The 40,634-nt window shown below is 69.1% G+C and carries 38 protein-coding genes and 1 pseudogene (1 of these 39 running past the window's edge); 20 read left to right on the plus strand and 19 right to left on the minus strand.

The window, feature by feature from the left end; all coding sequences use genetic code 11:
- Positions 1-798, minus strand: the 5' portion of a protein-coding gene (locus ACO2TI_RS22630) for an NAD-dependent succinate-semialdehyde dehydrogenase (RefSeq protein WP_423287725.1). Its footprint begins 681 nt before the window's first position; 798 of the gene's 1,479 nt are visible here — the first part of the coding sequence; it begins with the start codon at positions 796-798; its stop codon lies off the left edge, out of view.
- A gap of 159 nt (positions 799-957) precedes the next feature.
- Here ACO2TI_RS22630 and alaS point away from each other — a divergent pair, with 159 nt between their 5' ends.
- Both alaS and ACO2TI_RS22640 read left to right on the plus strand, forming a co-directional pair.
- Positions 958-3,585: an alanine--tRNA ligase gene (alaS, locus tag ACO2TI_RS22635; protein ID WP_423287727.1), complete on the plus strand. Its 2,628-nt coding sequence runs from the start codon at positions 958-960 to the stop codon at positions 3,583-3,585.
- Between the two features lie 8 nt (positions 3,586-3,593).
- Positions 3,594-4,112 carry a GNAT family N-acetyltransferase gene (locus tag ACO2TI_RS22640; protein ID WP_423287729.1) on the plus strand — a complete coding sequence of 173 codons (519 nt, stop codon included), beginning with the start codon at positions 3,594-3,596 and terminating at the stop codon, positions 4,110-4,112.
- A 38-nt stretch (positions 4,113-4,150) separates the two neighbouring features.
- Here ACO2TI_RS22640 and ACO2TI_RS22645 read toward each other — a convergent pair whose 3' ends face one another.
- The 7 genes from ACO2TI_RS22645 to ACO2TI_RS22675 all read right to left on the minus strand — a co-directional run bounded on the left by ACO2TI_RS22645 (position 4,151) and on the right by ACO2TI_RS22675 (position 12,327).
- Complete coding sequence (locus ACO2TI_RS22645; RefSeq protein ID WP_423287731.1) at positions 4,151-5,164, minus strand: cytochrome d ubiquinol oxidase subunit II; 1,014 nt, start codon at positions 5,162-5,164, stop codon at positions 4,151-4,153.
- Positions 5,161-6,540 carry a cytochrome ubiquinol oxidase subunit I gene (locus ACO2TI_RS22650; RefSeq protein WP_423287733.1) on the minus strand — a complete coding sequence of 460 codons (1,380 nt, stop codon included), beginning with the start codon at positions 6,538-6,540 and terminating at the stop codon, positions 5,161-5,163. The genes ACO2TI_RS22645 and ACO2TI_RS22650 overlap by 4 nt, the downstream gene beginning before the upstream one ends.
- Positions 6,541-6,555: 15 nt before the next feature.
- Positions 6,556-7,116: a GbsR/MarR family transcriptional regulator gene (locus ACO2TI_RS22655; RefSeq protein ID WP_423287735.1), complete on the minus strand. Its 561-nt coding sequence runs from the start codon at positions 7,114-7,116 to the stop codon at positions 6,556-6,558.
- Positions 7,117-7,199: 83 nt separating this feature from the next.
- Positions 7,200-8,300 (minus strand): lytic murein transglycosylase B, encoded by a 1,101-nt coding sequence (mltB, locus tag ACO2TI_RS22660; protein WP_423287737.1) that lies wholly within the window; start codon positions 8,298-8,300, stop codon positions 7,200-7,202.
- Positions 8,297-10,390: a transglutaminaseTgpA domain-containing protein gene (locus ACO2TI_RS22665; RefSeq protein WP_423287739.1), complete on the minus strand. Its 2,094-nt coding sequence runs from the start codon at positions 10,388-10,390 to the stop codon at positions 8,297-8,299. The genes mltB and ACO2TI_RS22665 overlap by 4 nt, the downstream gene beginning before the upstream one ends.
- A complete protein-coding gene (locus tag ACO2TI_RS22670; protein ID WP_423287741.1) occupies positions 10,387-11,388 on the minus strand; it encodes a DUF58 domain-containing protein in 1,002 nt (333 codons plus the stop codon). The genes ACO2TI_RS22665 and ACO2TI_RS22670 overlap by 4 nt, the downstream gene beginning before the upstream one ends.
- Before the next feature lie 15 nt (positions 11,389-11,403).
- Positions 11,404-12,327, minus strand: a complete 924-nt coding sequence (locus ACO2TI_RS22675) for an AAA family ATPase (RefSeq protein WP_423287743.1) — start codon at positions 12,325-12,327, stop codon at positions 11,404-11,406.
- Between the two features lie 54 nt (positions 12,328-12,381).
- On the opposite strand from ACO2TI_RS22675, the gene ACO2TI_RS22680 reads away from it, so the two are divergent.
- Together ACO2TI_RS22680 and ACO2TI_RS22685 are read left to right on the plus strand one after the other, a co-directional pair.
- Positions 12,382-13,323, plus strand: coding sequence for a histone deacetylase family protein (locus tag ACO2TI_RS22680; RefSeq protein WP_423287745.1), 942 nt, complete (start codon positions 12,382-12,384; stop codon positions 13,321-13,323).
- A gap of 22 nt (positions 13,324-13,345) precedes the next feature.
- Positions 13,346-14,680, plus strand: coding sequence for a mechanosensitive ion channel family protein (locus ACO2TI_RS22685; protein WP_423287747.1), 1,335 nt, complete (start codon positions 13,346-13,348; stop codon positions 14,678-14,680).
- On the opposite strand, the gene ACO2TI_RS22690 is transcribed toward ACO2TI_RS22685, so the two are convergent.
- The 3 genes from ACO2TI_RS22690 to ACO2TI_RS22700 form a co-directional block, all read right to left on the minus strand.
- The gene (locus ACO2TI_RS22690) at positions 14,629-16,959 is read right to left on the minus strand and encodes a sensor histidine kinase (RefSeq protein ID WP_423287749.1); all 2,331 of its coding nucleotides are present in this window, start codon (positions 16,957-16,959) and stop codon (positions 14,629-14,631) included. The two genes, ACO2TI_RS22685 and ACO2TI_RS22690, sit on opposite strands and share 52 nt — an antisense overlap.
- Positions 16,960-16,996: 37 nt before the next feature.
- A complete protein-coding gene (locus tag ACO2TI_RS22695; protein ID WP_423287751.1) occupies positions 16,997-17,749 on the minus strand; it encodes a LuxR C-terminal-related transcriptional regulator in 753 nt (250 codons plus the stop codon).
- 117 nt (positions 17,750-17,866) lie between these two features.
- On the minus strand, positions 17,867-18,844 hold the full coding sequence (locus ACO2TI_RS22700; RefSeq protein WP_423287753.1) for an NADPH:quinone oxidoreductase family protein: 978 nt from the start codon (positions 18,842-18,844) through the stop codon (positions 17,867-17,869).
- Between the two features lie 107 nt (positions 18,845-18,951).
- Between ACO2TI_RS22700 and surE the strand changes: the two genes are divergently transcribed.
- From surE to ACO2TI_RS22725, 5 genes are read left to right on the plus strand one after another with little or no spacing between them, the layout of a single operon-like run.
- Positions 18,952-19,698 (plus strand): 5'/3'-nucleotidase SurE, encoded by a 747-nt coding sequence (gene surE, locus ACO2TI_RS22705; protein WP_423287755.1) that lies wholly within the window; start codon positions 18,952-18,954, stop codon positions 19,696-19,698.
- Positions 19,695-20,489: a protein-L-isoaspartate(D-aspartate) O-methyltransferase gene (locus ACO2TI_RS22710; protein ID WP_423287757.1), complete on the plus strand. Its 795-nt coding sequence runs from the start codon at positions 19,695-19,697 to the stop codon at positions 20,487-20,489. The genes surE and ACO2TI_RS22710 overlap by 4 nt, the downstream gene beginning before the upstream one ends.
- A 26-nt stretch (positions 20,490-20,515) precedes the next feature.
- Positions 20,516-21,454 (plus strand): peptidoglycan DD-metalloendopeptidase family protein, encoded by a 939-nt coding sequence (locus tag ACO2TI_RS22715; protein WP_423287759.1) that lies wholly within the window; start codon positions 20,516-20,518, stop codon positions 21,452-21,454.
- Positions 21,455-21,468: 14 nt separating this feature from the next.
- Positions 21,469-22,482 (plus strand): RNA polymerase sigma factor RpoS, encoded by a 1,014-nt coding sequence (gene rpoS / locus ACO2TI_RS22720; RefSeq protein ID WP_423287761.1) that lies wholly within the window; start codon positions 21,469-21,471, stop codon positions 22,480-22,482.
- 44 nt (positions 22,483-22,526) lie between these two features.
- Positions 22,527-23,351, plus strand: a complete 825-nt coding sequence (locus ACO2TI_RS22725; RefSeq protein WP_423287763.1) for a 3'-5' exonuclease — start codon at positions 22,527-22,529, stop codon at positions 23,349-23,351.
- Here the strand turns inward: ACO2TI_RS22725 and ACO2TI_RS22730 are convergent, their stop codons facing one another.
- Positions 23,352-24,023 carry a glutathione S-transferase family protein gene (locus ACO2TI_RS22730; RefSeq protein ID WP_423287765.1) on the minus strand — a complete coding sequence of 224 codons (672 nt, stop codon included), beginning with the start codon at positions 24,021-24,023 and terminating at the stop codon, positions 23,352-23,354.
- A gap of 35 nt (positions 24,024-24,058) precedes the next feature.
- Between ACO2TI_RS22730 and rlmD the strand changes: the two genes are divergently transcribed.
- Positions 24,059-25,429, plus strand: coding sequence for a 23S rRNA (uracil(1939)-C(5))-methyltransferase RlmD (gene rlmD / locus ACO2TI_RS22735; RefSeq protein ID WP_423287767.1), 1,371 nt, complete (start codon positions 24,059-24,061; stop codon positions 25,427-25,429).
- Between the two features lie 99 nt (positions 25,430-25,528).
- Positions 25,529-26,185, plus strand: a complete 657-nt coding sequence (locus ACO2TI_RS22740; RefSeq protein WP_423287769.1) for a M48 family metalloprotease — start codon at positions 25,529-25,531, stop codon at positions 26,183-26,185.
- A 45-nt stretch (positions 26,186-26,230) separates the two neighbouring features.
- Here ACO2TI_RS22740 and ACO2TI_RS22745 read toward each other — a convergent pair whose 3' ends face one another.
- Positions 26,231-26,926 (minus strand): Bax inhibitor-1/YccA family protein, encoded by a 696-nt coding sequence (locus ACO2TI_RS22745; RefSeq protein WP_423287771.1) that lies wholly within the window; start codon positions 26,924-26,926, stop codon positions 26,231-26,233.
- 164 nt (positions 26,927-27,090) lie between these two features.
- Between ACO2TI_RS22745 and ACO2TI_RS22750 the strand changes: the two genes are divergently transcribed.
- A complete protein-coding gene (locus ACO2TI_RS22750; protein WP_423287773.1) occupies positions 27,091-27,495 on the plus strand; it encodes a heme-binding protein in 405 nt (134 codons plus the stop codon).
- A gap of 11 nt (positions 27,496-27,506) precedes the next feature.
- Here the strand turns inward: ACO2TI_RS22750 and ACO2TI_RS22755 are convergent, their stop codons facing one another.
- From ACO2TI_RS22755 to bfr, 3 genes are all read right to left on the minus strand, one after another.
- Positions 27,507-27,710, minus strand: a complete 204-nt coding sequence (locus ACO2TI_RS22755) for a hemin uptake protein HemP (RefSeq protein ID WP_423287775.1) — start codon at positions 27,708-27,710, stop codon at positions 27,507-27,509.
- 100 nt (positions 27,711-27,810) lie between these two features.
- The gene (locus tag ACO2TI_RS22760) at positions 27,811-28,032 is read right to left on the minus strand and encodes a (2Fe-2S)-binding protein (protein WP_423287777.1); all 222 of its coding nucleotides are present in this window, start codon (positions 28,030-28,032) and stop codon (positions 27,811-27,813) included.
- Between the two features lie 116 nt (positions 28,033-28,148).
- Positions 28,149-28,631, minus strand: a complete 483-nt coding sequence (bfr, locus tag ACO2TI_RS22765; RefSeq protein WP_423287779.1) for a bacterioferritin — start codon at positions 28,629-28,631, stop codon at positions 28,149-28,151.
- Between the two features lie 297 nt (positions 28,632-28,928).
- Between bfr and carA the strand changes: the two genes are divergently transcribed.
- The 4 genes from carA (at position 28,929) to ACO2TI_RS22785 (ending at position 34,406) form a co-directional block, all read left to right on the plus strand.
- A complete protein-coding gene (gene carA, locus ACO2TI_RS22770; protein WP_423287781.1) occupies positions 28,929-30,110 on the plus strand; it encodes a glutamine-hydrolyzing carbamoyl-phosphate synthase small subunit in 1,182 nt (393 codons plus the stop codon).
- The gene (gene carB / locus ACO2TI_RS22775; RefSeq protein ID WP_423287784.1) at positions 30,103-33,369 is read left to right on the plus strand and encodes a carbamoyl-phosphate synthase large subunit; all 3,267 of its coding nucleotides are present in this window, start codon (positions 30,103-30,105) and stop codon (positions 33,367-33,369) included. The genes carA and carB overlap by 8 nt, the downstream gene beginning before the upstream one ends.
- Positions 33,370-33,477: 108 nt before the next feature.
- Positions 33,478-33,954: a transcription elongation factor GreA gene (gene greA, locus ACO2TI_RS22780; RefSeq protein ID WP_423287786.1), complete on the plus strand. Its 477-nt coding sequence runs from the start codon at positions 33,478-33,480 to the stop codon at positions 33,952-33,954.
- Positions 33,954-34,406: a DUF4149 domain-containing protein gene (locus ACO2TI_RS22785; RefSeq protein WP_423287788.1), complete on the plus strand. Its 453-nt coding sequence runs from the start codon at positions 33,954-33,956 to the stop codon at positions 34,404-34,406. Before greA ends, ACO2TI_RS22785 begins: the two co-directional genes overlap by 1 nt.
- 3 nt (positions 34,407-34,409) lie before the next feature.
- Here ACO2TI_RS22785 and ACO2TI_RS22790 read toward each other — a convergent pair whose 3' ends face one another.
- Positions 34,410-34,883: a YhbY family RNA-binding protein gene (locus ACO2TI_RS22790; RefSeq protein ID WP_423287790.1), complete on the minus strand. Its 474-nt coding sequence runs from the start codon at positions 34,881-34,883 to the stop codon at positions 34,410-34,412.
- Positions 34,884-34,916: 33 nt separating this feature from the next.
- On the opposite strand from ACO2TI_RS22790, the gene ACO2TI_RS22795 reads away from it, so the two are divergent.
- Both ACO2TI_RS22795 and ftsH read left to right on the plus strand, forming a co-directional pair.
- Positions 34,917-35,591, plus strand: coding sequence for an RlmE family RNA methyltransferase (locus ACO2TI_RS22795; RefSeq protein ID WP_423287808.1), 675 nt, complete (start codon positions 34,917-34,919; stop codon positions 35,589-35,591).
- A gap of 143 nt (positions 35,592-35,734) precedes the next feature.
- Positions 35,735-37,648, plus strand: coding sequence for an ATP-dependent zinc metalloprotease FtsH (ftsH, locus tag ACO2TI_RS22800; RefSeq protein ID WP_423287792.1), 1,914 nt, complete (start codon positions 35,735-35,737; stop codon positions 37,646-37,648).
- A 197-nt stretch (positions 37,649-37,845) separates the two neighbouring features.
- Here the strand turns inward: ftsH and ACO2TI_RS22805 are convergent, their stop codons facing one another.
- A complete protein-coding gene (locus ACO2TI_RS22805; protein ID WP_423287794.1) occupies positions 37,846-38,151 on the minus strand; it encodes a hypothetical protein in 306 nt (101 codons plus the stop codon).
- A gap of 136 nt (positions 38,152-38,287) precedes the next feature.
- On the opposite strand from ACO2TI_RS22805, the gene folP reads away from it, so the two are divergent.
- Both folP and glmM read left to right on the plus strand, forming a co-directional pair.
- Positions 38,288-39,121, plus strand: coding sequence for a dihydropteroate synthase (folP, locus tag ACO2TI_RS22810; protein WP_423287796.1), 834 nt, complete (start codon positions 38,288-38,290; stop codon positions 39,119-39,121).
- A 44-nt stretch (positions 39,122-39,165) separates the two neighbouring features.
- Complete coding sequence (gene glmM, locus ACO2TI_RS22815) at positions 39,166-40,506, plus strand: phosphoglucosamine mutase (protein ID WP_423287798.1); 1,341 nt, start codon at positions 39,166-39,168, stop codon at positions 40,504-40,506.
- On the opposite strand, the pseudogene ACO2TI_RS22820 reads toward glmM, so the two are convergent.
- A pseudogene (locus ACO2TI_RS22820) lies at positions 40,507-40,634 on the minus strand (IS481 family transposase); the annotation flags it as partial. It lies immediately after the preceding gene.

Below are 40,634 nucleotides of genomic sequence, written 5' to 3' on the forward strand. Positions count from 1 at the left end.
GCCGAGCTCGAGCGAGAGCTTCTTGATCGTCGGCGCGCACTGCTTCATCAGGATGCGGCCGACTTCGGTCGAGCCGGTGAAGCTCAGGTGGCGCACCGTGTCGCTGGCGCACAGCACGTTGCCGATGGCGATCGAGTTGTCGCTGTCGGCGGTGATCACGTTGAGCACGCCCTTGGGCATGCCGGCGCGCTGGGCCAGTTCCGCCACGGCGAGCGCCGACAGCGGCGTCTGTTCGGCCGGCTTGATCACCACCGGGCAGCCGGCGGCCAGTGCCGGCGCGACCTTGCGGGTGATCATCGCGATCGGGAAGTTCCACGGCGTGATCGCCGCGCACACGCCCATCGGCTGCTTGATGACGAGATAGCGCTTGTTGGCGTCGGTGGTGGGCACCGTCTCGCCGTAGACGCGCTTGGCCTCTTCGGCGAACCATTCGAGGAAGCTGGCGCCGTAGCTCACTTCGCCCTTGGCCTCGGCCAGCGGCTTGCCCTGCTCGGCGGTCATGATGCGCGCGAGGTCGTCGGCATGCTCGTGCATCAGCTTGAACCACGCCATCAGGATCGCTGCGCGCTCCTTGGCGGTCTTGGCCCGCCAGGCGGGCCAGGCAGCGTCAGCGGCGGCGATCGCCTGCTCGGCAGCAGGCGCGCCATGGTTGGCGACTTGCGCCAGTTCGAGGCCGGTGGCCGGGTCGGTCACGGCGAACCGCACCGCCGAACCGAGCCACGCGCCATCGATCAGCGCATCGGTCTTGAGCAGGCCCGCGTCCTTCAGCGTCGCGAGCGGGGAGGTCTTCATGTCCATGGAAGCGGTCTCCGAAACCTCGAAAAGGGCTGATTCATGATAGCCGCGCGACCCCGGCCATCCGGGCCATAAGGACTCCAAACCTATAATGAAAAACTTTGCTGCATCAAGCACTTGCACGCGTTGGAAACTGCGCCGGAAACTGCGCTGGAAGCCCGAATGAAAGCCTCCGAGATCCGCTCCACCTTCTTGAAGTTCTTCGAGTCCAAGGGCCACCAGATCGTGGCCTCGAGCCCGGTGGTGCCCGGCGACGACCCGACCCTGCTGTTCACCAACGCGGGGATGAACCAGTTCAAGGACGTCTTCCTCGGCTTCGACAAGCGGCCCTACAGCCGCGCCACCACGGCGCAGAAGTGCATTCGCGCGGGCGGCAAGCACAACGACCTCGAGAACGTGGGCTACACAGCGCGGCACCACACGTTCTTCGAGATGCTGGGTAACTTCAGCTTCGGCGACTACTTCAAGCGTGACGCGATCCACTACGCGTGGGAACTGCTTACCGAGCATTTCAAGCTGCCCAAGGACAAGCTCTGGGTCACCGTCTATGCCGAGGACGACGAGGCCTACGACATCTGGCACAAGGGCGTGGGCGTGCCGGCCGAACGCATCGTGCGCATCGGCGACAACAAGGGCGCGCGCTACGCCAGCGACAACTTCTGGATGATGGGCGACACGGGCCCCTGCGGTCCGTGCACCGAGATCTTCTTCGACCACGGCCCCGAGGTCGCAGGCGGCCCGCCGGGCAGCCCCGACGAAGACGGTGACCGCTACATCGAGATCTGGAACAACGTGTTCATGCAGTTCAACCGCGACGAGGCGGGCGTGATGCACAAGCTGCCCAAGCCCAGCGTGGACACTGGCATGGGCCTGGAGCGCATCACCGCGGTCTTGCAGCACGTGCACTCCAATTACGAGATCGACCTGTTCGTCGCGCTGCTGGCGGCCGCGAAGAAGGCCGTGGACGAGGCGGGCGCCGGCGACTGCGACAAGGACTGCCCGAGCCTGAAGGTCATCGCCGACCACATCCGCGCGTGCTCGTTCACGGTGGCCGACGGCGTGATTCCCGGCAACGAGGGCCGTGGCTACGTGTTGCGCCGCATCGCGCGTCGCGGCATTCGCCACGGCTACAAGCTCGGCGCGCGCAAGCCTTTCTTCTATTCGCTGGTCGCGGAACTCACGCGCCAGATGGGCGAGGCCTATCCCGAACTGCGCCAGAACGAGGCGCGCGTGACCGAGGTGCTGAAGCAGGAAGAGGAGCGCTTCTTCCAGACCATCGCCAACGGCATGGAAATCCTCGAGGGCGCACTGGCCGGCGGCGCGAAGCAGATCGACGGTGAGCTCGCGTTCAAGCTGCACGACACCTACGGCTTCCCGCTCGACCTGACCGCCGACGTTTGCCGCGAGCGCGGCGTCACGGTCGACGAGGCCGGCTTCAATGCCGCGATGAACCGCCAGCGCGAGCAGGCGCGCGCCGCCGGCAAGTTCAAGATGGCCCAGGGCCTCGAGTACAGCGGCACGCCGACCACGTTCCACGGCTACGAGCAACTGGCTCGCGAGGGTGCCAAGGTCACTGCGGTGTATGTCAACGGCACCGCGGTGGAGAGCGCCTACGCCGGCGACGACGCTGTCATCGTGCTCGATCACACGCCGTTCTACGCCGAGAGCGGCGGTCAGGTGGGCGATACCGGCGAGATGCGCAACAACACGAGCCGCTTCGTGGTCGAGGACACGCAGAAGATCCAGGCCGACGTGTTCGGCCACCACGGCCGCGTGCTGGAGGGCGAGATCAAGGTCGGCGACGTGCTGAACGCCAAGGTCGACGCCGAGCAGCGCGCCAAGACCGTGCGCAACCACAGCGCGACGCACCTGATGCACAAGGCGCTGCGCGAGGTGCTGGGCGGGCACGTGCAGCAGAAGGGCTCGCTGGTCAACGCCGAGCGCACGCGCTTCGACTTCAGCCACAACGCGCCGCTGAGCGACGACGAGATCCGCCGCATCGAGGCCATCGTCAACGCCGAGATCCTTGCCAACGCCGACACGAACGCGCGCGTGATGCCGATCGACGAGGCGCAGAAGCTCGGCGCGATGATGCTGTTCGGCGAGAAGTACGGCGACAGCGTGCGTGTGCTCGACATCGGCTCCAGCCGCGAACTGTGCGGCGGCACGCACGTGCATCGCACCGGCGACATCGGCCTGTTCAAGATCGTCGCCGAGGGCGGCGTTGCGGCGGGCATCCGCCGCGTCGAGGCGGTGACCGGCGAGAACGCGCTGGCCTACCTGCAGTCGCTCGAGCGCACGGTGGGCCACGTGGCCGGCGCGTTGAAGGTGGCGCCCGGCGAGGTCGAGCTGCGCGTCGCGGCGGTGCTCGAGCAGGTGCGCTCGCTCGAGAAGGAGATCGCCGCGCTCAAGGGCAAGCTGGCCTCCGCCCAGGGCGACGAGCTGATGGCGCAGGCGGTCGACGTCAAGGGCCTCAAGGTCCTCGCCGCAACGCTCGACGGCGCCGATGCCAAGACGCTGCGCGAGACCATGGACAAGCTCAAGGACAAGCTCAAGAGCGCGGCCATCGTGCTGGCGGCAGTCGATGGCGGCAAGGTTCAGCTGGCCGCCGGCGTGACCGCCGACGCGACCGGCAAGGTCAAGGCCGGCGAGCTGGTGAACCACGTCGCGCAGCAGGTCGGCGGCAAGGGTGGCGGCAAGCCGGACCTGGCGATGGCCGGCGGCACCGACGCCTCCAAGCTGCCGCAGGCGCTGGCTTCGGTGGCCGGCTGGGTCGGCGAGCGCGTCTGACCGATCGCATGATCACGGTCCGCCGCGCCACCGTCGACGACGCGCCGGCGTTCGCCCGCATCATGGGCGACGCCGATGTCTATCCCGGCCTCATGCAGCTGCCCTACACCAGCGTCGAGGTCTGGCGCGAGCGGCTCGCCGAGCCGCTGCCTGCACCCGACCTGCGCCTGGTCGCCGAGCGCGGCGGCGAGGTGGTCGGCACCTGCGGCATGCACACGGGGCGCCCAATCGTGCGGCGCCGGCACGTGCTGTCGCTGGGGATCTCGGTCGCTTCCGAGGCGCAGGGGCAGGGCGTCGGCAGCGCGCTGATGCAGGCGATGTGCGACTACGCCGACCGCTGGGCGCACGTGCTGCGCCTGGAGCTCACGGTGTTCGTCGACAACGCACCGGCGATCGCGCTGTACCGCAAGTTCGGCTTCGAGGTCGAGGGCACCCACCGCGCCTATGCGCTGCGCGATGGCGCGTATGTCGATGTCTACGCGATGGCGCGACTGCACCCCAATCCGCCGACCTTGCCGGCGGCCTGACCCTCACGCAATCCTCTCCCGCGCGGGAGAGGGGGCTCTCATGCATAGCTCAACTCGCTCGCCTTGCCGCGGAACACGCGGTAGGCGAACACCGTGTAGCCGGCAATCGCCGGCACCGTGATCGCGCAGCCGATGCCGATCACGGCCAGCGACTCGGTCGCGCTCGCCGCCTGCCAGACGGTCAGCCGGTCCATCACGACGTAGGGGAACAGGCTGTAGGCCAGTCCGCAGGCGCCGAGCACGAACACCAGGCCCACCAGCACCAGGGGCAGCCAGCACAGCCGGCCCAGCACGACGGGCTCGGCGCGACGCGACACCAGCAGGCCGCGCAAGGCGCCCAGCGTCACGGCCGTCATGATCGGGATCGGCAGCAGGGCGAAGAACGCCGGCAGCGTGAACCACTTGTCGCGCACCGTCGCGCTGACCCAGGGCGTGGCCAGCGAGATCAGCGCCATGCCCAGCACCAGTGGCCACCACGCGAGGCGAGCCCATTCGAGCGCGCGGCGCTGCAGTTCGCCCTCGGTCTTCATCAGCAGCCAGCACGCGCCCAGCAGCACGTAGGCGGCGGGCAGCGCGAGCGCGATCACCGCGGCGAACAGTTCGTACTGCGGTCCGCTCGCGAAACCGGTGATGTAGCGCCCCAGCATCCAGCCCTGCGACAGCGCGGCCAGCCCTGAGCCGACGAAGAACGCGCGGTTCCACAGCGGCTTGTGGTGGTCCTGAGCCTTGACGCGGAAGTCGAACGCGACGCCGCGCAGGATCAGGCCCACCAGCATCAGCGCGACCGGCAGGTACAGCGCGGTCAGCACCACGCCGTGCGCGCGGGGAAAGGCGATCAGCAGGATGCCCACGCCGAGCACCAGCCAGGTCTCGTTGGCGTCCCAGAACGGGCCGATCGAGGAAATCATCGTATCCTTGTCGGCATCGCTCGCACGCGGCAGCAGCAGGCCGACGCCGAGGTCGTAGCCGTCGAGCACGACGTAGACCAGCATCGACAGGCCCATCAAGGCCAGGAAGATCACCGGCAAGGCGGTGGACCAGTCGAGGTTCATGCCGGATCTCCTTCGACTTGCGCCGGATGCAGGCCCTGCGCTTCGGCGCGCCGGGCGGCCTCGACGAGGACTTCCGGCTTCTCGGCCATGTACTTGATCACCGCGACGTAGGCGACGATCAGCGCGATGTACACGGTCACGTACAGCGACAGCGTCAGCGCGATCATCGGCGCCGGCACGTTGGAGGCGACATCGGCGGTGCGCACCAGACCTTGCACGACGAAGGGCTGGCGTCCGATCTCGGTGACGTACCAGCCGGCCAGCGTCGCGAGCCAGCCGGAGAACGTCATCGCGACCAGCGTCCACAGCAGCGGGCGAGGCAGCGCGTCGGCCTGCCAGCCGCGGCGGCGCGCAAGCCACACGCCGGCCCAGCTCGTCGCGAGCATCAGCACGCCCACGCCGACCATGACGCGAAAGCCGAAGAACAGCGGCTTGACCGGCGGGTGCGCATCCGGGAACTCGTTCAGCCCCTTGATCTCGGCCTGCGCGTCGTGGCGCAGGATCAGGCTCGCGCCGCCGGGGATGCCGAGCGCGAAGCGGTTCTCGCGCGCGGCTTCGTCGGGCCAGGCGAACAGCAGCAGCGGTGCGGCGCGCTCGGTGTGCCACACGCCTTCCATCGCGGCGATCTTCTGCGGCTGGTGCTCCAGCGTGTTGAGGCCGTGCAGGTCGCCGACGAAGATCTGCACCGGGATCAGCACGGCCGCCAGCGTGAGGCCGGTGCGCAGCGCCTTGGGCGTGGAACGATTGGCCTTGCCGCGCAGCAGCTGCCAGGCGCTGACGCCGGCGATCAGGAACGCGACCGTGAGTCCCGAGGCCAGCAGCATGTGCGTGAGCCGGTAGGGGAACGAGGGATTGAACACCACCTGCGCCCAGCTCGCGACGTGGAACGTGCCGTCCTCGGCGATGCGAAAGCCGGTGGGCGTTTGCATCCACGAGTTCAGGCTCAGGATCCAGAACGCGCTCATCGAGGTGCCGAACGCAACAAGAAAGGTCGCCAGCAGGTGCATGCGTTCGCCCACGCGGCCATGGCCGAACAGCATCACGCCGAGAAAGGTGGCCTCGAGGAAGAACGCGGTCAGCACCTCGTAGCCGAGCAGCGGCCCGGCGATGTTGCCCACGCGCTCCATGTAGCCCGGCCAGTTGGTGCCGAACTGGAAGCTCATCGTGATGCCCGAGACCACACCCAGCGCGAAGCTGAGCGCGAACACCTTGGTCCAGAAGCGGTAGGCGGTGAGCCAGGCGCCATCGTGCGTGCGCAGCCAGCGCCAACGCATGAACAGCAGCATCCACGCCAGCGCGATGTTGATGGTCGGGAACAGGATGTGAAAGCTGATGTTCGCGGCGAACTGGGCGCGCGCGAGCAGGAGCGGGTCCATCGGGGCTCCTTTCGTTCAGGCCGGCAGCTTGCCGGCGGGCTTCACCTTGCCGGTGAACTCGAGCAGGCGCTGCACCTTGGCGCCCATCTTGATCAGTTGCGAGAGCGTCTGTGCGTCGAGCCGCTGCACATCATCGAACCAGGTGCTCAGCATGTCGATCAGTTCGTACATGCCCTGCATGCGCTCCTGCGCAACGCGGTCGGCCTCGTTCGAGGGCGCCTCGAGCAACGCATTGCGCAGCATCGACAACGTCGGCTCGATCTCGCGGCGCCGGCGCTCCTGCGCCAGCGTGAGGAAGATCTCCCACGCGTCGGTGGGCGTCTCGAAGTGCTCGCGGCGGTCGCCGGGCAGGTGGCGCAGCTTCACCAGCCGCCAGCCCTGCAACTCCTTCAGCCCCATGCTCACGTTGGAGCGGCTGAACTCCAGTGCCTGCGCGATCGCGTCGGCATGCAGCGGCTCGGGCGAGACGAACAGCAGTGCGTAGATCTGGCCGACGGTGCGATTGATGCCCCAGCGGCTGCCCATTTCGCCGAAGTGCGCGACGAAGCTGCGGACGAGGGGAGAGAGGTTCTGCATGCCGCAATTTTCAGGAATTCCTGAAAATTGTGTTGATTCACGCCGATGGCCCCTGATCCCGCTGGGGCATCGCCTCGACCGGATCAGCGGGTCGCGGCGACCACCGTCTCGACCGCGCGGCCCAACTCGATCACCGCCAGCGCGTAGTAGCTCGACTGGTTGTAGCGCGTGATCGCATAGAAGTTCTGGGTGCCGGCCACGTAGCTCGGCGCGGCATCGCCGTTTTGCAGCTCCACCAGCGCGAGCGGGCCGGTGTACTCGCGCCCGGCGGCCTCGAGGGCGGCACCGCGCTGGGCGAACTCGGCGGCGCTGAAGCTGGGCACGATGTCGGGTCCGAGCAGGACCGCGCGGTCGGCGGTCTCGACCGGCGGCGCGACCGCGAAGTGCGTCGCGGCACCGCGCTGCCAGCCGAACGACGCGAGGTAGTTCGCGACCGAGCCGATCACGTCCGGCGCGCTTGCGTGCAGGTCGATGCGGCCATCGCCGTCGAAGTCGATCGCGTAGCGGCCGACCGAGCTCGGCATGAACTGCGGCATGCCGATCGCACCGGCATAGCTGCCCTTGAGCCCGAGCACGTCGACGCTGCCGGCATGGCCCATCGCGAGCAGCGCCTCGAGCTCGCTGCGGAAGAAGGGGCTGCGGTCGCGGCGCGCGTCCTTGGGGTAGTCGAAGCCCAGCGTCGCGAGCGCGTCGATGACGCGAAACGTGCCCATGTGGCGGCCGTACAGCGTCTCGACGCCGACGATGCCGACCACCATCGCGGCCGGCACGCCGAAGCGTTCTTCGGACTGCTGCAGCCAGCGTTCGTTCTCGCGCCAGAACGCGACGCCGGCGCGGATGCGCACCGGCTCGACGAAGCGCGCGCGGTAGGCGGCCCAGTTCTTCGCGGCGCCGGCCGGCGGCGGCGCGATCAGCCGCTGCACCTGCGGCACCAGGCGCGCTTGCGACAGCAACTCGCGGGTCCAGTCGGTGGCGAAGCCGCGGCGCTCGGCGACCTCGGTGGCCCAGGCCATCAGGTCCTCGCGTCGGCCGTAGGTGACGGCATCGAGCGCGGTCTTGCGCGCGGCCATCGCGCAGCCGGTCAGCAGCCAGCCGCCCGCGGTGGCGAGCGCGGTCCGCCGCGACAGCCGTGCCGAGGCGAGGGAGGGGTCGGAGTCGATGTCGAAGGGGTAGCGCGTGGTCATGCGCGCGAGTGTGCCGCAGCAGGCGGCGCGTCCTCGCCCAAGGCGCGCAACGCCCGCCGCGCCTCGCGCGCGAGCGGCGCGACATCGGCGCGTCGAAGCGGCCGCGCGTCGCGCGCGTAGCGCCGGGCTTCGAGTGCAAGCAGCGCGCGCACTGCCGGCTCGGCGGCCGCGCCGTGCCGGGCCCGCAGCACGCGCGCGAGCGCACGCGGCGTCTGGTGCGCGCGCAAGTCGACATCGAGTTCGCGCGCGCTGCGGCGCACGCCGTCCCAGGCCGCAAGCCAGGGCTCACGCCGCCGCTGCGCCCAGGCGGCCCAGCCGGCGCCGGCCAGGCTCAGGGCGACCACCGTGCCGATCAATGCAAAGGCCAGGTCCTCCCATTGCGGCGCTTCGATGCCGAGCTCGCGCATCAGGTCGAACTGCTGCGTGCGGTTGAAGCCCAGCACCCATTGGTTCCAGGCGCTGTTGACGGCCTCCCAGCGTGCGCGCAGCGAGGCCAGCAGGCCAGGGCTGAAGCCTTCGATCGCGCCGGCGATCACGCCGCGCGGCGCCGTCAGAGGCCGGCTGCGCTCGATGCGATCGGGCGCCACCGCCGCGGTCGGATCGGCGCGTACCCAGCCGCGCCCGGGCTGCCAGTACTCGGCCCAGGCATGCGCGAAGCTCTGTCGCACGACGTAGCTGCCATCGGCCGCATTGAATTCGGCGCCCTGGTAGCCGGTGACGACGCGCGCCGGCACGTCGAGCGCGCGCATCACGACGACGAAGGCCGCCGCGTAGTGCTCGCAAAAGCCTGCCTTGCGGTCGAGCCAGAACTCGTCGATCGCGCTGCGCGGATCGTCCTCGCCATAGGTGCCGGGCGTCAGCGTGTAGCTGAAGCCGCCCGAGCGGATGTGCGCAAACAGCGCGCCGGCCAGCGTGCCGGCATCGGCTTCGGCCAGCCGCGGGTCGCGGCGCAGCTCGGCGGCCCAGGCCAGCGTGCGCGGGCTGAAGCCGGGCGGCAGCGCCAGGTACTCGCGCGGGGCGGCGTCGGCATCGAGCGGGCCGGCGCGATAGCGCGGCCAGGCGCGCGCGGCCAGGCGCAGCCGCTCGGCGATCGGCCGGTCGGTCATCCAGCTGAGGTCCTCGCGCAGCAGCGCGCGCACGCCGGCATCGGGCGGCAGCGAGGGCGTGAGCTCGAGCAGCGGCAGCGTTGGGATCTGCAAGGGCTCGACCGTCAGCTCGTAGTCGACCGGAGTGCCTTGCGTCGTGAGGTCGCGGCCCACGCGCATCAGGCGCGGCGTGCGCGGCATCACGCTGCGCCAGGTCACGCCGTCCCAGGCGCCCAGCACGGCGCCGCGGAAGTAGAGCGTCGCCGGGTCGGGCCGCGCGCCGCCGGTGAAACGCAGCCGCATCGCGATGCTCTCGTCGACCGCGAGCTCGGCGATCTCGCCCATGCGCATCTCGCCCGACAGGCCCGTCTTCGCGCCGCCGTCCTGCGGCACGCCCCACAGCGGGCCGATGCGCGGGAACAGCACGAACAGCAAGGCCATGATCGGCGCGCCCAGCAGCGCGAAGCGCCCGGCCAGCAGCGCCGCTTCGCGCAAGGGCGGGCGGCCCACCGGCATGTGGGCCAGCACCAGGGCCGCCAGCAGGCCCCAGACCGAGACCAGCATCGCGGCGGCGATCGGCATCGACTGCGAACGCAGGAAGTGCGTCAGCACCAGGAAGAAGCCCAGGAAGAACACGACGAAGGCATCGCGCCGCGCGCGCAGCTCCAGCGTCTTGAGCGCGACCAGCGCGACCAGCAGCGTGATGCCGGCCTCGCGCCCGAGCAGGCTGCGGTGACTGGCCAGCGTCGCCGCGACCGACATGGCCAGCACGCCGACCAGCACCCAGCGCGGCGGCAGCGGGGCCGAACGCAATGCCAGCGCACCGCGCCACAGCAGCACCACGACGGCCAAGGCGCCGGCCCACCACGGCACGTGCGGCAGGTGCGGCGCCACCGTCCAGGCGATCACCGCCAGCAGGAACAGCGTGTCGCGCGCTTCGCGCGGCAGCGCACCGCGCGTCGCGAGCCGCCAGGTCGAGGCGATCGAAGTCATCGCGGCGCTCATGGCGTCCACAGCGCCAGCGCCTCGAGCGCGGCGCGCTGGTGCGCCTCGCCATGCGCCGGCGCGAGCTCGCGGCCCGGCAGTGCAAGGCCCCACGCCAGGCCCGCGCGCTCGGCCGCCAGCACCCAGGCCGCGAGTCGCGACAGGCGCGCCTCGGCCGGCAGTGCGCCGGTCGCGGTCCAGTCCAGCCACAGCTCGCTGCGCGCTGACGAGCGCGTGTCGCGCGCGATCAGCTCGCCGCCGGTGTCGAGCGCGCGCGCGGCCTTCTTCCAGACGACGAGCTTGAGTGGATCGCCGCGGCGCCACGCGCGCACGCCTTCGAACTCGCCGCCCTCGCTGCTGCGCAGCGTCGCCTGGCCGCCGCCCTGCGCGCGCACGGCGGGCAGGGGCGCGCCAGGTTGCTCGATGCGCGGATAGACGAGCAGCTCGGCGGCCGGGCGCCATTCGCTCCAGGCACGAAACAGCCCGAGCGGAAAGCGCGTCTCGATGCGCACGTCGGGCAGGCCCAGCCGGCCGCGCCGCGGCGCGGCCCACGCCAGCCGCGTGCTGGCCTGACCGCCGGGCGGCACGTCGACCCAGACCCAGGCGCGCGGCGCGACGTCGCGCAGCGCCAGGCCGATGCCATGGCGCCAGCGCGCCGACGCGCTGGCCAGCACCACCTCCAGCAACGCCGCATCGCCGGCATGTACCGCTGTTGGCTGGCGCAGGTGCAGCTCGAGTCCGCGCAGCGTGTTGTGCGTGACGTGCATCGAGACGATGCCGCTGCCGGCGAGCAGGAAGGTCAGCAGGTAGCCCAGGCCGAGCTGGTAGTTGATCGACGCGAGCAGCAGCACCAGCAGCGTCAGCGCGTACATCCAGCCGGCGCGCGTGGGCAGGATGTAGACGTTGCGCTGGGTCAGCGCCAGCGCGTCGGTGCGCGGATGGCGCGCGTTCCACCAGGCGCGCCAGCGCGCGGCCAGCGGCGCCGGCAGGCCGAGGCCCGGAATGCTAGGTGAGGCCATGACCGCCTCAAAGCCTCAGGGCAGTGCGACCGCTTCGAGCATCGCGCGCACTTGCTCGCGCCGGCCGCGCCCCGAGCCGGCCACCGGCATCAGCCGGTGCGCCACGGTCTGCGGCAGCACGGCCTGAAGGTCGTCGGGCGCGACGTAGTCGCGGCCGTCGAGCAGCGCGCGCGCCTTGGCCGCACGCAGCACCGCGATGCCGGCGCGCGGCGACAGGCCTTCGGCGAACCAGCGGCCGTTGCGCGTCTCGGCGATCAGGGCCTGCAGGTAGTCGAGCAGCGGTTCGGCGGCGTGGACCTGCAGCACCTGGCGCTGCGCGGCCTGGAGCTCGACGGGCGTCATCACCGCGCGCAGCTCGGCGATCGCCTCGCGGCGGTCGACGCCGGCCAGCAGCGCGCGCTCGCTGGCGCGGTCGGGATAGCCGAGCGTGATGCACATCAGGAAGCGGTCGAGCTGGCTCTCGGGCAGCGGGTAGGTGCCGAGCTGGTCGGTCGGGTTCTGGGTCGCGATCACGAAGAAGGGCTCGGGCAGCTTGCGCGTCTGGCCGTCGATGGTGACCTGGTGCTCCTCCATCGCCTCGAGCAGCGCGCTTTGCGTCTTGGGGCCGGCGCGGTTGATCTCGTCGGCCAGCAGCACCTGCGCGAACACCGGGCCGGGATGGAACACGAAGGCCTCGCGGCCGCGCTCGTAGATCGACACGCCGGTGAGGTCGGACGGCATCAGGTCGGCGGTGAACTGCGTACGCGAGAAGCTCAGGCCCAGCGAGACCGCCAGCGCGTGCGCCAGCGTGGTCTTGCCGACGCCGGGAACGTCTTCGATCAGCAGGTGGCCGCCGGCCAGCAGGCAGGCGATGCTGTCCTCGATCTGCGGGCGTTTGCCGACGATGATCGTGCTAATCTGATCCGCGAGACCGCGAAGTTGCGTGACGAGTGATTGCATGGCCGCGACCATAGCCGATTCGTCCGCGACACGCGCTGCGAACAACAAGCACGCATGGCCACTGCCTACTACACGCACGCCGCCTGTCGCGGCCACGACATGGGAGCCGGACATCCGGAGTGCCCGCAGCGGCTCGACGCGATCCGCGACCACCTCATCGCCACCGGCCTCGACATCGCGCTCGTCGAGCGCGACGCGCCACAGGCCGCGGAGTCGGACCTTCAGCTCGCGCACGACACGCTCTACGTCGCCGATCTGCGCGGCTTCATGGAGCAGGTCGACCGTCTCGGCCGCCCGCGCGCGCTCGACCCCGATACCGTGGCCGCACCAGGCACCTGGACGGCCGCGCTGCACGCCGCCGGCGCCGCCGTGGCCGCGACCGACGCGGTGATCGACGGCGAGTTCGAGAACGCCTTCTGCGCGGTGCGCCCGCCCGGCCACCACGCCACGCGCCACGCGGCAATGGGCTTTTGCTTCTTCAACAACGTCGCGGTGGCGGCGCGCCATGCGCTCGACGTGCGCGGGCTCGAGCGCGTGGCCATCGTCGACTTCGACGTGCATCACGGCAACGGCACCGAGGACATCATCGCCGGCGACGACCGCATGCTGATGGTGAGCTTCTTCCAGCATCCGCTGTATCCCAACAGCGGCAGCGAGCCGCTGGGGCCCAACATGCTCAACCTGCCGATCCCGCCCTACACCAAGGGGCCGGAGATCCGCGAACTGATCGACGCGCTGTGGATGCCGCGGCTGGAAGCGTTCCAGCCGCAGATGCTGTTCATCTCGGCCGGCTTCGACGCCCACCGCGAGGACGACCTCGCGCAGCTCGGCCTCGTCGAGGCGGACTACGCCTGGATCACGCGCCGCCTGGTCGACTTCGCCGAGCGCCATTGCGAGGGTCGCATCGTGTCGTGCCTCGAGGGCGGCTACAACCTCGGCGCGCTGGCGCGCAGCGTCGCGAGCCACCTGCGCGCGCTGGCCGGCCTGCCGACCTGAATTCCGTTCCCCCGTTCGCTCGATGAAAGACCTGCAGACGCCGGCCTTCGCGCCGGCCAATTTCGAGCAGCTGCTCGCGTCGCTGACCACGGTGCACGCGCTCGTGCAGCTCGCCGTGGTGCTGGGCTGCCTGCTGCTGGCGTGGCTGGTCGGCTGGACAGTGCGGCGCTCGACGCCGCAGGCTTCGCACCAGGCCAGCTCGGTGCTGCTCGGCCGTCACGTGATCGACGGTGCGCTGTTTCCGATCCTCGCGCTGCTGTTCGCGGTGCTGGCGCGCCGGCTGGCATTTGCCGGCGCAGCCGACGTCACGGTGTTGCGGCTGGCGATCCCGCTGCTGTTTGCGCTGGCGGTGATCCGCGTCGCGGTGCGCGTGCTGCGCGCCGCGCTGCCGAGCTCGAGCTTCGTCAAGCTCGTCGAGCGCACGCTGTCGTGGCTGGTGTGGGGCGGCATGGTGCTGTGGGTCACCGGCCTGCTGCCGCTGATCCAGGACGAGCTCGGCGACGTGTCGTGGAAGGTCGGCGCCGCGCGCATCACGCTGCGCAGCCTGGTCGAGGGTGCGATCAACGCGACCGTGGTGCTGGTGCTGGCGTTGTGGCTGTCGTCGGCCATCGAGGCCAAGCTGCTGCGCAGTGCCACCGGCGCCAGCCTGTCGGGCCGCAAGATCGCGGTCAATGCGGTGCGCGCGTTGCTGCTGTTGGTGGGCCTGCTGGTCGCGCTGTCGGCCGCCGGCATCGACCTCACGGCCTTGTCGGTGCTCGGCGGCGCGGTCGGCGTGGGCATCGGCTTCGGCCTGCAGAAGCTCGCCAGCAACTACGTCAGCGGCTTCGTGATCCTGGCCGAGCGCAGCGTGCGCATCGGCGACCTGGTCAAGGTCGACGGCTTCGAGGGGCGCGTGATCGACATCAACACGCGCTACACCGTGATCCGCGCCAGCAACGGCCGCGAGTCCATCGTGCCCAACGAGATGCTGATCACGCAGCGAGTCGAGAACGCCTCGTCGCTGTACGAGCCGTCGGTGATGCTCTCGACCGTGGTGCAGGTGGCCTACGGCACCGACGTCGTCGCTCTGCGGCCAAAGCTGCTGGCCGCGTTCGAGCAGATCGCGCGCGTCATGAAAGACCCGGACCTCGCGCCCGCCGTGCATCTGACCAGCTTCGCGTCCGACGGGCTCGAGCTCACCGTGTGGTTCTGGATCGCCGATCCGCTGAACGGGCAGAGCAACGTGCGCTCGGAGGTCAATCTGGCCATCCTCGAGGTGCTCGGCCGCGAGGGCATCGAGATCCCGTTCCCGCAACGCGTGATGCGCTATGTGGGCACGCCGCCCGCGGCCGCGGGCGCCGAGGCCGCGGCCGACTGAGCACCGCCGGCCGCGGGCCGGCCGCCGTCCGACGGCGCCGACCAGCGCGGCACGCGCACGACGCAGCCGATGCCGTGCGGCTGCAGCTGCTGCCAGCGCACCTCGCCGCCGAGCTGCTTGACGCGCTTGCGGATGCCGCCCAAGCCCAGGCCGTGCGACCAGTCCTGGGGCCGCTCGCCGCGCCCGTCGTCGCTGACCGCCAGCGTCAACGCGCCGGCGTCGAGCGTGAAATTCACTTCGACGCGGCTGCACTGCGCGTGGGTGATGGCGTTGCTCAGCAGCTCGCGCAGCACGCGCGTCAGTGCGGACCACTGCACCACGCTGAGGTCGAGTTCGCCGTCGAGCTGCGCATCCCACGACAAGGCGATCTGGGCCACTCCCAAGCGCTGCGTCGCGTCGGCCTTCCACTCGGCCAGGGCGTGCGAGAGCCGGTGACCGCCGACGGCCAGGCCGCGCGTCAGCGTCTTGAGGTCTTGCAGCGTGTGGCGGATGTAGTCCTCCTGCTCGGGGCTGGCGGCCTGGTACATCAGGGTGAGCAGCCGCGCGCCGATGTCGTCGTGCAGATCCTGCGCGATGCGGCTGCGCTCCTCGCTGCGCCCGCGCTCGACGGCCTGGTCGTAGGCGACGGCGCGCCGCAGCTGGTCGACGATGCGCTCGGCCAGGCGGGCGTCCTCCTCTGTAAACAGGCGCCGGCCGTGGTGCGAGTAGCGCAGCACCAGCGTCTGCTCGGCGCGGCCGCTCGGCCGCGAGAGATCGGGCACCGGCACCAGCAGCGTGGAGCCGTCGCGGCTGACGCGGGCATGCGCGCTGCCGCGCGCTGCGACCGTGGCCTCCAGCGGCTCGAACAGCTCGCGCATCAGGCCCAGCAACTGCGCGCCTGCGGTGCGCGGATGCCGCTCGACGTTGCGCACGATGCGGTACAGCCGTTCGAACAGCCGCTCCATCGTGATCACGCTGGTGCCGCGCAGCTGGTTCACGAGCCAGGTCCGCCCGGCGATGTAGACGCCCAGCGAGAGGAACAGCGACAGGGCGATCGACACCGTCTGGCCGATCGAGAACAGGGAGATGAACAGCAGGTCCAGCGAGGTCGCGACCGTGCTCACGCCGGCCAGCAGCGCGAACTCGCGCATCACCTGCTGCGACTTCGCGAGGAAGGGCATCAGCAGCATCAGCGAGGCGAGGAACACCACCCACACCATCGAGCCGACGCTGGCGATCTGCTGCTGCAGGCCCGGCTCCTGAGCCGCCGCGACGCCCAGCGTGAGCAGCGTCCAGGTGCCCACCGTCGCGACCCCGAAGCGGCGCAGCACCATCGCGAACGGGTGCGGCTCGATGCGGTGCGACCAGCCGAGCACCGCGATCGCCGCGATGCCCAGCACGGCGCCGGCGAGCTGGGTCCACCACCAGGCCTGCGACAGCTGCTGCCGTAGCAATGCAAGCGCGATGAGAATGGCCACGCTCCAGCCGGCGACCGCGATGGCGCGCGCGCTCGGCACGCGCAGCGGATGCACCGCGGTGGCATGCAGCAAGGCCGCGGCGGTGAGCAGGTCGAAGACGGTGCGCGCCGGTGCGTCGGCCGCCGCCCACGACAGCGCGACGGCCAGGCCCGGCGTCGCCTGCGCCGCGATGTAGACGAGGTTTCCGCACTGCGCCAGCGCCATCGCCGCGAACAGGCCATTGCGCAGCCCGGGCTGGGCGAACAGCACGACCAGTGCGACCAGGTAGAGCACCAGTGCCAGCGCGGCGACCAGCCAGTACAGCGGCCCGAGGCCGCCGATGCCCAGCGGCGCGAGCTGGAGCTCCACGGTGCGGCCATCGGCGAAGTAGAGCTGGACGGTGCGCGCAGCCATGACCTCGTGAAGCCGCCGCTGCTGCTCGACGAAGCGCTGGCGGTCGGCATCGCGCGTGAGCCAGCGCGCCGAGCGCGCCAGCACCAGCGAGTCGATGAAGTGCACCTGCGCGTCGCCGCCGCCGATGGCGGTGAGCGTCTCGCCCTCGAACGTGCGCAGCCGCGCGTCATCGGCAGCGGCGAGTTCGAGCTGACCGCCGGCGCCGGCCCGCCACGCGGCGCCGAGCGCCGGCTGATGGGCGAGCTCGCGCGTCAGCAGGAACAGCGCAAGGCAGCCGAACAGCGCGGCGACCAGCAGGCCGCGCAGGCGCCAGCCGATCCAGCCGGGATGGCGCAGCCGCTTCGGCACCCACTGCTCGAGCACGCGCGAATCGAGCGACGCGCCGAAGCCCGAGGAGGCCTCGGCATCGGGGCTGTCCGTGGAGGCCATCGGGCCCTCGTTGCCGGTGCGGCGCGCGCTCAGCGGCTCACACCAGCCCCTGCTTGCTGGCCAGCACCGCGGCTTCGGCGCGGCTGGAGACGTTGAGCTTGCGGTAGATCGCCTTGATGTGGTCGTTGACGGTGAACCACTTGATGCCCATCAGGCCGGCGATCTCCTTGATCGTGAAGCCCTTGCTGAGGTAGGTGAGGACCTCGCTCTCGCGCGTGGTCAGGCGCCCGAAGTCGGGGTCGGGTGCGAGCGGTGCGGGCTGCGTGCGCGGGCCCAGCGTGGGCTGGAAGTCGCCGGGGGCCGGCGCGTCGCGCAACGGCACCGGGCCGGTGGCGCCGTCGCCCTGGCGAAAGTGGCCGAGCAGGCGCCGCGCGATGGCCGGCGACAGCGGCGGCTGGCCGCGCACGATCTTCTGCAGCTCCTCGACCAGCACCTCGAAGCGGTCTTCCTTGAGCAGGTAGCCGTCGGCGCCGCATTGCAGCGCGGGAAACAGGTGCTCGTCGTCCGAGTACAGCGTGGTGACGATCTTGGTGGCCGGGTGCTGGGCGAGATCGGTCAGCAGCTCCAGGCCGGTGCCGTCGGGCAGCTCGAGATCGACGAGGATCAGCTTGAACGGCTCGGCGCTCGCGCCCGGCGGCGGCGTGCCGGCCAGTCCCAGCCAGCGGCGCGCGCTCTCGAGATCGCCGGCCTCGGCGACGCCGGTGACGTCGGAAAAACTCTCCCGCACGACGCGCGCAAGGAAGGCGCGCGCCACGGGGTTGTCTTCCAGGATCAGCACTCTGACGGCCATGCGCAGGGTCTCCAGGTCGCGCCGGCCGGCAAGGAAGCACCCGTTCGCCGACCTCGCGACGGAGGATAGCGCCCGCGGGCACCGCTTGACACCGCGGGCAGCCCCGCGATCTCGTGATCAGTGGTTAACGAGCACCAGCTTGCCCTTGACCGCGCGAGCGGCCATCAGCGCGAAGGCCTCGGGCAGCGCGGTCATCGCGAGCTTGTGCTCGATGACCGGCTTGATCTTGCCTTGCGCGTACCAGGCGGCCAGCTCGGCCAGCGCCTTTGCGTTGTTCTTCGGCTCGCGCTTGGCGAACTCGCCCCAGAACACGCCGACGATCGACGCGCCCTTGAGCAGCGCCAGGTTCAACGGAAGCGAGGGGATGGAGCCGCCGGCGAAGCCGATCACGAGGTAGCGGCCGCGCCAGGCGATCGAGCGGAACACCGGCTCGGCAAGCTCGCCGCCGACCGGGTCGTAGACCACGTCGGGGCCCTTGCCGTCGGTGGCGGCCTTGATCTTCTCTCGCAGGTCGCCCTCGCCGTAGTTGATCGTCGCGTCGGCGCCGAGCGTGCGGCACAGCGCGCACTTCTCGTCAGTCGAGGCGGCGGCGATCACGCGCGCGCCGACCGCCTTGGCGATCTGGATCGCCGCGGTGCCGACGCCGCCGGCCGCACCGAGGATCAGCACCGTCTCGCCGGCTCTGAGCTGGGCGCGGTCGACCAGCGCGTGGTGCGTGGTGCCGTAGGTGCACAGGAACGCGGCGGCATCCTCGAACTTGAAGCCGGGCGGCAGCGGCATTGCGAGCTGCGCGTTCACGCAGGCATGCGTACCGAAGCCGCCGAGGCCACCGAACGAGGCGACGGCCATGCCGGGGCTCAGGTGCGTGACGCCTTCGCCGACCGCATCGACCACGCCAGCGAACTCCGAGCCCGGCACGAAGGGCAGCGGCGGCTTGAACTGGTACTTGTTCTGCACGATCAGCAGGTCGGGGAAGTTCAGGCTCGCGGCCTTGATCGCCACGCGCACCTCGCCCGGTTTCGGTTCGGGCAGCGGCAGCTTCTTCCACTGCAGCGCGTCGGGGCCGGTCGGCTGTTCGCAGAGCCAAGCATGCATGGCGGTCTCCTCGTTCTCGGTGGTCCGGTGCGGCGGCCGATCATAGGCACGGCCCGCGCGAGCAGGCGTCGCCGTGGTGACGCCGCGGCTTTCCTACAATCGGTTGCATGCGCATCCTGGTCGCCAACGACGATGGTTATCTCGCGCCCGGCCTTGCTGCGCTGGCCGAGGTGTGCCGCACGTTCGGCGAGGTCGACGTGGTCGCTCCCGAGCAGAACGCCAGCGGAACCTCCAACGCCTTGACGCTGCGCCGACCGCTGTCGGTCTGGACGGCGGCCAGCGGCTTTCGCGTCGTCAACGGCACGCCCTCGGACTGCGTGCACGTCGCGCTGACCGGCCTGCTCGAACAGCGGCCGGACCTCGTGGTCTCGGGCATCAACAACGGCGCCAACATGGGCGACGACACGCTGTACTCGGGCACGGTCGCCGCGGCGATGGAGGGCTTTCTCTCGGGCATTCCGTCGATCGCGTTCTCGCTGGCCGAGAAGGGCTGGACGCATCTCGACAGCGCCGCGCGCGTGGCGCGCGAGACGATCGAACGCGTGCTTGCCGCGCCACCGGCGGCCGGACCGTGGCTGCTCAACGTCAACGTGCCGGCCGACCGGCCCTTCGACGCGATCGGCGGCTGGCGGCTCACCCGCCTGGGCCGTCGCCATGCCAGCGAACCGGTGGTTCGCCAGATCAATCCGCGCGGCGAGGCGATCTACTGGATCGGCGCGGCCGGCGACGCGCGCGAGGCCGGCGAGGGCACCGATTTCCACGCGGTGGCCAGCGGCTTCGTGTCGGTCACGCCGCTCCAGGTCGATCTCACCGACCACGCGGCGCTGCCGCAGTGGCGGCAATGGCTGGCATGACCGAGAAGCGCAAGTTCCCGTTGCCGCTGGGCCGGGTGCAGCCGACGAATGCGGCGCCGAAGCCCGTGCTGCGTCCGCAGCGCCCGCTGCAGGACGCGGCGCGCGACCGCGCGCGGGCGCAGTCGCCCAGCGGGCTCGGCCTCGATTCGGAGCATGTGCGCGCGCGCATGGTCGAGCGCCTGCGCCGCGATGGCCTGGCCGACGCTCGCGTGATCGCGGCGCTGCAGGCGGTGCCGCGCCATGCCTTCGTCGACAGCGCGCTGGTGCAGCAGGCCTACGAGGACACGAGCCTGCCAATTGGCCTGGGCCAGACGATCTCCAAGCCCTCGGTCGTTGCGCGCATGCTCGAGCTGATGCTGGCGGTGCAGCCGCCGCTCGCGCGAGCGCGCGTGCTCGAGATCGGCACCGGCTGCGGCTACCAGGCCGCGGTGATCGCGCAGTTCGCGCGCAGCGTGGTGTCGATCGAGCGGCTCAAGCCGCTGCACGACAAGGCGCGTGCCAACCTCGCGCCGCTGGCGCTGTCGAATCTTCGCCTGGTCTATGGCGACGGGCGCATCGGGCACGCGCCGAACGCGCCTTACGACGGCATCGTCTCGGCCGCCGGCGGCGCCGATCTGCCGTCGGCCTGGCTCGATCAGCTGGCCCCGGGCGGACGCCTCGTCGCGCCGATGGCCGATGCGCGCGGCGCGGGGCAGGTGCTCGTGGTCGTCGACCGGCTGGCCGACGGCACGCTGCGCCGTTCCATTCACGAGGCGGTCCGATTCGTCCCCCTAGAATCCGGACTCGCCTAATTTGCCCGTTCGGGCACGCTGTGAACGTGCAAGTCTTCTCGCTTCTTCGGTCGATCCCGAAGCACGCCACGTCGCGCGGTGCGCGCGCCGTTGGTGTCATCGCCCTGGCTGCCGTGCTGGCCGCGTGTGCCTCGTCGAACCGTCGCGCACCCGTCGAGGACCGCAGCACCGGCCGAGCGCCGTCGGCCACCGCGGCCGCGGTGCCGGCAGAACCCGCTTCGGCGCCGCCGGGCGCCGAGAACGCCGGCAAGCCGGGCTACTACACCGTCAAGCCCGGCGACACGATGATCCGCATCGGCCTCGAGACCGGTCAGAACTGGCGCGACATCGTGCGCTGGAACAACATGGACAACGCCAACGTCATCGAGGTTGGCCAGGTCCTGCGCGTGCTGCCGCCGGGCGTCGACGCCAACGGCGTGGCGACCAAGCCGGTCGGCTCCACCAGGGTCGACGCGCGCCCGCTCGATGCACCGAGGCCCACCGTTGCCGCGTCGGCCGCGAGCGCAGTCACCGCGACCACCGCGCCCGGCCCGACCACTGCAGCCGCGTCGTCGCCCACACCCGCACCCGCGGCCTCGACGGCCGCGCGCGAGGAAGAAGACGTCACGTGGTCGTGGCCCGCCAGCGGTCCGGTGCTTGCCGGGTTCGACGAGGCGCGCAACAAGGGCGTGGCGATCGGCGGCAAGGCCGGCGATCCGGTGCTCGCCGCGGCCGATGGCCGCGTCGTCTATGCCGGCTCCGGTCTGCGCGGCTACGGCAACCTTGTCATCGTCAAGCACAACGGCACCTTCCTTACCGCATACGCGCACAATCAGACGCTCCTGGTCAAGGAAGACCAGCCGGTGAAGCGAGGCCAGAAGATCGCCGAGATGGGTTCGACCGACGCACAGCGCGTTCAGCTGCACTTCGAGATTCGCAAGCAGGGCAAGCCGGTCGATCCGACGCGGCTGTTGCCGCCACGCTAGCGGAGCGACCAGCCATGCCCGCCAGCCGCAAACACAGCACGGGTCCGAATGGACTCAACGGACGCGAGCAGGCGGTGCTGGGCGGCGATGCAGCGGGCTTCGAGGCGGGCGCGCCGCCGCCGGACTTCGAGGCCGCGCGCGAGGTCGTGGTCGACGGCGCCGAAGCGCCGGTGCTGGCCGCCAGCGAAGGTGACGCCAGCGACACGTTGCAGACCTACCTGCGCGAGATCCGGCGCGCGCCGCTGTTCACCCCCGAGGAAGAGTTCGCCGTCGCCACCCAGGCGCGCGCCGGCGACTTCGCGGCGCGCCAGCAGATGATCGAGCGCAACCTGCGCCTCGTGGTCAGCATCGCCAAGAACTACCTGGGCCGCGGCCTGCCGCTGACCGACCTGATCGAAGAGGGCAACCTGGGCCTGATGCACGCGATCGGCAAGTTCGAGCCCGAGCGGGGCTTTCGCTTCTCGACCTATGCGTCGTGGTGGATCCGCCAGGCGATCGAGCGTGCGATCATGCACCAGGCCCGCCTGGTGCGGCTGCCGGTGCACGTGGTGCGCGAGCTCAATCAGGTGCTCAAGGCCCGGCGCGCCCTCGAGGCAGCGGCGGCGGGCGGACAGAACGTCAGTGCCGAGGCGGTGGCCGGTGCGGTTGGTCGACCGGTGCAGGAGGTGGCCGAGCTGCTGCGCTTTGCCGAGCATCCGACCTCGCTCGATGCGCCGCTGGAGCGCGACAACAGCGAGACGATGATCGACATGGTGGCCGATGACCAGGCCACCGATCCGCTCGGGCATCGGCTCAGTCACGAACTCGAAGCCTTGCTCGAGCACGGCCTGGCGTCGCTCAGCGAGCGCGAGCGCGAGGTGCTGGCCGGGCGCTACGGGCTGCGCGACCGCGAGCCCGAGACGCTCGAAGTGCTGGCCGAGCGGCTGGGTCTCACGCGCGAGCGCATCCGCCAGATCCAGCAGGAAGCGCTGCTGAAGCTCAAGCGCCGCATGGCGCGCGACGGCGTGAGCCGCGACTCCATCTTCTGACCCTGCGCCGCCGCGGCGGCGCCCAACCGAAAGCACGCCACGACATGGGCTGGCCCGTCCTCGTCTTCGACATCGAAACCATCCCCGACCTCGCCGGCCTGCGCGCACTGCGCGGCACTGCGGCCGACGTCAGCGACGCCGCGCTGTGGGACGAAGTGCGCGCCGAGCGTGCGGCCGAGGGCAAGGGCGACTTCATGCCGCATCACCTGCAGCGCGTGCTGGCGATCTCCTGCGTGTTCCGCAGCGCCGAGGGCCTGCAGGTGCATTCCTTCGTCGACCGCGAGCCCGAAGGCGTGAGCCAGGAGGGAAAGATCATCCAGACCTTCTTTCGCACCATCGAGAAGAAGGTGCCTCAGCTGGTGAGCTGGAACGGCGGCGGCTTCGACCTACCGGTGCTGCACTGGCGCGGGCTCAAGCACGGCGTCGTGGCCAGCAAGTACTGGGACATGGGCGAAGGCGGCGACCATGACAGCCGCGAGTTCAAGTGGAACAACTACATCAGCCGCTACCACTTGCGTCATCTCGACCTGATGGACCTGCTTGCGATGTTCCAGCCGCGGGCCAACGCGCCGCTCGATGCGATGGCCAAGCTGTGCGGCTTTCCCGGCAAGCTCGGCATGGACGGCTCGGCCGTCTATCCGGCCTACCTCGCCGGCGAAGTGGAGGCGATCCGCCGCTACTGCGAGACCGACGTGATGAACACCTACCTGCTCTACGCGCGCTTCCAGTTGATGCGCGGCGGCTTCACCGAAGCCGAGTACGCGCGCGAGATCGCCTTCGTGCGCGAGACGCTCGCCGGCCTGGCCAGCGATGACGAGCCGCATTGGCAGGAGTACCTCGCCGCGTGGCCGGCGACGCCGGCCGCGTGATCAGCTGAGCAGGTCGTAGGGGCCGCCGCGCTCGAGCGCACGCTGGTAGGCCGGCCGTGCACGGATGCGGGCGAGAAAGTTCGACAGCCGCGGCGCCGTCGAATCCAGGCCGGCGCGCGCCGAGAACGCTTCGACCGGAAAACTCATCTGGATGTCGGCGATGCTGAACGCCTCGCCCGCGAACCATAGGCTCTTGGTGAGCTCGGCCTCCATGTAGGCCAGGTTCTGGCGCAGCTGCGGTCCGATGAAGGTGCTCTTCACCTTGGCCGCGATGCCCTTTGCGATCGGCTTTGCGAAGAAGGGCATCGGTGCGCGCTCGATGCGGTCGAACACCAGCTTCATCAGCAGCGGCGGCATGGCCGAGCCTTCGGCGAAGTGCATCCAGTAGCGGCAGCGCAGCGCCTCGGGCGTGCCGGCCGGCGGGGTGAGGCGGCCGTCGCCGTAGCGCTGGCAGATGTATTCAAGGATGGCACCCGACTCGGCCAGCGTGAGTTCGCCGTCGGTGATCACCGGCGAGCGGCCCAGTGGATGCACGGCGCGCAACTCGGGCGGCGCCAGCATGGTCTCGGGGTGGCGCTGGTAGCGCTTGATCTCGTAGTCGAGCCCCAGCTCCTCGAGCAGCCACAGGACGCGCTGCGAGCGCGAATTGTTCAAATGGTGGACGGTGATCATCGGGCGATCCTACCGGCGCCCGGGATAATTCGGGGATGACAGTCAAGGACGAATGGCTCGACGTCGAATCGCTCGACCTCGAGGCCCAGGGCGTGGCGCACGATGCCGAGGGCAAGGTGGTTTTCATCGAGGGCGCATTGCCCGGCGAGCGCGTGCAGGTGCAGACGACGCGGCGCAAGGCCAACTGGGAGCAGGCGACCGTGACGGCGATCGCGCGCGAGAGCTCCCAGCGCGTGCGCCCCGGCTGCGCGCACTTCGGGCTGCATGCTGGCGCCTGCGGCGGCTGCAAGATGCAGCATCTGCACGTCGGCGCGCAGGTGGCGATCAAGCAGCGCGTGCTGGAGGACAACCTCGCCCACCTCGGCAAGGTGAAGGCCGAGCGGATGATGCGGCCGATCGAGGGGCCCACCTGGGGCTACCGCTTCCGCGCGCGTCTGTCGGTGCGGCACGTCGTGAAGAAGGGCGCCGTGCTGGTCGGCTTTCACGAGCGCAAATCGAGCTACATCGCCGACATGCAATCGTGCCCAATCTTGCCGCCGCACGTGAGCGCGATGCTGCTGCCGCTGCGTGCGCTGATTGCGTCGATGGATGCGCGCGACCGCCTGCCGCAGATCGAACTCGCGGTCGGCGAGGCGCCGCAGGGCCTGGTGACCGCGCTGGTGCTGCGCCATCTCGAACCGCTGTCGACGGCGGACGTTGCACGCCTGAGCGCCTTCGGCGCCGAGCATGGCGTGCAATGGTGGCTTCAGCCCAAGGGCCCCGACACGGTCCACCGCCTCGACGAGAACGACGGCACGCCGGCGCTGGCCTATGCGCTGCCCGAATTCGACGTCGTGATGCCCTTCAAGCCGACCGACTTCACGCAGGTCAATCACGCGATCAACCGCACCCTGGTGCACCGCGCGCTAACCCTGCTCGATCCCCATCCCGGCGAGCGCGTGATCGACTGGTTCTGCGGCCTGGGCAATTTCACGCTGCCGATCGCGCGGCGCGCCGGCCAAGTGCTCGGCATCGAAGGCAGCGAGGCGCTGGTGGCGCGCGCGCGCGAGAACGCGGCGCTCAACGGGCTGGGCGGCAAGACCGCCTTCGAATCGCGTAATTTGTTCGAATTGTCACCCGCGGACCTGGCGCGATACGGGCTGGCGGACCGGTGGCTGGTCGATCCGCCGCGCGAAGGCGCCTTCGCGCTGGCCAAGGCAGTGGCCGACGCGGTCCAGGATCCGACCGCCGCCCCGGGTTGGCAGCCGCCGACCAGAATCGTCTATGTCAGCTGCAATCCGGCGACGTTGGCGCGCGATGCCGGCTTGCTGGTTCACCAGGCGGGTTACCGGACTGTGCTGGCCGGGGCGGTGAACATGTTCCCCCACACTGCGCACGTGGAATCGATCGCGGTCTTCGAGCGGTAGATGTAACAATCCTAGGGTAGACCCTAGGACCTGGCATGTATGTTGCGCTGTAGCGCACAGGCCCGTCGTGGCGGGTCATCGTGCTAGCGGGAGACTGTCATGCGTGCCTGGGTGATTGGCTTCTTCTTCATGGTTTCGATGGGGCGCGCAGCGGCGGGCGAAGACATCGAGGCGGTGCTTGAGCGTTCCCATGCCGAACGGCTTGCGCGCTTCGAAACGGCGTCCGAGTTCGATCCGCGCGTCGCGGTGGTGCGCGCGAGCTTTGCGCGGCTGATCGCCGCGGTGGCCCCGGCGGCCGAGATCGAACTTCGCGTGGTGACCGGGCCGGTGATGGCCGAGACGCTGAACGGACAGGTCATCGTTGCCAACGCGGCACTTGCGCGGTGGCCGGAAGGGCAGCGCCTCTTCGTGCTCGCGCACGAGCTCGGACACGTGAGGCACCAACATTGGTCGCGCATGGGCCTGCTGTTTCGCCAGTACATCCCTGGGGCCGTGGTGCCGGAAAGCACCGATCCGGTTGCAGCCGTGCTGAGCCGCGAAGCCTCGGCGCTGGCCTACGAGCAGGAACTCGATGCCGATGCCTACGCCTTCAAGGTGCTGCAGCGCATGGGCATCGGCTTCGATGCTGCGCTCGGCGCGTTCATGAACCACGGCGTGCAGCCGGATACCGCCACCCACCCCGGCACGCGCAAGCGCGTCGCGCATCTGCGGCTGGCGCAGCAGGAAGAAGCGGCCCGACGCGCTCGCGGCCAATGAAAAGGGCCCGCGACGCGGGCCCTTGGCTTTGCAGGCAAGGAGCGGCTATTCGCGCTCGCCGCCGAAGATGCCCAGCAGGCTCAGCAGCGACTGGAACACGTTGTAGATGTCCAGGTAGATCGCCAGCGTCGCGGTGACGTAGTTGGTTTCGCCGCCGTCGATCACGCGCTTGATGTCGTAGAGCATGAACGCCGAGAAGATCACGATCGCGAGCACCGAGATCGTCATCATCAGGGCCGGCATCTGCAGCCAGATGTTGGCGACGGCCGCCACGATCAGGCCGATCACGCCGACCATCAGCCACTTGGCCATGCCCGACAGGTCGCGCTTGACCACGGTGGCCAGCGAAGCCATCGCGAAGAAGACCGCCGCGGTGCCGCCGAAGGCGAAGGTGATCAGCGACGCGCCGTTCGAAAAGCCCAGCACCGCGCCGATGAGGCGCGACAGCATCAGGCCCATGAAGAACGTGAAGCCCAGCAGCAGCGCGACGCCGACGCCCGAGTTCTTGAATTTCTCGATCGCGAAGAAAAAGCCGAACGCCACGCCCATGAAGACGAGGAAGCCGATCAGCGGGCTGCCGGCAAAGAAGCTGAAGCCGAAGCTCACACCGGCCCACGCGCCCAGCACCGTCGGCACCAGCGACAAGGCCAGCAGCCAATAGGTGTTGCGCAGCACGCGGTTGCGCTGGGCCTCCAGTGCACCGGCGCCGCCATAGGCGGTATGCAGGGTGGTGTCGTTCATCCAAGTCCTCCTGATGAGATAAGCAACGCTCCGCTTGGAGCGAGCCGGGAAATTCTAGTTCCCGCGTTCTACGGGACGCAGCTCAGTTTTGCTCGGGAAAGCCTTGGTGTGTCCGATGGGAGCTTCTACAGTGCGCGCCGAACGACACCATTGCAGGAGCCAAGATGGAGCAAAAACCGGTACTTACCCTCGACGACGTCAAGCGCATCGCTGCAGGCGCCGAAGCAGAAGCGCTGGCCAACGGCTGGGCCGTCACCGTCGCGATCGCCGATGACGGCGGCCATCTGTTGTGGCTCCAGCGCCTCGACGGCGCCGCCCCGATCTCGGCCCAGATCGCCCCGGCCAAGGCGCAGACGGCCGCGCTCGGCCGCCGCGAAAGCCGCGTCTACGAGGAAATGGTCAACCAGGGCCGTGTGTCGTTCCTGAGCGCACCGGGCTTGGCCGGGCTGCTCGAGGGCGGCGTGCCGATCGTCATCGACGGCCAGGTCGTGGGTGCCGTGGGCGTGAGCGGCGTGAAGTCGAGCGAAGACGCGCAGATCGCTCGTGCCGGCATCGCCGCGCTCGCCTGATCGGCTTGCGTCTACTTGGTCAGGATCAGCTTGCCGAGCTTGGTGGCGCGCAACTGGTAGAGCGCGCCGTTGTGCTCGATCTGCACATAGGGGCGTCCGCGCAGCAGGCTCGTGCTGGCCACGACTTCCGGGCCGGCCGGCAGGCCGGTGGACGGGCGAGGCACGATCGGCGCGGCGGCGGGACCGGCGTGGGGCAAGGCAGTGCTGGCAGCCATGGCGATCTCTCGAGGGGGTTCAGGGGCGGTCATGCCATGCCCACCAAGCTGCCGCGAGCACGACCGGCAGGCAAGCCAGGCACCACATCGGCTTGAGCTGTCATGCCGCCAGCAGCCGGACATCGGCGCCGGCGTCGACGTGCAAACCGCAGGCGCCGCGCTGGCCGGCGTGTTCATGGAACAGGGCCTGAGCGCACTCGCGGCAGCGTCCGCACCCGGTGGCCACGCCGGTTTCGATCTGCAGTTCCTCGAAGACCGCGCAACCGCCGGCGTGATGGGCGATGTCGTGATCGGAGACGCGGCGGCAGACACAGACGATCATGGCAGGCAGGGCATTGGATGCAGTGTGGGAGGAGTCTAAATGCGAACAATTCGCATTGCAACTCCCGCATGCCCGTGGGCCCTTTGGCGCCCGGCGTCGCCGGGCGGGTGGCGCAATCAGCTTCCGCCAACCTCGCGCATATGCGACTGCAGCCAGTTCTGGCGGCCGACCTGGTCGACCAGTCCCAGCTCCGTTTCGAGGAAGTCGATGTGCTCCTCGGTGTCGTCGAGGATGTCTTGCAGCAGGTCGCGCGAGACGTAGTCGCGCACCGATTCGGCGTGCGCGATGCCGTCCTTGATGGTCGCCTGCGCCGCGCGCTCGAGCTGGAGATCGCCTTCCAGCGCCTCGACCGGGTCTTCGCCGATCAGCAGCTTGCCCAGGTCTTGCAGGTTGGGCAGGCCATCGAGCATCAGGATGCGGTCCATCAGTTTGTCGGCGTGCTTCATCTCGCCGATCGACTCCTCGTACTCTTTCTTCGCGAGCTTGTCGAAGCCCCAGTGCTTCAGCAGCCGGTAGTGCATGAAGTACTGGTTGATCGCGGTGAGCTCGTTCTTGAGCTGCGCGTTGAGCAGGTCGATGACCTTGGCGTCGCCTTGCATGAGGGGCCTCCGGCGTTGAAAGTTGTGGCGGGCATTATCGGCACCGGGTCGCCAAGCCGCGCAAATCCTTGCTTTGAAGCTCTGGAAGCGACTGAGAATGTGTCGCCCGAGCGTGGGTGAGGCCCGAAGCCCGGGCCGCGTCGGCTACAATCCTCAGGTTTACCCGCATCCACCCGCCGCCCACGCGAAACCCCGTCGTTTCATCGCCGCACGCCTGATGCAGATTCGTACGGAAATCGCTTTTCCGAACGGCTGCGAAAGCGCGGAGCTGGGCGCGCCTAGACGGAGTGTTTTCCCGTGCTGCCCGTTTCGCCTCCCGCTCTCCTCGCGCTCGCCGACGGCACGGTCTTTCAGGGCATTTCGATCGGCGCCGCCGGTCGAACGGTCGGTGAAGTGGTCTTCAATACCGCGCTCACCGGCTACCAAGAGATCCTCACCGACCCGAGCTACTGCCGGCAGATCGTCACCTTGACGTATCCGCACATCGGCAACTACGGCGTCAATGAACAGGATGTCGAGGCCTCGAAGGTCCATGCTGCTGGCCTGATCATCAAGGACCTGCCGCTGCGCAGTTCCAACTTCCGGCAGTCGACCACGCTCGATGCCTACCTGAAGCGCGAGGGCACGGTCGCGATCGCCGGCATCGACACGCGTCGCCTGACGCGGGTGCTGCGCACCACCGGCGCGCAAAACGGCTGCATCGTGACCTTCGAAGCCGGCACGAGCATCACGCCGGCGCACATCGAAGAGGCCGTCGCGCGGGCGCGCGCCGCCGAGAGCATGGCGGGCCTCGATCTCGCCAAGGTGGTCAGCGTGGACAAGCCCTACGCCTGGACCGAGACGGAGTGGTCGCTCGCCGGCGCCGACGGCAAGCCAGGCTACGGTGTGCAGGCCGCGCCGCGCTTTCATGTGGTCGCCTACGACTTCGGCGTCAAGCGCAACATCCTGCGCATGCTGGCGCAACGCGGCTGCAAGGTCACGGTGGTGCCGGCACAGACGCCGGCGGCCGACGTGCTGCGGCTGAAGCCGGACGGCATCTTCCTGAGCAACGGTCCCGGCGACCCGGAACCTTGCGACTACGCGATCGAGGCGACCCGCACGCTGATCGACACCGGCATCCCGACCTTCGGCATCTGCCTGGGTCACCAGATCCTCGCGCTGGCCTCGGGCGCGAAGACCTTCAAGATGAAGTTCGGCCACCACGGCGCGAACCATCCGGTCAAGGACCTCGACACCGGCCGCGTGAGCATCACGAGCCAGAACCACGGTTTCGCGGTCGACGACAAGACGCTGCCCGCGATCCTTAGGCCCACGCACGTGTCGCTGTTCGATGGCACGTTGCAGGGCCTTGCCCGCACCGACAAGCCCGCGTTCTGCTTCCAGGGCCATCCGGAAGCGAGCCCGGGGCCGCACGACATCGGCTACCTGTTCGATCGCTTCGTCGCGCTGATGCAGAACCAGGAGAAGAACAATGCCTAAGCGCAGCGACCTCAAGAGCATCCTCATCATCGGCGCCGGCCCGATCATCATCGGCCAGGCCTGCGAGTTCGACTACTCCGGCGCCCAGGCCTGCAAGGCCCTGCGCGAAGAGGGCTACCGCGTCATCCTCGTCAACAGCAATCCGGCGACGATCATGACCGACCCGGAGATGGCCGATGCCACGTACATCGAGCCGATCACCTGGCAGGTGGTCGAGAAGATCATCGCCAAGGAACGCCCCGACGCGATCCTGCCCACGATGGGTGGGCAGACTGCGCTGAACTGCGCGCTCGATCTTCACAAGCACGGCGTGCTGGCGAAGTACGGTGTCGAGATGATCGGCGCCAACGAGCACGCGATCGAGAAGGCCGAGGACCGCCTCAAGTTCAAGGACGCGATGACCAAGATCGGCCTCGACTCGGCCAAGTCGGGCATCGCGCATTCGATGGAAGAGGCGTGGGGCGTGCAAAAGCGCATCCAGGCCGAGATCGGCGGTTCGGGCTTTCCGATGGTGATCCGCCCGAGCTTCACGCTCGGCGGCACCGGCGGCGGCATCGCCTACAACCCGGAAGAGTTCGAAGAGATCTGCAAGCGCGGCCTCGACCTCTCGCCGACCAAGGAACTCCTGATCGAGGAATCGCTGATCGGCTGGAAGGAGTACGAGATGGAAGTGGTCCGCGACAAGGCGGACAACTGCATCATCGTGTGCTCGATCGAGAACCTCGACCCGATGGGCATCCACACCGGCGACTCGATCACCGTCGCGCCGGCGCAGACGCTCACCGACAAGGAGTACCAGCTGCTGCGCAACGCCAGCATCGCGATCCTGCGCGAGATCGGCGTCGACACCGGCGGCTCGAACGTGCAGTTCTCGATCAATCCGCGCAACGGCCGGATGATCGTGATCGAGATGAACCCGCGCGTCTCGCGGTCGTCGGCACTTGCCTCCAAGGCCACGGGCTTCCCGATCGCCAAGGTCGCGGCCAAGCTGGCGGTGGGCTACACGCTCGACGAGCTGCGCAACGACATCACCGGCGGTGCCACGCCGGCGAGCTTCGAGCCCAGCATCGACTACGTCGTCACCAAGATCCCGCGCTTCGCGTTCGAGAAGTTCCCGGCCGCCGACCCGCATCTCACCACGCAGATGAAGTCGGTCGGCGAGGTGATGGCCATGGGCCGCAGCTTCCAGGAAAGCTTCCAGAAGGCGCTGCGCGGCCTCGAGACCGGCATCGACGGGCTCACCGAGCGCGAGACCGATCGCGAGGAGATCGTCGAGGCGATCGGCAATGCCGGGCCGGAGCGCATCCTGTACGTTGCCGACGCCTTCCGCATCGGCCTGACGCTCGACGAGGTGTTCGAGGAGACCTCGATCGACCCATGGTTCCTCGCGCAGATCGAGGACATCGTGAAGACCGAGGCGCTGGTGCGCGAACGCACGCTGGCCGGCCTGTCGGCTGCCGAGCTGCGCCATCTCAAGCGCATGGGCTTCTCCGACAAGCGCCTGGCCAAGCTGCTCAGCACCAACCAGCACGAGGTGCGCAAGGCGCGTCACGCGCTGGGTGTGCGGCCGGTCTTCAAGCGCGTCGACACCTGCGCCGCCGAGTTCGCGACGCAGACCGCCTACATGTACTCGACCTACGACGAGGAGTGCGAGGCCGATCCCACGTCGAGGAAGAAGATCATGGTGCTCGGTGGCGGTCCGAACCGGATCGGCCAGGGCATCGAGTTCGACTACTGCTGCGTCCACGCCGCGCTCGCGATGCGCGAGGACGGCTACGAGACCATCATGGTCAACTGCAACCCCGAGACCGTGTCGACCGACTACGACACCTCGGACCGCCTGTACTTCGAGCCGGTCACGCTCGAAGACGTGCTGGAGATCGTCGACAAGGAAAAGCCGGTCGGCGTGATCGTGCAGTACGGCGGCCAGACGCCGCTCAAGCTGGCGCTCGACCTCGAGGCCAACGGCGTGCCGATCATCGGCACCACGCCCGACAGCATCGACATCGCCGAGGACCGCGAGCGCTTCCAGAAGCTGCTGCACGAGCTGGGCCTGAAGCAGCCGCCCAACCGCACCGCGCGCACCGAGGAGCAGGCGATTGAACTCGCGCACGAGATCGGCTACCCGCTGGTGGTGCGGCCGAGCTATGTGCTGGGCGGCCGTGCGATGGAGATCGTGCACGGCGACAAGGATCTCGAGCGCTACATGCGCGAGGCGGTCAAGGTCAGCGAGAAGTCGCCGGTACTTCTGGACCGCTTCCTCGACGACGCGATCGAGGTCGACGTCGACTGCATCTCCGACGGCCGCGACGTGATGATCGGCGGCATCATGGAGCACATCGAGCAGGCCGGCGTGCACTCCGGCGACTCGGCGTGCTCGCTGCCGCCGTACTCGCTGTCGCCGGCGCTGCAGGACGAGCTGCGCCGCCAGACCGCACTGATGGCCAAGGCGCTCAAGGTCGTCGGCCTGATGAACGTGCAGTTCGCCATTCAAGGTGAGGGCGACGAGGCCATCGTCTACGTGCTCGAAGTGAACCCGCGCGCCTCGCGCACCGTGCCCTTCGTCAGCAAGGCGACCGGCCAGCCGCTGGCAAAGATCGCCGCGCGCTGCATGGCCGGCCAGAAGCTCGCCGATCAGAAGGGCCGCGACGGCCGCGCGCCGCGCGAGGTGATTCCGCCGTACTTCAGCGTGAAGGAGGCGGTGTTCCCGTTCAACAAGTTCCCGGGCGTCGACCCCATCCTCGGCCCCGAGATGCGCTCGACCGGCGAAGTCATGGGCGTGGGCGCGAGCTTTGGCGAGGCCATGCTCAAGAGCCAGCTCGGTGCCGGCTCCAAGCTGCCGAGCCAGGGCACGGCGGTGATCACGGTCAAGAACAACGACAAGGACCGCGCGGTCAAGGTCGCGAGCGACCTGGTCGACCTGGGCTTCAACGTCGTCGCGACCAAGGGCACGGCGGCGGCGATCGCGGCTGCCGGCGTGCCGGTCAAGCTGGTCAACAAGGTCAAGGACGGCCGACCCCATATCGCCGACATGGTCAAGGCCGGCGAGATCCAGCTCGTGTTCACGACGGTCGACGAGACGCGCACGGCAATTGCCGACTCGCGCTACATCCGCACCGCGGCCCTGGCCAACCGGGTGACGTACTACACCACGATGGCCGGCTGCGAGGCGGCGACGGAAGCCCTCAAGCATCAAGCCGACCTCGCGGTCGCGTCGCTGCAGGAGCTTCACGCCCAACTGAACGCGGAACTCCACTAAACTCCCGGCAAACGACAACGGCCGCCGCCGGGACACCGGGGGCGGCCGAACTTTTTGCTGGCGCGCACGGCCGCGCCAGGCACTCGACGACGTAACCAGAGATCCACCATGGCCACCATCCCGCTGACCCGCCGCGGCGCCGAGAAGCTCAAGGAAGAACTGCAGCGGCTGAAGTCCGTCGACCGCCACGCGGTGATCCAGGCGATTGCCGAAGCGCGCGCGCAGGGCGACCTGTCGGAGAACGCCGAGTACGAGGCCGCCAAGGACAAGCAGGGCTTCATCGAGGGCCGCATCCTCGAGCTCGAAGGCAAGCTGGCCGCGGCACAGGTCATCGATCCGGCCGCGCTCGATGCCGACGGCCGCGTGGTGTTCGGCGCGACGGTCGACCTCGAGGAGGAGGCCAGCGGCTCGCAGGTGACCTACCAGATCGTCGGCGACGACGAAGCCGACCTGAAGCAGGGCCTGATCTCGATCTCGAGCCCGATCGCGCGCGCGCTGATCGGCAAGACCGAAGGCGACGTGGCCGACGTGCAGGCGCCCGGCGGCGTCAAGAGCTACGAGATCGTCTCGGTCCGCTACATCTGATGGCCATGCCCGTGGCGCAGACCTGGTCGCGCCTGCTGGCCGCGGCCTGGCTCGGTGCGCTGCTGGCCGTGGCCTTGATCGGAACGCCGGCGCCGTTTGCGCTGCTCGCGCGCGCCGAGGCCGGCGAAGTGGCCGGCCGCATGCTGGCGCACGAGGCGACGCTCAGCCTGCTGCTGGGCGTGGTGGTCGCGATGATCGAACGCCATCGGGCACGACAGCGTGCCGTGGCCGGGCAGGGGTCGCAGTTCAGCGCCGGCATGGCCCTGGCGCTGGGCGCGTTGTTCTGCACCGTGCTGGGTTACTACGCCCTGCAGCCGATGATGGCCGAGGCGCGTGCCGGTCTCGGCCGCTTCGGTTTCGCTCAGCTGCACGCGGTGAGCACCGCGTTCTATGGCCTCAAGGTCGTGCTGGTCGCCGTGCTGGCCTGGCGTGCGGCCAGCAGCCCCGACTGACGCTCAGCGGCCCGACTTCTTCTTGACGCTGCTCTGGCGCGTCGCCTTGCGCTTGACGGTGCCCGCGGCCGTGACGCGCTGGTTGCCGAACACGGTGAGCTTCTTCACCTGTGCGCGGTGACTGCCGCTCTTGGAGAACTTGAGCACCTTGACGACGCGCGGGCCGGGCTTGCGGTCGTCGTCGACCGGCTTGGCCTTCTCGGGTACCGGGCGCCACAGGACCAGCAGCTTGCCGATGTGCTGCACCGGCGCGGCGTCGAGCTTGTCGGCCAGCTCGGCGAGGACGGCTTCACGGGCGGTGCGGTCGTCGGAGAAAACGCGCAGCTTGATCAGGCCGTGCGCCTTGAGCGCTGCGTCGGCTTCCTTCACGACCGCGGGCGTGAGCCCGTCGGCGCCGACCATCACGACCGGATCGAGATGATGGGCGGCGGCGCGGTGCGCTTTGCGTTGGGCGGGCGTGAGGACGATGGCGGTCATGCCCGTATTATCGATGCCACTGAACGGCTCCCCATGAAAGTCAAGACGAAAAGCAAGAAGGTCAACAAGGCGTGGCTCAACGACCATGTCAACGACCCGTACGTGAAGCTGGCGCAAAAGGAAGGCTTTCGCGCTCGCGCCGCCTACAAGCTCAAGGAGATCGACGAGGCGCTGGGCCTGTTTCGACCCGGCCAGGTCGTCGTCGACCTCGGGTCGGCGCCCGGGGCCTGGAGCCAGTACCTGCGCCGCCGCTTCGCGCCCAAGACCGCGGGCGTGGGTGGCGCCGCCGTCGGAGAGCTCGACGGCACGATCATCTCGCTCGACCTCCTGCCGATGGAGCCGATCGAGGGCGTGCATTTCATCCAAGGCGACTTCCACGACGACGCCGTACTCGCCGAGCTGGACGAAGCGGTCGGCGGTCGACCGGTCGACGTGGTGGTTTCGGACATGGCGCCCAATCTTTCAGGTATCGCCTCGTCCGACGCCGCGCGCGTGTCACTGCTGATCGAACTGGCGGTCGAGTTTGCCTTGAGCCATCTCAAGCCTTCGGGTGCTCTGGTGGTCAAGGCTTTTCACGGCAGCGGCTACAGTCAGCTGGTCGAGCTGTTCAAGCGCCATTTCCGCGTCGTCAAGCCGATCAAGCCCAAGGCCTCGCGCGACAAGTCGGCCGAAACCTTCCTGGTCGGGATCGGTCTCAAATCACGTTGAAACCTTCCGAAAACCAAGAGATCCGGCCCTGTGTGACGATGGCGGCCGTTGGGTTTTCCGATCGGGGTGGCAGGCTTGACTGGCCTAGAATCGGCCCCATCTACCGCGCAAGCACGCGTTTTTGACTGTCTGAAGGAGCCGCGGTGAACAATCAATGGTTCTCTAAGGTCGCTGTTTGGCTGGTGATCGCACTCGTGCTGTTCACCGTGTTCAAGCAGTTCGACCGCAGCTCGGTGGCCAGCGGCTCGATCGGCTATTCCGACTTCCTCGAGGAAGTTCGCAGCAAGCGGGTGCAAAGCGTCACGCTGCAGGAAACCGGCACCGGCACCACCGAGATCCGCGCCGTCACCACCGACGGCAAGCAGATCCGCACCACCGCGACCTACCTGGATCGCGGCCTCGTCGGCGACCTTATCAACAACGGCGTCAAGTTCGACGTCAAGGCGCGCGAGGAACCCTCGATCCTGATGAGCCTGTTGCTCAGCTGGGGCCCGATGCTGTTGCTGATCGGCGTGTGGATCTACTTCATGCGCCAGATGCAAGGCGGCGGCAAGGGCGGGGCGTTCAGCTTCGGCAAGAGCCGCGCGCGCATGCTCGACGAGAGCAACAACTCGGTCACCTTCGCCGATGTCGCCGGCTGCGACGAAGCCAAGGAAGAGGTCAAGGAGCTGGTCGACTTCCTGAAGGACCCGCAGAAGTTCCAGAAGCTGGGCGGTCGCATCCCGCGCGGCGTGCTGATGGTCGGCCCTCCGGGCACCGGGAAGACGCTGCTGGCCAAGTCGATCGCCGGCGAGGCCAAGGTGCCGTTCTTCAGCATCAGCGGTTCCGACTTCGTCGAGATGTTCGTCGGTGTCGGTGCGGCGCGCGTGCGTGACATGTTCGAGCAGGCCAAGAAGAACGCGCCTTGCATCATCTTCGTCGACGAGATCGACGCGGTCGGCCGCCATCGCGGCGCCGGCCTCGGTGGCGGCAACGATGAGCGCGAGCAGACCCTCAACCAGATGCTGGTCGAGATGGACGGCTTCGAGACCAATCTCGGCGTGATCGTCATCGCGGCGACCAACCGTCCCGACATCCTCGATCCGGCGCTGCTGCGTCCAGGCCGCTTCGACCGCCAGGTCTACGTGACGCTGCCCGACGTGCGCGGCCGCGAGCAGATCCTCAACGTGCACATGCGCAAGGTGCCGATCGGCCAGGACGTCAAGCCCGACATCCTCGCGCGCGGCACGCCCGGCTTCTCGGGCGCGGACCTCGCCAACCTCGTCAACGAGGCGGCGCTGTTCGCCGCCCGCCGCAGCGCACGGGTGGTCGAGATGACCGACTTCGAGAAGGCCAAGGACAAGATCCTGATGGGCCCCGAGCGCAAGTCGATGGTCATGCCCGAGGAGGAGCGCCGCAACACCGCCTACCACGAGGCCGGCCACGCGCTGGTGGCGCGCCTGCTGCCCAAGACCGACCCGGTCCACAAGGTCACCATCATCCCGCGCGGCCGTGCGCTCGGTGTGACGATGCAGTTGCCCGAGGGCGACCGCTACAGCATGGACAAGGAGCGCATGCTCTCCACGATCTCGGTGCTGTTCGGCGGACGCATTGCCGAAGAAGTGTTCATGCACCAGATGACCACCGGCGCGAGCAACGACTTCGAGCGCGCCACGCAGATCGCGCGCGACATGGTCACGCGCTACGGCATGACCGACGAACTGGGGCCGATGGTCTATGCCGAGAACGAGGGCGAAGTCTTTCTCGGCCGCTCGATCACCAAGCAGGTCAACGTCTCGGAAGAGACGATGCAGAAGGTCGACAAGCAGATCCGCAAGATCATCGACGAGCAGTACGCCCTCGCGCGCCGCATCATCGAGGACAACCAGGACAAGATGCACGCGATGGCCGGCGCGCTGCTCGAGTGGGAAACCATCGACAGCGAGCAGCTCGACGACATCATGTCCGGCAGGCCGCCGCGCCCGCCGAAGGACTGGGCTCCTTCGAGCAACAACAAGCCGGGTGGCGGCACACCGCCTGCGGTGAGCAACACCGACAACGCGCCGGCTGCCGCCTGATCTGGCCGCGGCAAACACCCAACGGGGCCTTCGGGCCCCGTTTGCTTTGATAAGGGGTGTTATCGAGCTGATGACCAAAAGCCTTTGAAATCAATGGCTTAGGCTACTTCTGGAGAAGGCTCGCAAGAAAATTAGGTGCCGCTGCCCCACCATCGCGCCGTCGCCGGGAGACCGGGGGCTGAGTGGCTCGGTGGCGGCTATGGCGGGGGCGACGCCTGGGGCTCCGGATGACGCCCTCCGCCGCGCCACTCCCCGTCCACCAGCCAAAGCTCGAAGAACCGCAACCACTCGATGGTCCAGGCGACGAGGGTCAGGGTCAGCTCTGCGCTGGCTTCCTGCAGCTCGAGCGATAAACGCGCGACCTGCCGCTCCAACGTGCTCTGCCGTTCCGAGGCGAGCTGCGCCTGGCCTTCCAGCGCGGCGCGCTCGTTGAGGAGCCACTTCAGGTCGGACGGCGTACGAGCCGCTGCCGACGGGCTTGCGGAGAGAGAATCTGGGGACACGAGGGTAGGCCATGAGTGGACGCTACCCTCGCGTAGGCACCGATTCCAGCGCCTACGCCCAGGAAACAGGGCTCAAACCGCCCCGGGAGGGCGGCTTGGGTCATCAGCTAGATAACACCCTTGATAAGGTTCGCCCATGCACTGGCAGACCACCCGCTTTCGCATCGACCTCACCACGCCGCGCGTGATGGGCATCGTCAACGTCACGCCGGACTCGTTTTCCGACGGCGGGCGCAACGCGTCGACCCAGGCGGCGCTCGCGCACTGCGAGCGGCTGCTGAAGGACGGCGCCGACATCCTCGACATCGGCGGCGAATCGACGCGCCCGGGTGTCGATCCCGTCTCGCTGGAGGACGAGCTGGCGCGCGTGCTGCCGGTGCTGCGCGAGGCGATGAAGCTCGGCGCACCGATCTCGATCGACACCTACAAGCCCGAGGTGATGCGCGCCGCGCTGGACCTGGGCTGCGACATCGTCAACGACATCAACGCGCTCCAAGCGAAAGGGGCAGAGGCGCTGATCGCTGTCCACCCGAACTGCGGCGTCTGCCTGATGCACATGCAAGGCGAGCCCAAGACCATGCAGGTCGATCCGCAATATGCGGACGTGGCCCGCGAGGTGCGCGACTTCCTGGCCGCGCGCGCTCAGGGGCTGCGCGCGCAGGGCGTGGCCGATGAACGCATCGTGCTCGATCCCGGCTACGGTTTCGGCAAGCGCCACGAGCACAACCTCGAGCTGTTCGTGCGGCAGGACGAGCTGCGCGCGCTCGGCCTGCCCCTGCTGGTGGGCTGGTCGCGCAAGGGCACGCTGGGCAAGATCACCGGGCGAGAGGTCGGCGAACGCACGGTCGCCAGCGTCGCGGCCGCGCTGGCCGCGGTGCAGCGCGGTGCGCGCATCGTGCGCGTGCACGACGTCGCCGAGACCGTCGACGCGCTCAAGGTCTGGCGCGCCGCCGGACTGGGCAGCCCCTAGGCTTCGGGGCTGGTTCGCTGCGGGCCGGCGGCACAATCGCGGCCATGAGTCAACGACGCTTCTTCGGCACCGACGGCATTCGTGGCACCGTCGGCCAGCCTCCCATCACGCCTGATTTCGTCCTTCGGCTGGGCCATGCGGTCGGTCGCGTGCTCGTGCAAAGGGACGGCGGCCGCCCCAGCGTGCTGATCGGCAAGGACCCGCGCATCTCCGGCTACATGCTCGAGTCGGCGCTCGAAGCCGGCTTCGCGTCGGCCGGCGTCGACGTGCTGCTGACCGGGCCGCTGCCGACGCCGGGCGTGGCCTACCTGACGCGCGCGCTGCGGCAACGCCTGGGCGTGGTGATCAGCGCCTCGCACAACCCGTTTGCCGACAACGGCATCAAGTTCTTCTCGGCCCACGGCGAAAAGCTGCCCGACGATTGGGAGATCGCGGTCGAGGCTGCGCTCGACCAGGCGCCGCAGTGGGTCGACTCGCGCGGCCTCGGCAAGGCGCGCCGGCTCGACGACGCGCAGGGTCGCTACGTCGAGTTCTGCAAGAGCACGATCGACGGCAAGCTTTCGCTGCGCGGCCTGAAGATCGTGGTCGACGCCGCCAACGGCGCGGCCTACCAGGTGGCGCCCAGCGTGTTCCACGAGCTCGGCGCCGAGGTCGTGTCGATCGGCGTCTCGCCCGACGGCTTCAACATCAACGAGGGCGTCGGCGCGACGCATCCGCAGGCGCTGGTGCGCGCGGTGACCGAGCACCGCGCCGATATCGGCGTTGCGCTCGACGGCGACGCCGACCGCCTGCAGCTGGTCGACGCCACGGGGCGCCTGTTCAACGGCGACGAGTTGCTCTACCTGATGGCGGCGGATCGGCTGGCCCTGGGCCATGCCGTGCCGGGTGCGGTGGGCACGCTGATGACCAACCTGGCCGTCGAGCAGGCGTTGCGCGCGCGCGGCCTCGAGTTCGTGCGCGCCAAGGTCGGCGACCGCTACGTGCTTGAGGAGCTGCAGGCGCGCGGCTGGCAGCTCGGCGGCGAGGGCTCCGGCCATCTGCTCGCGCTCGACAAGCACACCACCGGCGACGGCATCATCAGCGCGCTGCAGGTGCTGCAGGCGGTGGTGCGCAGCGGGCGCAGCGTGGCCGAGCTGCTCGACGGCGTGACGCTCTTCCCCCAGGTGTTGATCAACGTGCGGTTGCGCGCGGGCCAGGACTGGAAGTCCAATGCCGCGCTGGCCAGCGCGCAGGAGGCAGTGCGCGCCGAGCTCGGCGACACGGGCCGCCTGCTGATCCGTGCGTCGGGCACCGAGCCCTTGCTGCGCGTGATGGTGGAGGCGCGCGACGCCGCCGTGGCCGATCGCTGCGCGAAGCGCCTGGCCGAGGCGGCGCAGGCCGGCTAACTAGCTGTGAATAGTCAAGAGGTTGTATCGATGTCCCGGTAGCCGGGAGGCCGGAGCAAGGCGGCCGATGCCGTGATGAGGACGGTGCCAGTTGTAGTGGTGCTGCCAGCTGTGGAGGGCCCGCTGGC

It is taken from the genome of Caldimonas sp. KR1-144, from assembly GCF_049446155.1.
Taxonomy (GTDB): Bacteria; Pseudomonadota; Gammaproteobacteria; order Burkholderiales; family Burkholderiaceae_C; genus Rivibacter.

Excerpts from the sequence above, each read along its gene's own strand:
- ACO2TI_RS22685 (WP_423287747.1), top strand. The coding sequence starts at position 13,346 with ATGAAAGACCTGCAGACGCCGGCCTTCGCGCCGGCCAATTTCGAGCAG.
- ACO2TI_RS22700 (WP_423287753.1), bottom strand. The coding sequence starts at position 18,844 with ATGCATGCTTGGCTCTGCGAACAGCCGACCGGCCCCGACGCGCTGCAG.
- ACO2TI_RS22730 (WP_423287765.1), bottom strand. The coding sequence starts at position 24,023 with ATGATCACCGTCCACCATTTGAACAATTCGCGCTCGCAGCGCGTCCTG.
- ACO2TI_RS22695 (WP_423287751.1), bottom strand. The coding sequence starts at position 17,749 with ATGGCCGTCAGAGTGCTGATCCTGGAAGACAACCCCGTGGCGCGCGCC.
- ACO2TI_RS22750 (WP_423287773.1), top strand. The coding sequence starts at position 27,091 with ATGGAGCAAAAACCGGTACTTACCCTCGACGACGTCAAGCGCATCGCT.
- ACO2TI_RS22650 (WP_423287733.1), bottom strand. The coding sequence starts at position 6,540 with ATGGACCCGCTCCTGCTCGCGCGCGCCCAGTTCGCCGCGAACATCAGC.
- alaS (WP_423287727.1), top strand. The coding sequence starts at position 958 with ATGAAAGCCTCCGAGATCCGCTCCACCTTCTTGAAGTTCTTCGAGTCC.
- ACO2TI_RS22795 (WP_423287808.1), top strand. The coding sequence starts at position 34,917 with ATGAAAGTCAAGACGAAAAGCAAGAAGGTCAACAAGGCGTGGCTCAAC.
- folP (WP_423287796.1), top strand. The coding sequence starts at position 38,288 with ATGCACTGGCAGACCACCCGCTTTCGCATCGACCTCACCACGCCGCGC.
- ACO2TI_RS22645 (WP_423287731.1), bottom strand. The coding sequence starts at position 5,164 with ATGAACCTCGACTGGTCCACCGCCTTGCCGGTGATCTTCCTGGCCTTG.
- ACO2TI_RS22690 (WP_423287749.1), bottom strand. The coding sequence starts at position 16,959 with ATGGCCTCCACGGACAGCCCCGATGCCGAGGCCTCCTCGGGCTTCGGC.
- ACO2TI_RS22755 (WP_423287775.1), bottom strand. The coding sequence starts at position 27,710 with ATGGCTGCCAGCACTGCCTTGCCCCACGCCGGTCCCGCCGCCGCGCCG.
- carB (WP_423287784.1), top strand. The coding sequence starts at position 30,103 with ATGCCTAAGCGCAGCGACCTCAAGAGCATCCTCATCATCGGCGCCGGC.
- ACO2TI_RS22740 (WP_423287769.1), top strand. The coding sequence starts at position 25,529 with ATGCGTGCCTGGGTGATTGGCTTCTTCTTCATGGTTTCGATGGGGCGC.
- ACO2TI_RS22760 (WP_423287777.1), bottom strand. The coding sequence starts at position 28,032 with ATGATCGTCTGTGTCTGCCGCCGCGTCTCCGATCACGACATCGCCCAT.
- ACO2TI_RS22710 (WP_423287757.1), top strand. The coding sequence starts at position 19,695 with ATGACCGAGAAGCGCAAGTTCCCGTTGCCGCTGGGCCGGGTGCAGCCG.
- ACO2TI_RS22640 (WP_423287729.1), top strand. The coding sequence starts at position 3,594 with ATGATCACGGTCCGCCGCGCCACCGTCGACGACGCGCCGGCGTTCGCC.
- rlmD (WP_423287767.1), top strand. The coding sequence starts at position 24,059 with ATGACAGTCAAGGACGAATGGCTCGACGTCGAATCGCTCGACCTCGAG.
- ACO2TI_RS22785 (WP_423287788.1), top strand. The coding sequence starts at position 33,954 with ATGGCCATGCCCGTGGCGCAGACCTGGTCGCGCCTGCTGGCCGCGGCC.
- ACO2TI_RS22675 (WP_423287743.1), bottom strand. The coding sequence starts at position 12,327 with ATGCAATCACTCGTCACGCAACTTCGCGGTCTCGCGGATCAGATTAGC.
- glmM (WP_423287798.1), top strand. The coding sequence starts at position 39,166 with ATGAGTCAACGACGCTTCTTCGGCACCGACGGCATTCGTGGCACCGTC.
- ACO2TI_RS22670 (WP_423287741.1), bottom strand. The coding sequence starts at position 11,388 with ATGGCCTCACCTAGCATTCCGGGCCTCGGCCTGCCGGCGCCGCTGGCC.
- bfr (WP_423287779.1), bottom strand. The coding sequence starts at position 28,631 with ATGCAAGGCGACGCCAAGGTCATCGACCTGCTCAACGCGCAGCTCAAG.
- ACO2TI_RS22665 (WP_423287739.1), bottom strand. The coding sequence starts at position 10,390 with ATGAGCGCCGCGATGACTTCGATCGCCTCGACCTGGCGGCTCGCGACG.
- mltB (WP_423287737.1), bottom strand. The coding sequence starts at position 8,300 with ATGACCACGCGCTACCCCTTCGACATCGACTCCGACCCCTCCCTCGCC.
- ACO2TI_RS22680 (WP_423287745.1), top strand. The coding sequence starts at position 12,382 with ATGGCCACTGCCTACTACACGCACGCCGCCTGTCGCGGCCACGACATG.
- ACO2TI_RS22725 (WP_423287763.1), top strand. The coding sequence starts at position 22,527 with ATGGGCTGGCCCGTCCTCGTCTTCGACATCGAAACCATCCCCGACCTC.
- ACO2TI_RS22745 (WP_423287771.1), bottom strand. The coding sequence starts at position 26,926 with ATGAACGACACCACCCTGCATACCGCCTATGGCGGCGCCGGTGCACTG.
- ACO2TI_RS22790 (WP_423287790.1), bottom strand. The coding sequence starts at position 34,883 with ATGACCGCCATCGTCCTCACGCCCGCCCAACGCAAAGCGCACCGCGCC.
- ACO2TI_RS22655 (WP_423287735.1), bottom strand. The coding sequence starts at position 7,116 with ATGCAGAACCTCTCTCCCCTCGTCCGCAGCTTCGTCGCGCACTTCGGC.
- rpoS (WP_423287761.1), top strand. The coding sequence starts at position 21,469 with ATGCCCGCCAGCCGCAAACACAGCACGGGTCCGAATGGACTCAACGGA.
- greA (WP_423287786.1), top strand. The coding sequence starts at position 33,478 with ATGGCCACCATCCCGCTGACCCGCCGCGGCGCCGAGAAGCTCAAGGAA.
- surE (WP_423287755.1), top strand. The coding sequence starts at position 18,952 with ATGCGCATCCTGGTCGCCAACGACGATGGTTATCTCGCGCCCGGCCTT.